This window comes from Bradyrhizobium canariense (genome assembly GCF_019402665.1).
In the GTDB taxonomy this organism is placed as follows: domain Bacteria; phylum Pseudomonadota; class Alphaproteobacteria; order Rhizobiales; family Xanthobacteraceae; genus Bradyrhizobium; species Bradyrhizobium canariense.
Map to the genome: position 1 here is coordinate 56049 of NZ_VSST01000015.1, position 56461 is coordinate 112509.

Genomic DNA, 56461 nt, shown 5'->3' on the forward strand with positions numbered 1-56461 from the left:
TCGCCTCGACGGCGTGCGGATATTCGCTGCGGATGTAGATGTAACCCTTGGTCGCGCCGACGGTGATGCCGGCGATCGTCATGCCCTCGATGACGAGGAAGGGATCGCCTTCCATGATCATGCGGTCAGCGAAGGTGCCGCTGTCGCCTTCGTCGGCGTTGCAGACGATGAACTTGCGATCCGCTTTCGCCTGCGCGACCGTCTTCCATTTGATGCCGGTCGGGAAGCCTGCGCCGCCACGGCCGCGCAGGCCCGATGCAGTGACCTCAGTGAGGATCGCATCCGAGCCGAGCGAGAGCGCGCGCTCCAGGCCCTTGTAGCCGCCATGGGCACGGTAGTCGTCGAGCGAGCGCGGGTCGATCACGCCGCAGCGCGCGAAGGTCAGGCGGGTCTGGCGCTTGAGCCAGGGGATCTGGTCGGTGGCCCCGAGCCGCACCAGATGCGGCGTGTTGCTCGCGAGCGCGTCGAGCAGGGAGGGCACATCGGTCTCGGTCACAGGGCCGAACGCGATCCGGCCCTGCGGCGTCGCGACCTCGACCAGCGGCTCGAGCCAGTACAGGCCGCGCGAGCCGGTCCTGACGATCTCGACCGCGACGCCACGCTTGGCTGCAGCCTGCTCCAGCGCCAGCGCGACCTCGTCGGCGCCGACCGCAAGCGCACCGGCATCGCGAGAGACATATAGACGGATGCTCATCGCTGCGCCTCTGCAACGAGAGCATCGATACGCTTCTCGTCGAGCCGGCCAATCAGCCGACCGTCAAGCATCGCGGACGGCGCGGTTGCACACAGTCCGAGGCAGTAGATCGGCTCCAGCGTGACGCGATCATCGGCCGTGGTGTGGCCGAGCGACACGCCGAGCTTTGCCTCCGCACGCGCAGCCAGCGCGTCGCCGCCCGCCGCCTGACAGGCCTCCGCGCGGCAGAGTTTCAGCACATGGCGGCCGGCCGGCTTGTGGCGAAAATCATGGTAGAACGTGAACACGCCATGCACTTCGGCGCGCGACAGATTGAGCGCGTGCGCCACCATAGGAATGGCTGCCGCCGGCACGTAGCCGAACGCATCCTGGAGCGCGTGCAGCATCACGAGCGTCGCGCCTTCCTGCTTGCTGTGTTCGGCGATGATCTCGGCGCCGCGCGTTTCGTCCCAAGGCTCGTAAACCGCTGTCATTCTTCGTTCTCGACCGGAGCGTCTGCTGATCGCAAACTATTTGGAATCGTTCGAAGATCAATAAAGCTGTCTCATGCTGCGATTGCGGATTCCGATCGATTTGCGATGGCAATCACTCGATTTGAAATTGCGATTGGAGCCGTCCGCCGGGCGGTTTTTGCGTGTTGGAAGGGGGAGGGCATGCTAGCTTGCATGCCGCCACACGATCGGAGGGGATGACGGTTGCTCGACAAGCTTGAACTGCTGCTGGCGCTGGCGAAGGAACGGCATTTCGGCCGGGCCGCCGAAATGTGCGGCGTGACGCAACCGACGATGTCGACGGGGCTGAAGCAGCTCGAGGAGATCCTCGGCGTGATGCTGGTCCAGCGCGGCTCCCGCTTCCAGGGTTTTACGCCGGAAGGCGAGCGGGCGCTGGATTGGGCGCGGCGCATCGTCGGCGATGCCCGCGCGATGCGTGACGAGATCAACGGGCTGAAGCATCAGCTCTCGGGCGAGATCCGTATTGCCGCAATCCCGACCGTGCTCGGTATGGTCGCTGCGCTGACGACGCCGTTCCGCGCCAGGCATCCCGAGGTGCGCTTCAGTATCCGCTCCACGACCTCGTCCGAGGTGCTGGGGTTGCTCGAGAATCTCGAGGTGGATGCGGGGCTGACCTATATCGAGAACGAGCCGATCGGCAAGGTGCGCACCATTCCGCTCTATAACGAGAGCTATCGCCTGCTCACCGCGCCGGATGGAATGTTCGGCGATCGCGAGACAGTGACGTGGAAGGAGGTCGGGCAGGTGCCGCTGTGCCTGCTGACACCCGACATGCAGAACCGCCGCATCATCGACCGCGCGTTGCGCTCCGTCGGCGCGGAGGCGACGCCGACCTTGACCTCGAATTCGCTGCTCGTGCTGTTTACCCATGTGAAGACGGGGCGCTGGGCCAGTGTGATGCCGGCCAAGCTGGCCGAGACGCTCGGCCTGTCCGACACCGTGCGCTCGATCCCGATCACCGATCCCGATGTCAATTACAGCATCGGCATGGTGATCCCGCAGCGTGATCCGATGACGCCGCTGATCGCTGCGCTGGTCAATGTCGCGCGGGAAGTTGCGCCGTCGCTGCAATCGTAGCCATCAGGCCGCAGCCGATATTCCTGACGCCGACTTCATCGCGTCGCGGGGCAGGGTGACGCGCACGACGGTGCCGACCTCCAGCTTTGAGCGCAGCCGCATCGAGCCGCCATGAAGCTGCGCCAGCGAGCGGGCGATCGCCAGCCCCAGTCCCGAGCCGTGATAGGTCTTGGTGAGCTGGCTCTCGACCTGCTCGAAGGGGCGGCCGAGCCGCGCCAGCGAATGCGGCGCGATGCCGATGCCGGTGTCGGCGATCATCAGCACGATCCTGTCGTCGAGCTGCCGGCTGCGCACCACGATACGTCCGCCGTCGGGCGTGAACTTCACGGCGTTGGAGAGCAAATTGACGATGATCTGCTTGGTGGCGCGGCGGTCGGCGACGACGGAGATGGATTTCGCGATGTCGGCGTCGAGCGTCAGGTGCTTGTCCTGTGCCCGGCCGGTGACGACCCGCAGGGATTCCGCCAGCGTCTGCGCCAGGTCGAGCTCTTCCATGTCGAGCTTCATGCGGCCGGCCTCGATCTTGGACATGTCGAGGATGTCGTTGATGACTTCGAGCAGGTAATGCCCGCTGGTTAGGATGTCGTGGCAGTATTCCTGGTACTTCTCCGAGCCGAGCTCGCCGAACATGCCCGAGCCCATGATCTCGGAGAAGCCGATGATCGCGTTCAGCGGCGTGCGCAGCTCGTGGCTCATATTGGCGAGGAATTTCGACTTGGTCTGGTTGGCTTCCTCGGCGCGGGTCTTCTCGCGCTGATATTTCTCGGCGAGATCGGCCAGTTCGCCCGCCTGGCGCTCCAGGGCTGCCTGCGAGCGCTTGAGGTCGATGACGGTGGCGCGCAGGCGTAGATCGTTGTCGACCAGCTTCTGCTCGTGCTCCTTGATGCGGGTGATGTCGGTGCCGACGGAGACGTAGCCGCCGTCCTTGGTGCGGCGCTCGCTGATGTGCAGCCAGCTGCCGTCGTCGAGCTGCGCCTCGAAGGTACGCGCGCCCGGGCCCTGGCTCGCAGTCTCGTTGTGCCGGGTGCGGACTTCGGGCATGCGGCCGACCTCGAGCACCGTCTCGTAGGAGGTGCCGGGGATGACGGCGGAGTCGGGCAGCTTGTGCAGGCGCTGGAAGTGCGAATTGCAGAGCACCAGGCGGTCGCTCGCGTCCCACAGCACGAAGGCTTCGGGAATGGTCTCGATCGCGTCGCGCAGGCGCAAATCGGCTTCCACGGTCCGCTCGGCGAGGCTCTTCTGCTCGGTGATGTCGACGGCGATCCCGATCAGGTGAACGCTGGAATCGGTCGCGCCGCTGGTCTTTTCGCAGCGGACGCGCAGCCAGATCCAGTGGCCGTCGACATGCTGCATACGGAAGGTCTGGTCGATGTGGTCGATCTTCTCGGAGATGAGCTGGTCGGCGATCTCGAACAGATCGATGTCGTCGGACTTCACCAGCGCGTTGACCTCGCCGAAGGTGAGGAGCTCGTTGCGGCCGTCGAGGCCGAGCATCGAAAACATTGACTGCGACCAGAAGATGCGGCCGCGCGACAGGTCCCAGTCCCACAGCCCGCAGCGGCCGCGGTTGAGCGCGGTGTCGATGCGGCCGCGCACGGCGTCGTTGATCAGGTCGCCCTCGCGGGCACGGGTGGACTGCCAGTGGAAGGCGAAGCCGAGGATCAGGACCACGAAGCCGGTGGTGGCCGACAGCGTCACCGACAGCGCGGCGTCCGAGCCCCAGATCGGCTCGTTGCGCTCCTGGATCACGGTGACGAAGCCGGGCAGCGACTTGATCTGCCGCGAGGTCGCCATTGCAGCGTTGCCGTTCGGCAGCGTCATGTCGGAGATGCTGCCGTCGCGCGGGGGCGCCGCCAGCAGTTGCGCCGTCGTGATTGCGTCGAGCAGGCGGTCGTTGCCCGAGGGATCGCTGTCGACCGGGATGCGGGCGAGGATGCGGCGGTCGAGTCCGGCCGAGGTGACGATGACGTGGCGGCCCGAGGCGGTGCCCCAGGATGGAATGAGATCGGGCAGCAGCGCCGGCAGGCTCTCGATGTTCTTCAGCCGCTCCTGTCGCGCGGAGGTCAGGCGGTCGACGCGCTCGGCGAGCAGGTCGGCGAGCGCCGCGATATCATGGCGGATCACCAGCCGCTTCTGGCGTGTCTGGTCGACCACCTGCACGAATGCGCCGAGGCAGATCGTGATCAGGAACGCGATGATGAGCGTCGGCACGGCACGGCGCAGCGCAGGCTCCGCGATCAGGAGCCGATGATAGGCAGGTTTCGCGATCGATTGCGCCAATCCTTTGATCGAATCGGATTGGACGCACGCGTTCGCGGCGTCTGCACGCGACATGCCTAAAGCCCCCTGGAAACCTGCTTGCAACTTGAGTTCGGAAGCAGCCCCACATCGCTTCCGAATCATGGTCGATTTGAATCCAGATTTCGCGGGCTGTCGAGAGTCAACGAATCGTTAACGCGAATTTATTCTTATCCAACGCGCAGTTTGTGCGTCGCGCGTCCGCAAACTTACGTGCGCGGCGAGTCCGAAACGAGAACGTGTGACTCCTCGCACATTCTCTGTCACACGCGCGGCGGTTCTGCGTGACTGATGACGCGCTTCACGCTCGGGAACGCGCGCCGCAACGCGCGCTCGATCGCATCGACATGCTCGTGCACCCGGATCACGCTCATCGACGGCTCGGCGCGGCAGTGAAAGTTGACGATCTCGCCGGCGTCGGTGTTGCGGACGCGGACATTGTGGATGTCGTGGATCTCGCCGCCGGCGGCATATTCCGTCAGGGCGGCCGCAATGACCCGCACCCGTTCCGGTTCGGCGTCGACCCCGAACGGCAGTTCCGGTTCGAGCGGCTCGATGTGGACGTCGACCTCGACGTCCGCGCCGAACTCTTCCTGGATGTTGCGTTCCAGGGTGTTGGCTATGTCATGGGCGGCATCGAGCTGCATCCCGGCGTCGACCTCGAGGTCGATGCTGACGATCAGCTTGGCGCCGAGGTCGTGCACCGTGACGTGGTGGATGGCGAGGCCCGAATTGTGGGAGATGACCATGATGCGGTCGCGCACGGTCTCGTTGTCGCGCGCCACGGGGACTGCGGTGAAGGTGAGGTCGGTATCGCCGAAGGCCTTCTCGACCGCTGCCTGCGCGCTGCGCTTGATGTCCTCGACCCGGTCGATGGGGTAAGTCCGCGGCACCTTTGCGATCGTGTCGATAAACGTCGTTGCCCCGACCATGCGCACGCGGAGCCGCTCGACGCCAATCACACCCGGCACGCTGCGGATCGCAGCCGTCGCCGTCTCATGCGCGCCTTCCGGAGCGCGGTCCACCAGCGTCTGCACGGTCGTGCCGGCCATGCGCAGGCCGAGCAGGGCGATCATGACGGCCACCGCGGCGGCGGCCGCCGCGTCGCCCCACCAGAAGCCGAGGCCGGCGAGGATCAGGCCCACGATCACGGCGAACGAGCCCATCACGTCGGAGGCGAAATGCAGCGCATCGGCGGCGAGCGCCTGGCTCCTGGTCTCCCGCGCGGCACGGTGCAGGGCGCGGGCGCGCCAGAGATTGACGGCGATGTCGATCACCAGCACCACGAACGGCACGGCCGAAATGGTCGGCGGCGCGGTTCCCTCGCGCAGCCGGCTGTAGGACTCGACCAGGATGCCGCCGGCGAGCACATAGAGCAGGGCGGTGACGCCCAGTGCCGAGACGCTTTCCAGCTTGCCGTGGCCGTAATGATGCTCCTCGTCCGCGGGCTTGTCGGACACCCGCACCACCGCCCAGGTGATGATGGTGGCGACCAGGTCGATCGAGGAATGCAGCGCCTCGGAGATCAACGCCAGCGAGCCGATCGCGATCCCGACCGCGAACTTGGCCGCCGCCATGCCGCCACTGGCGAAGATCGAGATCGCTGCGACCGAGGTCTTGTTGTGTTGGGAGCTCATGGCGGGGGATTTAGCAGCCTGTGACTGAACATCAAGCGACGATCCACAGGCGTAGACGCTAGTGAGTTGCAGGAGCGATGACCCCCCTGGTTTTGTAGGGTGGGCAAAGGCGCGGAGCGCCGTGCCCACCATCTTTCGGGGACGCTGACACATTGTGGGCACGCTTCGCTTTGCCCACCCTACGAGACCGAGGTCTTTGGCCCCTCGAATGTTAAGGCAGCGTCACGACGATCTTGCCGAGATGCTTGTTGGCCTCCATGTGCTCGAACGCCTTGTCGATGTCGTCGAAAGCGAACACCTTGTCGATCGGCAGCTGCAGTTTTCGTGACTCGACCGCGCCCCAGATGTCCTTCTTGACCTCGTCGAAGATCTCACGGATCTCCGCGATGGTGCGGGTGCGGAAGGTGACGCCGACATAGTCGATGCGGCGCGCCGCGTGCAGGTCGAAGTTGAAATCGGCATGGGTGCCGCCGAGCCGGCCGACATTGACGATGCGGCCTTTTACCTTCGTCGCGGCGAGGTTCTGGCTCGCGACCTTGCCCGAGACCTGGTCCACGATGAGGTCGACACCTTCGCCGTTCGTCGCCTTCAGCACCTCGTCGACCCATGTGGGGTCGGAGGAATCGACCGCGAGGTCGGCGCCATACTCCTTCAGTCGGCCGCGGCGAGCCGCATCGGTCGAGGAGCCGATCACCAGCCTGGCGCCCTTGAGTTTCGCAATCTGCATCGCCATCAGGCCGACGCCGGAGCTTGCGCCCTGGATCAGCACCGCTTGCCCGGGCTGCACGCCGCCGATGGTGACGACGGCGTTGTGCATGGTCGCGAGCGCGACGGGCAGGGTGGCGGCTTCCTCGAAGTTTATGTTCGAGGGCGCGCGGAACAGCCGGCCGTGGTCAGCCAGCGTGTATTCGGCAAACGCCGCGCCGCCCGAGCCCATGATGCGGTCGCCGACCTTGACGCCTTTGGCATCCGGTCCAAGCGCGGCGACCTCGCCGGCCCATTCCATGCCGAGCACGGTCCCAGCACCGCCGGCCGCGCCATGGGCGTGGCCCTTGCGCATGCCGGTGTCGGCGCGATTGAGGCCACAGGCGCGGACGCGGACCAGCACCTGCGTGCCTTCAGGCTTTGGTTGAGCGACGTCGGAAATCGTAGCGCCACCAGGGCCGTAGACATAAGCCTTCATGTGTTGCTCTCGCTTCTTGCAGTGATTATTCCGCAGCCTGCGCTGTCGGATGAACGATCATGCCTTCGAGCCGGCTGCGGATGATCGCCTCCGCTTCGCGCACGATGCGGGAGATCAGTTCGGCGCAGGTCGGGATGTCCTGGATCAGGCCCTGGACCTGGCCCGCCGACCAGATGCCTTCGTCCGAGTTGCCGGTCGCGTAGACCATCTTGCCGCGGGCGCCCGCGACAAGCTCGCGGATGTCCTCGAACTTGGCGCCTTCCTTCTCCATCGCAACGACCTTGGTCGAGATCTCGTTCCTGGCGACGCGGGAGGTGTTGCGCATGGTGCGGAAGATCAGCTCGGTCTCGCGCTCGTCATTGGCGACGATCTTCTCCTTGATGAGCTGATGAATGGGGCTCTCTTTCGTCGCCATGAAGCGGGTGCCCATGTTGATGCCTTCCGCGCCCAGCGCCAGTGCGGCGACGAGGCCGCGGGCGTCGGCAAAGCCGCCGGAGGCGATCATCGGGATCTTGATCTTGTTGGCGGCGGCCGGGATCAGGATCAGGCCGGGGGTGTCGTCCTCGCCGGGATGGCCGGCGCATTCGAACCCGTCGATCGAGATGGCGTCGACGCCCATGCGCTCGGCCGAAAGCCCGTGACGGACGCTGGTGCATTTGTGCACGACCTTGACGCCGTGCTTCCTGAACTCGTCGACATGCTCCTGCGGCTTGTTGCCGGCGGTCTCGACCACCTTGATGCCGCTCTCGATGATGGCGCAGCGATATTCGGCATAAGGCGGCGGCTTGATTGCGGGCAGGATGGTGAGGTTGACGCCAAACGGCTTGTCGGTGAGATCGCGGCAGCGGGCGATCTCCTTCCGGAGATCCTCCGGCGTGGGCTGGGTCAGCGCCGTGATGAAGCCGAGCGCTCCGGCATTGGCGACGGCGGCGACCAGCTCGGCGCGCCCGACCCATTGCATGCCGCCCTGGACGATCGGGTGCTCGACACCGACGAGCTTGGTGAACCGTGTCTGCAGCATGATCTGTTTCCTCCGCCTGTGTGGCGCTCTGTTATCGTTTGATGGCGGCAGGATGCCGCCCAGGTCGGGAAAAGTCTATTGGAAGGGCGTGCGGTGGAGGCGGGGCGATCATGCGGGGAGTGCGGGGATTCCGCAGGGCGGATAATTGAGGTGGTAGCACCGGGCGCACGAGGGTTTTTGTGCGCCGCTGCTTCAACACCGACGGAGGATGAGGAGCTTTCGGAGACCATCAACTTGCATTTTCTCGCAAGGCACGCCTTCGCCCTCTCGCGGCGTATTCCGCCCGAGCTTTGCTTGGTCGCATCACCCTTGCGGTAACAAGGGCGCAGGGAAGGCCGGGCGCCGGCTGGCACCCGCAAGTCCGTGCGCCAAAGGAATGCACACGGGGTGGACCACAGGTCAGCCAATCGCCCGGCCTTCCCTGCGCGGTGGTTTACGGCTTACTTCGTGCTCTCCCCGGGGAGCGATGCACTATTGCCCCCGTCGCCCCGCAGATGGCTGACGCGTCCGCCCGGTCGGGCAGCACGCATCACTACAGGACTTGACGCACAGACCCCGGGCGTCAGGACCACACGACTTCGCCGTCCGCGCACGTCCTCGCTGGGCCTTCGAGAGCTGGCGTGTGCTCGCACCCGAAGCCATGCGAAGACGCTGTCGGCGCCGTGTCGCAGGCGCGAAAGCCTGTGCTCACGGTTTCCCGCCCTGCAAGGCTCCCCGCGCTCGACGCCGTCGCGTCCATCGCTGCCTAACCCGCGGTTCGTGACGATCGCGATCCGCCCCTTGTCCCGGGTCAGGGTGTGTCGTAGATACGACAAATCCGAATTTCGGTAAAGTGGAATATTTTGACGGGCGGGGATTGACAGGCGGCGCGGGAAATTTGCGCGGGTGTTTTGCCCGACGGGCACTCCGCCAATCCATCGTGCCCCAATTGCTTCGGCATCGTCATTACGAGCGCAGCGAAGAAATCCAGACTCTACCCGTGGAGGGACTCTGGATTGCTTCGCTGCGCTCGCAATGACGGCGTCGCGTGGTGCGCCCTGGGGGGCTACTCCGTCGACAGCCGCACCATCTGGCGGTCGCCGTTCATTTCCTTGAGGCTGTTGACGAAGTTTTCGGGGCGCTGCCAGCGGTAGGGGACCTTCAATCCCATATACTCGGCGATGTCGCCGATGAAGCCGGTGCAATTGGTGGTCTCCGCGTTCCAGACCGGCGAGCTCGCCTGCAATTTCTTGATATAGGCAAACACGCGCTTGGCGTCGGCTTCGTTCAGATAGACGCGGTAGTTCGCGGTCAAATAGTCCGGGTCGAGATCGCCGTAGCTCGCGCCGGTCTCCGCCGGCACCCAGGTGAGGTGACCGAGCACATAGGCCCAGGTGTCGCCGGCGGGCGTGAGCCCTGCCACCTCGACGGCGCGCTCGCTGGTCTTGCCGTACCAGACGAACGCGTGGCCCCAGCTCGCGGCCGTGCGGGCGCGGAAATCGACGTAGTACGGACCTTTCTCCGCGCGCGCGACTGCGCGCCGCGCCGTTTGCGGCGCCGGCCGTGATGCGGTCTCGGTGGTGGCAAGCGCGTTTGCCTCAGCAACGCGCTTGTTCGCTTCGTGGGCGGAGGCCGAGGGTGTCGTGCACGCGAGCATGGCCGCGAGCGCGAATCCCGCAAGGATGCAGGGTCCCGATCGATCAGGTTTGTTCGTCACGCCATGCCCCTCGACTGTCGGCCACTCACGCAGAGTCAACGCTTGCTTCTGCGCGTATTTCTCTGCGCGTCAGTAGCGCGCCGCGACGGGGCCGGGCGCCTTGCCGATCGGGGCCTTTCCAACCGGGCTCTTGCCAATCGGCATCTTGCCGATCGGCGCCTGCTCGGAATAGACGGGAACGGGCTGGCGGCGCGGCAGATCCGCAGCATTCGCAACCGTCACCAGAGCAAGCGTAGCACCCACGACAAATACAATCTTCTTCACAGTCATACCCCTAGAAGGTTTGGTCCAAACACGGCACCGCCGTGCCCCCAGACACGCCTCACAGAAGGGCGGCCGAATGCGACCACAGTGCGGCATCCGCGCGACATGTTGGCGGCATCTGCCGGGCGCGCCGAAATGTGATGTGTCTGAATGTTTCGCCCTCGCGCCGCTCGTTCGCTCAGTGATCGGCGCTGAGGCGGAAATGCATCTCGATCTTCGCCGGTGAGGGGTCGCCCGCCACGCGCCAGGGTGAAAAGCCAGGGGTGGGATCAGGATCGGAGGGGAGATCGATCGGCCAGCTCTGCGTCGGCGAACCCGGAAGCGTCAGGCTAACGGCGCGATGACGCGTTTTGTACGACAACGACGTGGAGGCAATGATCGCTTTGCGCTCGCCTTCATGCGCGCGCCAGTTCGGAGGCAAATCGGCATTGGCATACCCGGTCGCTTCCTCGACCTCGATGTGCACATCCTCCGCCTTGTCCGGCAGCGTCATGCCAGCGGGAAGGCGAAACTCGATGTGGAGCGTCATGTAGCCGTGACTGAGATAGGGCGAGCGGATGAGTTCGTACCAGCCCCAATAGCCAAGGATTGCCGCGATGAGTAGAACAGTGAGAGCAAAGGGTGCGGAGAGCCGCGTGGTGCGGTGAGGCGTGGTGTCGGAGGTTTCCGCGGGCGGCTGTGGCGTTGCATTCCGGACCAGGCCGAAGCGCACGAACAGCCAGATGCCGGCGATCAGGCCAACCACACCGCCGATCGGACCGATGTCGAAGAAGGCGCCCATGGCGATGCCGCCATCGCGGTCTGGCCCGGCCAGCGCGATCACCAGTGCGGCAAGGGCGAACCAGCCGGCGAGCGCGCCGAGCAGGGCGGAGAGGAGGCCGAGGATCAAGCGCATGTCCGGATTGGTCGCGCGGATGGGGATCGCGGTTCGAACCATCCCGCGGGATTGATGGCCTTCACCCGATCCGGTTGAGGCTGTTCCGGATCGTCGAGAAGATGCCGCCGATGTCTTTTCGCAAGCCGTCGAGCGCGTTGAAATTGTCGAAGATGCGGGCGATGCGGTCTTCGACCTCGCGCTTGCTCTTGGTCAGCGCGTCGACGCGCGAGGCGAGGGTGACGTCGCCGCTCGCCTCAATCTCGCCGACGGTTTTGGCGAGGAGATCGCGCGTGGTACCGACGTCCGCGATCATGGCTTCGATTCCGAATACGGGCGCCTTCAGCGGGACGAGGTCAGCCTGCGACTTCGACAGCTCCGCCTTGAAGGCGTTCAGCGTCGCCAGCGTTTCCTGTAACGCGCCGAGGCGCTGGCGCGACTGGAGCACAAAATCGTTCAGCGCATTCTGGCGGTCGACAAGCGTCTTGCCGTCGGCGTCGGTCTCGACACCGGCCAGCGAGCGCTCGAGTTGGGCCTGGCGCTGGCCGAGCTCTTCGAAATCGAGCCCGATGCCTTTTAGGATGTGGAAGCTGTCGTCGATGCGGGCCAGGCGCTGCTCGATCTCGATCTTGTTCTTCGACAGCGTCTCGACGCGGGCGCCGAGAGGGGCTTCGCCGCCGGTTTCGAGCTCGTCGACGCTCTTGGCGAGGCGCTCATGACCGAGGCTCAGCTCGCCGATCAAGGCATTGAGGCCGGCGTCCGACGCGCGCAACGGCACCAGCTCGGCGTGGGACTTCGCCAGATCTTCCTTGTACTGGTTCAGGGTCGCAAAGGTGTTCTGGACCGTGCCGACCCGGGACAGCAGCGTCGATACGTCGCGCGCGATGTCCTTCAGCCGGTCGGCGAGGTTGTTCTTGCGGTCGTCGGTCTCAAGGTTGTGCAGCGAGCGTTCGAGCTGGTTCTGGCGGTCGCGGATCTCGGTGAAAACCGGCTCGACGGCGCGGCGCTGCTCGGCGACCTTGCCGACCATGTCGCGCAGGTCCTGCTGGCGCCGGCGGATTTCGGCGAGCTGGTCGTGCATGTCGGTGGATTCGTTGCGGCCCCGCTGCAGCAGGGCCCGCTGCTCGGTCTCGCCCAGCTTATCGTGCAGGGCGGAGACGGCCTCCCGCGGATCGCTCTCGATCAGGTGCCGGACGGTGGCGTCGAGGTGGTTTTGCAGGGCGTGGGCGACGACGACGTCCTCGCGGGTCTTCTTGAGGCGGTCGCGCAACGTGTCGAGGCGCCGATCCTGGCGCGAGAGCCGCCAGGCGGAGGCGCCGATCAGTGCCAGCGCCAGGGCCAGGATCGCGCCGGTCGCAAACCGCTGCGGGACAGGCAGGCCTCCGAACCAGACAGGCAGGTGGCCGATATCGTAACCGAGCGCCTGCTGGGCGAAGATCGCAATGGCAGTGAGCAGAACAAACCAGGCAACCAGGAAAAACAGCCACATCGTGACTTCCTCACGCCGGCACACATTATCGCCATAATTGCTATTGGAGAGCGGAACCGAGATCAAGGGCGGCGGAGGCTTGCCGGACAGGTCCAGTCGCACGATCCACGGCTGAATGCGTCAGCCGATCGGTGGAGCGCGGGTGTGGAAGTTGCCGGGTTTTCCTCCGCGGGGGCGCTGGCTCCCTCCGCCGTCATTCCGGGACCCGCGCAGCGCGAGCCCGGAATCCGTTGAACTGCAGTCTCTACCGCCCAATGGATTCCGGGCTCGGCGCTGCCCGCGCCCCGGAATGACAGAGTGCCCTACAGCCGAAACTCGTTGGTCAGCTCGCCGATGCCCTCGATCGCGACGGTTACCGTGTTCACCGGCTCTTTCATCACGCCGACGCCGACCGAGGTGCCGACGGCAATGAGGTCCCCGGGGAGCAGGGTCATGTCATGGGAGATCCTGCTGACCAGCTCCTGCGCGGTGAAGATCATGTCCGATATCGGATAGTTCTGCCGCTCCGCGCCGTTGAGGATGGTGCGCACCACCAGCTTTGCCGGATCGAGACCGGTGGCGATGACGGGGCCGAACGGGCCGTAATCGTCGATGCCCTTGGCCCGTGCCCATTGCGGGAAAGTGGGATCGCTGGTCAGGATGTCGTTGGCGGTGATGTCGTTGACGCAGGTGTAGCCGAAGATGAAGCCGTCCGCTTCCGCCGGCGACACCCGCGCGCAGGTCCTGCCGATGACGATGCCGAGCTCGCCTTCATACGTGGTCTTGCCGTCGTAATAAGAGGGACGGCGGATCACCGCGCCGGGTGTCGTGATGCTGGTGGTGGCCTTCAGGAGGTAGAGCGGCTCCGGCGGCTCGGGCTGGTTGAGCTTGGCCGCGAGCGCGTGAAAATTGTTCCAGAGCGCGACGATCTTGCTGGGCACGCAGGGCGCGAGCAGTTCGACCTCCGACAGCGCCAGCGTTTTGCCGGTGGCTGCATGGCGGCCGAACATCTCGCCCTCATGCACGCTGATGCCTGACGAATTCAGCGTGCCGAAGCCGGTCGTACCGCTCTTGCGGAAGCGGAGCCAATGTTTGATCTCGCCAGCCATCACGCCACCGCCAGTGCACGCGGATCCGATGGCGTCGAGATGCCGTCGTAGAGACCGGCGATGCGGGCGCGCTGGGTCACCATCGCCAGCACGGAATCGAGCGCGGGGGTGGCGACGCCGGTGAGGCGGCCCATCTCCTGCACGACGGTGACGAGCGGGTCGATCTCCATCGGGCGGCCCCGCTCGAGATCCTGGAGCATCGAGGTCTTGTGCGCGCCGACCTTGCGGGCGCCTTCGATGCGGCGCTCGACGTCGACGCGGAATTTGACGCCGAACGTCTCGGCGATGCCTTGCGTCTCCATCATGATCGCGCGCGACAGCGCGCGAGTGGCCGGATCGGTGCAGATCACGTCGAGTGTTGCATGGGTGAGTGCGCTGATCGGGTTGAAGCAGACATTGCCCCACAACTTGAGCCAGATCTCGTCGCGAATGCGGTCGAGCACCGGCGCTTTCAGCCCGGCTGCGACGAAGAGATCGGCGAGGCGTTGCACGTCCGGGGTGGTCTCGCCGGAGGGCTCCCCGAGCGGAAAGTTGTTGCCGTAGACGTGACGGATCACGCCGGGCGCCTCGATCTCGGTGGCGGGATAGACGATGCAGCCGATGGCGCGCTCGGCGCCGATTTCGCGCCACTGCCGTCCGCCGGGGTCGATGCTCTCCAGCGTCGAATTCTCGTATTGGCCGCCATGCTTGTAGAAGTACCAATAGGGGATGCCGTTGACGGCGGTGACGATGCGGGTGTGGGGGCCGAGCAGCGGCTGCATCGTCTCGATCACGCCGGTGATCGAGTGCGCCTTCAGCGTGATGATGATATAGTCCTGCACGCCGAGCTCGGCCGGATCGTCGGTGCAGCGCGGATGCACGGTGTGCTGCTCCTCGCCCGCGAGCAGCGTCAGGCCGCGCTCGCGCATCGCGGCAAGGTGCGCGCCGCGTGCGACCAGGCTGACGTCGGCGCCCGCGCGCGCGAGCTGAACCCCGAGATATCCGCCGATTGCTCCGGCGCCGTAGATGCAGATCTTCATGGAATCCTCGCGAAGCAGCGGAAGCCGGATTTCGGGACGAAAGATCCGGTCCGGCTCGGAAGGCTCCGAGCCGGGTCCGGTAGTCGCAGGGGAAGTGAGGCGCTTTAAGCTGCTTGCGGCGTGCCGTTGATCGCTTCGTCCATGAAGGACGCGATGTCACGCATGCTGATGACCGAGACGAGGCTGTAATCGTCGATGACGGGCAGGTGCCGGATGTGATTCCGGTTCATGAGATGGCGGACGTGCTCGATCGTGTCGCTCGACGTGCAGGATACGAGCTGCTGCACCGAGACGAGCTGCGAGACCTTGACGTTGACGGCATTGGCGCCGTGCTCGGCGACGGCGCGCACGACGTCGCGCTCGGTGAACATGCCGACCGCGGTATTGCCCTCGGAGCGGACCACGTCCTTCACCACCAGTGCGCTGATATTGTTGGCGCGCATCAGCTTGGCGGCGATACCCACGGTTTCGTTCATTCGCACCGTGACAACGCGCGGTGTCTTCTTGCGCAGAATGTCTCCGACCAGCATTGCAACCTCCTTGGGTGAATGATGAAGCAAGTGTGGTATACATAATGCCAATCGTCAAGCACTCGATTTGGCTCATCCGAAAAATCTTGCGGCAGCAATGCTGACGTTTGCCGTAAGCCAAAAAGAAAGGGGCGCATCGCTGCGCCCCTGTCTCACCCGTGCAAGATGCGTGTTCGTTATGCCGTCTCGGTCTTGGCGTTCCCCGTCGCGGCGTTGGCGCTCTCGGCTTCCTTGCCGAGGATGAAGGAGCGGCGCATCGGCTTGATCACGAATAGCGCCATCAGCGCCGCCGTCGCGTTCAGTGCCACCGCGACCACGAACACGGCCTTCCAGCCGTACGTGGCCGAGATCACGCTCGCGAGCGGAACGAGCAGGGACGCCGTCCCCTTCGCCGTGTAGAGCATCCCGTTATTGGTGGTCGCGAACTTCGAGCCGAAGGTGTCGCCGCACGTGGCAGGGAACAACGAGTAGATCTCGCCGAACACGCCGAAATAGACCGCGGTGGCGAGCACGAAGACGACAGGCACGTGGCCATAGGCCGACAGCGTCAGCAGCATCAGCGCGGCGGTGCCGAAGGCGATGAACATGGTGTGCTCGCGGCCGATCGTGTCGGAGACGAAGCCGAAGAAGGGCCGTCCGAAACCGTCGAAGATGCGGTCGAGCGAGATCGCGAACGTCAATGCCGCCATCTGGAAGCCGGCGAGCGTGACCGGCGTGTCGGCGATCTTGAAGTCGTGCGCGATCGGGGCGATCTGCGCCGCGGTCATCAGGCCGCCGGAGGCAACCATGACGAAAACGAGATACATCACCCAGAAAATAGGGGCGCGCAGCACCTGGGGCGGTGTGAAGTCGATCTTGGTCTGCGGCAGATTGAGCTGCTTCTTCTTCGGCGGGATCGAAATCCGCGGCGGCTGGATGAAGAAGGCGAGCACGAAGACGATGACGCCCTGGCCGATGCCGAAGGTGAGGAACGCGTGCTGATAGCCGCTCGTTGCGATCATGGCGGCGATCGGCACGACGGTGAGTGCAGCGCCTGCGCCGAAACCGGCGGCAGTCGCACCGGCGGCAAGGCCCCGGCGATCGGGAAACCATTTCAGCGCGTTGCCGACGCAGGTGCCGTACACCGCGCCCGCGCCCATGCCGCCGATGATCGCGGCCGCGTAGAGCAAGGTGAGGCTATCGGCATAGGAGTTGAGAATCCACGACAGCGCGATCATGACGCCGCCGAACATGATGACGATGCGCGGGCCGTATTTGTCGACGAACCAGGCCTCGATCGGCACCAGCCAGGTTTCGGTGACGACGAAGATGGTGAAAGCGAGCTGGATCGCGGCGCGTCCCCAATGGTGCGCGTGATCGATCGGATCGACGAACAGCGTCCAGCCATATTGCAGGTTGGCGATCATCGCCATGCAGACGATGCCCATGACGAGCTGGAGCCAACGGAAACCTGTGCGAAGAGGCGCGGCTGTGACAGCGCCATCGGTGCTGGAAATCATCAAAAACCTCCCGAGCGCCTGTCTGGTTCGGCACCGGTCACAAGATGACCTGATGTCGCAATATTGTGGCTTATCGTCGCAAGCGCGATCGCGAGCTTGGTATACCATATCCCAGATTGCAAGCCTTATCTTGGCGGGCCGGCGACAAAATGCGAGTTCCGTTTGCAGCACGGCGGGATCGCGCAAGCTTCGCGCAAAACGAAGACGCCCGGCCGCGAGGCCGGGCGTCTTGCGCGAGAAGCGCTTTTGGAGTGCGTCAGACGGTCGATTGCGCGACCACGACCTTGCGCCAGGGCTTGAGCACCGCGATCGCCAGCGCCGAGGCCAGGATGTTGGCGCCGGCCGCGATGATGAACACGTTGTCCCAACTGCCCGACGACTGCTGCATGTAATTGCCGATCGGGACCAGCAGCGCGGCCGTCCCCTTCGCGGTGTAGAGCAGGCCGGCATTGGTGGTCGCGAACTTGGCGCCGAACGTGTCGGTACAGGTCGAGGGGAACAACGAGTAGATCTCACCCCAGGCGAAGAACACGAAGCCCGAGAGCAGCACGAACCAGAGCGGATCGTGGCCCCAGAGGTAGAGCATCCAGATGCCGATACCTTCCATCCCGAAGGCGATGAACATCGTGTTCTCGCGGCCGATCATGTCGGAGATCCAGCCGAAGAACGGACGCGTCAGGCCGTTGAGCACGCGGTCGATCGTGGCCGCGAAGGTCACCGCGGTCATCGTCACCGCCATCAACGTGACCGGCACGTTGTCGATCTTCCAGTCGGCCGCGATCGGCTTCAAATTGGCCGTCACCATCAGGCCGCCGGCGCCGACGATCACGAACATGAAGTACATCAGCCAGAAGATCGGCTGACGCAGCACCTCGGTCGGCTGATAGTTGCGGCGGCTCTGTTGCAGATTGGCGTTCGCCACCACGCTCGGCACCTGGCCTGCCTTCGGCGCCAGCAGGAAGAAGGCGAGGATGCAGATGATGATGCCTTGTCCGAGGCCGAAATAGAGGAATGTGGTCTGGAAGCCGCTGTCCTTGATCATGGCCTGGATCGGCGCGACGGTGAGCGCGGAGCCTGCACCGAAGCCCGCGGCGGTGATGCCCGCGGCAAGACCGCGCTTGTCCGGAAACCACTTCAAGGCGTTGCCGACGCAGGTGCCGTAGACGCCGCCGGCGCCGATGCCTGCGATGATCATGCCGAGATAGTAGCCGTTGAGCGTGGTCGCCTCCGCGTTGATCGCCCAGCCGGCGGCACAGAGCACGCCGCCGACCAGCACCACGATGCGCGGACCGTATTTGTCGACGAACCATCCTTCGATCGGCACGAGCCAGGTCTCGAACAGCACGAACAGCGTAAAGGCCCATTGGATCGACGCGCGATCCCAGCCGAATTTCTTCTGGATGTCGGGGACGAAGAACGTCCAGCCATATTGATAGTTGGCGATCATCACCATCGCCGCGACGCCAACCGCCAATTGCGTCCAGCGATATGTGTCGCTAACGCGCGCGGCTGTCGGGGCGGTTGCTTGCACCATGTCCGTCATAAAGCCTCCCGTGGCGCCTCTCATTTTTCTGCGAGCGCTGGAACGGCATTCTTGTATGCATTATGCCAAGCTTCAAGCGCTGGTCCGGTCACCGTGCGCAAATGCCGCAGCACCTTGCCCGGTGGCGGCTGTGACTCAGGACAGCACAAGTAGAAATGGCCCCGTCATCCGGGGCCATTCATCAAAAGTCGTATTCGAACCGATCTAAAACCGTGCCGCTGCGCGGCGGCGCGGGAAGGGGGCCGGCTTACAGGCCGAAGCGCGGCAGGTCGCCATTGTGATTCGAGATCTCGGCGCTCGCCATCAGGAGGCGGTCGATCGTGGCCATCAAGCGGGCGAACAGCGAGGAGGAGGGCGCGAGAGCGACGGAAGCGGTCTTGGACATCGAAAATCCCTTTCTTGAGACGGTCAGTGCTGCTGTCTCATTTCGAAGGGCAACCTATGTATACCAGATGCCAATGTCTATGCATGCCATTGCATAGCAGCATTTAGTGTACCGCATTGCAGCATAATAATCCGTTAAATGGGCCGATTTGAGCGGGGATATGCCCAAACCCCGCCGAAACTGAACCATTTGACCGTCGATGTCCAAAAACGGAGTCTTGGCAGCGGCACACGAAGCCGCTAGTGGTCTGCCCCCTTCCAATCATCTGTCAGAGTGGTTCATGTCGAGCGCCTCGCCCGCCGTCTCGATCGGCATCGATTTTGGGACCAGCAACACGGTCGTGGCCCTTGCGGCGGACGACCGCCGGGTCGAGGCCATCCGCTTCGACCATGGTGGACAGCGCCACAGCGTCTTCGTATCGGCGCTGTGCTTCTGGGAGGATCGGCCGGGAGCCGGCGCCCAGGCCGAAGGCGGCCCGTGGGCGATCGAGCAGTTCCTGGAAGGACGGCATGTCTACCGCTTCCTCCAGTCGTTCAAGACCTTCGCCGCGAGCTCCAGCTTCAACACCACCCAGGTGTTCCGGCAGCGCTACAAGTTCGAGGACATTTTGGCGGCGTTCCTGCGGACGCTGGCGCGCCATGGCGGCGATAAATTCGGCTTCGAGACGTCCACCATCACGGTCGGTCGCCCCGTCCGCTTCGCCGGCGGCAATCCTGACGAGGCGCTCGCGATGCAGCGCTACCGGGCCGCGTTCGAGCGCCTTGGCGCCGGCCACGCGCGCTATGTCTACGAACCCGTGGGCGCAGCGTTCTCCTTCGCTCGCCGCCTGGAGCGGGATGCGACCGTGCTGGTTGCGGATTTCGGCGGCGGTACCAGCGATTTCTCCGTGATGCGGTTCTCGCGTGCCGGCGGCGCCTTGCGCGCCGAACCGCTCGGCCATGCCGGCATCGGGATTGCGGGCGACACCTTCGATTACCGCATCGTCGATCACGTCGTCTCGCCGCGGCTAGGCAAGGGCTCGAGCTTCCGCTCGTTCGACAAGGTGCTGCCGATCCCCACCGGCCACTACACCAACCTCGCGCGCTGGCATCAGCTCGCGATGATGAAGAGCAACGGCGACCTGCGCGAACTCCGGGAGCTTGCGCGCACCGCGGTGAAGCCGACTCTGCTCGAGGATTTCATCACCATCGTCGATCTCGACCTCGGCTTTTCGTTGTACCGCGCGGTATCCGACGCCAAGGTCGCGCTGTCGGCGCAGGATCAGGTGGAGTTCCGCTTCAAAGGCGGCGGGGTCGACATTGGCGCGACCATCACGCGGAAGAATTTCGAAGCCTGGATTGCCGACGATATCGCGAGGCTCGGGGCCACCGTCGACAAGGTGCTTGGCGAAGCCGGCATCACCGCGCGCGAGATCGAAAAGGTGTTTCTGACCGGCGGCACGTCCTTCGTGCCGGCCGTTCGAAAACTGTTCGCCGAGCGGTTCGGCAACGAACGGCTGATGTCGGGCGATCAGTTCGAGTCGATCGCCTACGGCCTTGCTTTGATCGGACATAGCCCGGATCCGGACCGCTGGACCGCAAGCGGCGGGGTTGCGCCGAAGGCAGGGGCGTAGGCTCGCTGAGATGACACTCGATCGCTGGTTCCCGTCGTGAGCTGGCCATCGCACTTGGCGACCGTTTCGGCGGCCCATCCTTCGAGACGCCCGCCTTTGGCGGGCCCTCAGGATGAGGTCGGAGTATGTGGCCGCAGTCTCGACGAGCGCTGTTGCCGCTAGCCTCATCTTGAGGAGACCGCGGAGCGGTCGTCTCGAAGGACGAGGCGCTCGCTCTACCTCAGACGCTATTGCTTGATCTCAGGCTCGACGAGCTTCGCCAGATTGCGCAGCGATTCCTGCCAGCCGAGATAACAAGCCTCCGGCGGAATGACGTCGGGGATGCCGGCCTGCGTGATATCCAGCTCAGTGCCGACGGATACCTTCTTCAGGATCACGGTGACCTGGATTTCGCCGGGCAGATTGGGGTCGTCGAACCTGTCGGTGTAGCGGAGACGTTCGCCGGGAACGAGCTCGAGATATTCGCCGCCGAAGGCGTGGCTGTTGCCCGTCGTGAAGTTACGGAACGACATCTTGAACGTACCCCCGACCTTCGGCTCGAAATGATGGACCGTGCAGGTGAAGCCGTTCGGCGGAAGCCATTTCGCCAGCGCATCCGCCTCCAGGAAGGCGCGATAGACTTTCTCCGGGCTGGTCGTGAGAACGCGGTGCAGGCGGACAGTGCTGGGCATGATCATCTTCCTCATGAATCGCCGGGCTCGACGTCAGCGTCTATTGCCCATTCATGTCTAGATGACGGATCAGATACCGCCGATCCGACAGGGCGTCTCGATTTTTTTTGATGGATGATTGGCAGACTGCCGCCACGTCGTGCGGCGTCATGGCGAATGCGAGATTGTAGCCGGGGATCGTCGGATTGTTCCGCCCGCCTGCGGCTGATGCGCCGACGGCGAAAGCTGGCCGGCGATCACGCGCTCAACTGCATCGGTTGCACTTATTGATCGAGTCGAATCTGCGCGGTTTTGACGATGTCCTGCCAGCGCGCGATCTCTTCGGTCATCCGCCGCTTGAGCGGTTCGGGGCCTCGCTGGTCCGGCGGTGGCAGGATCAAGCCTACCAGTTCGAGCCGTCTCCGCACGCCGTCATCGTCGAGCGCTGCGCGAAGCGCGTCCGAGAACCGGTCGCGAATGGCGTCAGGCGCGCCTTTCGGCAGGTAGAACGCGAACCAGCTCGATGCGACAAACTGTGGAAGCCCTGCTTCCCTGGCCGTCGGTGTGTCCGGCAATTGCGGAACCCGCGCTGCGGCCGAAACGGTCAGGAAACGCAGATTGTTGTCACCCAGGAAGGGAAGAACGTCGCCCAACAATCCACAACTGAAGTCGCTGCGGCCGGCGATCAGGTCGGTCATCGCCAGTGCTGATCCCCGATATGGCACCTCGACCGGCTTGAATCCGATCACGGAGGTGAACAGCAGACAGCTGATGTGGCTGATCGAACCGACACCCGCATGGGCCAAGGTGAGGTCCGGGCCGCGCGCCTTGGCGATCGCGATGAACGACGCCATGCTGTCCGCGCCAAGGTCGCGGCGAGCGACGACGAGGATCGGCGTTTCCGCGACCAGGCCAATCGGCGTGAAATCAACCAGCGGGTCGTAACGCAGATTCGGATACAGCGCGACCGATGCCGCATGCGTCCCGACGTGACCGCTGACGAGCGTATAACCGTCGGGCGCGCTTTTTGCGACGCGCGCTGAGCCGGTCGTGCCGCCCGCCCCGGCGATGTTCTCGACAATGATCGGCTGCCCGAGTTTTCGCGACATGTGTTCGGACACGATCCGGCTCATCACGTCATTCGGGCCGCCAGCCGCGAACGGGACGATCAACGTGATCGGCCGTGATGGGAAGGGCGACTCGGCATGTGCCGCATTCAACATTGACAGCATCGCAGCTGCGAGGAGGGCCGTATGCTTGCGTTTCAGAATCATATGGCCTCACTCCGCATCAGGGGCGTCGTCTTGCGCAGCACTGGCCGGTCGATCGGCACAGGCCGCGAGGACACGATCGACCTCACGGGCGGACAGGCCGATGTATCGAGCCGGGTCCGCAGCCGCCTCGATCTCATGCAGGGCGATGTGGGCCGTCACGGCCGGATCGCGCGAAAGGCTCTGGGCCAATGTCAGGCCCGAAGCGATCGCGTGCGTGCATGCCGCGCTCACCATCTCGTGCGCATGATGGCGCCCGACGTGTGGAGCCAGCGCCATCATGACGGCCTCGGCGGCGATGAGACCCTGTGTCCGCCCGAGATTGGCCTGCATCGCATCGGGTCTGACGACCAGTCCGCCGCAGAGGCGAACAGCGTTGTCCAAGGCCCGGGAGACCAGTACGAATGCTTCCGGCAGCAGCGACCATTCGGCCTGCCACGGTCCCGTCGCCCGTTCATGGTCGTGGACCGAAGCGTCGAGCATGGCGCTCGCGAGCCGGCGCAACGACAGTCCGGTGCTGAGAATCTGCTCACAGATGATTGGGTTGCGCTTGTGCGGCATGGTGCTGGAGGCGCCGTGGCCCTGGCCGCCTGGCTCCAGCACTTCGCCGACCTCAGTCTGCGCCATCAACACGACATCGGTCGCGATCTTGCTCAAGGTCGCGGAGATCAGCCCAAGCAGGCAAACCGTCTCGGCCAAACTATCGCGCGCGGCGTGCCATGCCACCAGAGGTTCGCCGAGTTCGAGTTCGCTGGCCAACGCAGCGCGGACGCTGTCGCCATTGTCGCCGAGTGATGCGAAAGTGCCGACCGCACCGCCGAACTGGACCTGGAGGACTCTTGGTTTGAGTTCGGCGAGACGTTGCCTGTGGCGCAGCAGGCCCGACAGCCAGACGGAAACCTTGAATCCGAAGGTGATCGGAATCGCGTGTTGAAGTTTCGTCCTGCCGACCATGGGCGTATCGCGGTGGGTACGCGCCAGATCCGCAAGCGTCGATATCAGGCGCTCCAGATCGCGGTGGATGAGCTCGAGCGCGTCGCGGATCTGCACCACGAGCGCGGTGTCCATGATGTCCTGACTCGTGGCGCCCCAATGGACGAATTCGCCATGGGGGTTGCCGGTGAGTCGGATCAACTGCTCGACCAGATTCACGACCGGCAAACCAGCGCGCAAAGTTCCCGCCGCCAATTCGTCGAGGTCGAGTAGTTCAGCACGTGCAGCGGAGGCGATCGCAGCAGCAGCCTCGGCAGGAATCACACCGAGCTGCGCTTGAACCTTCGCCAGCGCGACCTCGACCAGAAGCATGGACTCAAGCGAATTGCGCTCACCGAACATGGTGCGCATCGGGGCGGTGCTGAAAATATCGGCGAGGTGGCGGCTGCTGAAGACCGTTCCGGGCTCGAAACTCAGCATGGCCGTATCGCGATCATGGATGAGCGAACGCGCGCGCGTTCAAACCAGTCGGCAAGCCTCAATCCGAGCTCATGAATGGCGACTCTTACCTTGCGGGCGTATGGCGACGTCTGAGTAAAAAATAGCCGCATCGGTCGGTATCGGTCCCTCCGTCGTCGCGCTCCATTGCGCGCCGTACGGCTTGGCATCGATCAAGCCTAGATTACCCCCTCGTTTTGTAAAAATGCATTATTGCGATACATGCGTTCTGAATTGGAGAACGCGTCGAGCGCCCCCAAAATACTCTGAATTCGGATATTGCAAACCGTGATCGGGTTGGGTTGCAGATCGTCGCCGAGAAAATCAGAGCCGCTACGAAAGCTTCATCGGGCGCGATCTGGTCTCCGTGCGGCGGAGCCGACGCATGTGGCGCTCGGCAGCCCTCCCAGAGCAGCTGGCGCCGAACGATGAGTGCTCGGCAGCGTGGCGTCATGTCCCTAGCCGGGCTCCCGAGGCGTTAAATTCGGTCAAGCCTTGCAAATGGTGAGGATGAGGTATACGTTGAGGCTGTTCGTTCAGCCGCTGTGCCTTGTTGAATGCGCCCGCGGGCTCCTTTTCCATAGACATCGACGAATAGAATTTGTTCTGCGTGACGATCACGCGGAACCTGCGCGTATGCGCTTTGGAGAAGAAAATGACGACAGGTACTGTGAAGTGGTTTAACGGCCAGAAGGGTTTTGGATTCATTCAGCCGAACGACGGCGGCAACGATGTGTTCGTTCACATCAGCGCGGTCGAGCGGGCTGGTCTTGCAGGTCTCGCTGAAGGCCAAAAGGTCAACTTCGAGCTCAAGACCGACAAGATGCGGGGCAAGGTCAGCGCTGAGAATCTCTCGCTGGCCTAAAGCCTTGGTGCCGTTTCACGGATGTACTGAAACGGCCATGCCACCCGCTCGATCCCAGGATTGAGCGGGTTTTTGTCCGTTGCAGAGCAGGGTGAATAATGAGCGCCAAGAGACCGGCCGAACCGTCACCCGAAAGCATCGCGCGTACTAACCGTCAGCGTTTGGCCGCTGAGGAAGGCGCTCGGGCGATGGTGGATGTTGGAAAGCAAGCCGTCGATGTTCGCAAGAACATGGCGCGGCTTCGAGAGCTGCGCGAAGCCAAGGAAGCGGCAGACGCCGCCCTTCAGGCATCGTTGCCCGCGGCCACTCCGACGAAGCGCAAGAAGAAGGTGACGCCATAGCTGCCTTCCATTGCGCCAACGACAATTCGGAGAGGGCCGATCACATGCCAAAGAGTGCGGATCGTGCCTAGAATCAAGTCGGATGGCGGTGGCACCATCACCTTCTTTCTCGCGCTTGGCGCAGGACGACAGATGTGCCGTCTTGCGACGACGTTCCTGACGCAGAAGCAGGCTTTCAGTTATCTTCGCAAGAACCGGACCGAGTTAGAGCGCATGGCGCGGGCGCAGCTCGCTTCCGGGGCAGTTGAAGACGGAATCGTCGTGCTCTCGATGCTGTAGATCAGGCGGATTTCGGCGCCCCCGCTTCAGCGGAATTCGCCGTCGGAGCCTGGTACCGTCCGCGCTTATTCGGAACGGCTTCCCGGCTTCGCTTCGCGGGCCAATCGCTCCGCTTTCAGCCGTTCGCGATTTTCGTTGAAGGAGTTCTGGTCCTTCGCATAATCATTGATCGGCTTCTGCGTTGTCGCAGGCTTGAACGCCTTGTTGGCTTCACGCTTGGCGCGATCAGAGGATTGATCTTTCGACATTTAAGCCCTCAATTTGATCAAAGAGCGTGGTCCTGGCGAGTGCCGGACGCGACGCCACCCGTGCCCGAACTGAAAGGCCGACTTGCCATCCTCGGAAGCGAAGGCGACCAGTTCTTCAGCGTGGGGCAGGGTCTTTGCGAGGCGTGCTGCACTCGCTGTGGAGATGGCATGCTGGCATTTCCGGGCATGCTCTCATTCCCGGGAGCACGCCGGTCGAGGGAGCAACGGCCGGCCGCCGCGTCTGTTCCTCGCGAACCAATCTTTAATCCAGCCTTCGCGGCGCGGCAAGCGTGCCGATCGTGCGATGCAGCCCCTTCGGCGTCAACAAAAAGGCCGCCGAAGCCGGCGGCCTTTCGCGTCGTGAGATGAGCCCGCTTACTCGGCGGCCTGCTTTTGCGGCGGATCGAGCGCGCCGGACTTGTGGATATCGGCGACCTGATGGTCCGAGAAGCCAAGCACGGTGCGCAGGATCTCGTCGGTGTGCTCGCCGAGCAGCGGGGAGCGCTCCACATCGCTGGGGGAGTCCGACAGCTTGATCGGGTTGCCGACCGAGATGTACTTGCCGCGGGTGGGGTGGTCGACCTCAACCACGGTGCCGGTCGCGCGCAGCGACTGGTCCTCGGCGATCTCCTTCATCGACAGGATCGGGCCGCAGGGGATGTCGTCCTTGTTGAGGATTTCCATCGCCTCGAACTTCGTCTTCGTCATCGTCCACTGTTCGATGCGGCCGAAGATCTCGTTCAGGCGCGGCAGGCGGACGGCCGGCTTGGCGTAGTTCGGATCGGTCTTCCAGGAGGGCTCACCGATCACGTCGCAGATCTTCTCCCAGACCGGGGCCTGGGTGATGAAGTAGATGTAGGCGTTGGGATCGGTCTCCCAGCCCTTGCACTTCAGGATGCGGCCGGGCTGGCCGCCGCCGGAATCGTTGCCGGCACGCGGCACGGCATCGCCGAACGGAATGCCTTCGCCGAACTGGCTGTATTCCTTGAGCGGGCCGTGGGCGAGGCGCTGCTGGTCGCGCAGCTTGACGCGCGCGAGGTTGAGCACGCCGTCTTGCATCGCAGCCGTCACCTTCTGGCCCTTGCCGGAATGGGTGCGGTGATAGAGTGCGGTGACGATGCCGAGCGCCAGATGCAGACCGGTGCCGCTGTCGCCGATCTGCGCGCCGGTGACCAGCGGCAGGCCGTCGCGGAAGCCGGTGGTGGAGGCGGCGCCGCCGGTGCACTGTGCGACGTTCTCATAAACCTTGCAGTCTTCGTACGGTCCGGGGCCAAAGCCCTTGATCGAGGCGACGATCATCTTCGGGTTGATCGCCTGGATCTTCTCCCAGGGGAAGCCCATTCGGTCGAGCACGCCGGGGCCGAAGTTCTCGACCAGCACGTCGCACTTCTTGATGAGCTCGGTGAGGACTTCCTTGCCCTTGGGGTTCTTGGTGTCGAGCGTGATCGAGCGCTTGTTGTGGTTGAGCATGGTGAAATACAGGCTGTCCACGTTCGGGATGTCCTGCAGCTGGCCGCGGGTGATGTCACCCACGCCCGGGCGCTCTACCTTGATCACGTCGGCGCCGAACCAAGCGAGCAACTGCGTGCAGGTCGGCCCGGACTGGACGTGGGTGAAGTCGAGAATGCGAACGCCCTCGAGCGCTTTTGTCATCGTGTTGCTCCTGTTTCTCTTCTGTTTCCGTCATGCCCGCGAAGGCGGGCATCCATTATTCGCTGAAGGTTCAGTTGGGCCTCAGTGCTCGCCTCAAGGATGATCTGGCGATTACTGGATTCCCCGCCTGCGCGGGGAATGACCCGGCGGCTGGTTACTTCTTCTTCTGCAGAACGCTCTGCGGATTGAGGTTGCCGATGCGGCCGCTCTCGGAACCGGCGGCCGGATCGATCACGGCGTTGATGAGCGTCGGCTTGCCCGAGGCCATGGCTTCGTTGACGGCGCGCTTGAGCTCGTCCGGTGAGGTGGCGTTGACGCCGACACCGCCGAAGGCTTCCATCATCTTGTCGTAGCGGGCGCCCTTGACGAACACCGTCGTCGCCGGATCGGCATTGGCGCCGTTGACGTCGGTGCCGCGATAGATGCCGTCATTGTTGAAGATGACGACGCAGATCGGCAAATTGTAGCGGCAGATGGTCTCCACTTCCATGCCGGAGAAGCCGAAGGCCGAGTCGCCTTCCACCGCGAGCACGGGATGGCCGGTCTCGAGCGTAGCCGCGATCGCCTGGCCCATGCCGATGCCCATCACGCCCCAGGTGCCGACGTCGAGACGCTTGCGTGGGCGATACATGTCGATGACGCCGCGGGCGAGGTCGAGCGTGTTGGCGCCCTCGTTGACGAGGATCGCCTCGGGATGATCCTTGATGACGTTCTTCAGCACGCCGAGCGCGCCGTGATAGTCCATCGGCGATTTGTTGTTCATGAGCTTCGGCGCCATCTTGGCGACGTTCTCTTCGCGCTTGGTCGAAATCGCCTTGGTCCATTCGACCGGCGGCGCGGTCCAGCCCGACGCCATCGCCTGGTTGAAGGCGGAAACGACCGAGCCGATGTCGCCGACGACGGGCGCGACGATCTCGACGTTGGAGTCCATCTCGCGCGGTTCGATGTCGACCTGGATGAACTTCTTGGGCGCTTCGCCCCAGTTCTTGCCCTTACCGTGCGAGAGCAGCCAGTTCAGTCGGGCGCCGATCAGCAGCACGACGTCGGATTCCTTCAGCACCGTCGAACGGGCGGCGCCTGCGCACTGCGGATGCGTGTCGGAGAGGAGGCCCTTGGCCATGCTCATCGGCAGGAAGGGAATGCCGCTCTTCTCGACGAAGGTCTTGATCTCCTCGTCGGCCTGCGCGTAGGCCGCGCCCTTGCCGAGGATGATGAGCGGACGTTTTGCGCCCTTCAAAACATCAAGCGCGCGCTTGATCGAAGCGGGCGAGGGGATCTGCGCGGGAGCCGCGTCGATCACCTTGACCAGCGACTTCCGGCCGGCATCGGCGTTCATCACCTGGCCGAACAGCTTTGCCGGCAGGTCGAGATAGACGCCGCCCGGACGGCCGGAGACGGCGGCACGGATGGCACGGGCAAGACCGATGCCGATGTCCTGGGCGTGCAGCACGCGATAGGCTGCCTTGCACAGCGGCTTGGCGATCGCCAGCTGGTCCATTTCTTCGTAGTCGCCCTGCTGGAGGTCGACGATCTCGCGCTCGGAGGAGCCTGAGATCAGGATCATCGGGTAGCAGTTGGTGGTGGCGTGCGCGAGCGCGGTGAGACCGTTGAGGAAGCCGGGAGCGGAGACGGTGAGGCAGATGCCGGGCTTCTTGGTGAGGTAGCCGGCGATGCCCGCCGCATAGCCGGCGTTCTGCTCGTGGCGGAACGAGATCATGCGAATACCGGCCGCCTGGGCCATGCGGCCCAAATCCGTGATCGGGATGCCCGGCACATTGTAGATGGTGTTGATGCCGTTCAGCTTGAGCGCGTCGATGACGAGATGAAAGCCATCCGTCAATTCCTGCTCGGTGCCCGGTGCTTCGGACTTGGTCGCGGTATTCAGCATGGGCCTTGTCTCCCTGGTCTCAAGATGCCGTTTCAGGCTTTAGGGGCGATGCCTCGCCCTTCTGGTGAACGTTGCTGGCTAGAAGAGTTCCTGACCATGCGCTTCGACGTAAGCGGCAAGGCCAAGGGTGTGATCGCGGGCGCGCTTCTCGGCGAGCTCGGTATCGCGCGCCTCCAAGGCTTCGATCATGCCGAGATGCTCGGGGAGCGACGTCGCGGTACGGTCCTTGCGTCCGATGGTCAATTGCCGATAGCCACGCACGTGCAGCAGCAAGTCGTTGGTGAGATCGACCAGCACCGGTGATTCCGACAGCGAGATCAGCGCCTGGTGGAAGGCGATGTTGGCGCGCGAATATTCCTCGACGTGATCCTCGGGCAGGCGGTCTTTACCAAAATCCTTGAAGTAGTCGCGCAGCGCCGTGATGTCTTTCTTTCGCGCTGTGGCGGTGATGAGGCGGGCCGCCATGCTCTCCAGCGCCGCCCAGGCGCGGATCATGTCGACGATCTCGCTCTTGGTCCTCCGCACCACCATGATGCCGCGGCGCGGGACCGTCTTCACGAAGCCGTCCTGCTCGAGCATCGCGATGGCTTCGCGGATCGGCGTGCGGCTCACACCCAGGCGCTCGGACAACGCCCGCTCGTCGAGCATCACCGGCTCGGGTGTCGAGTAGATGTCCATCTTGAGGATGGCTTCCTTCAAGGCGTCATACGCCTTGTTCTTGAAGCTCGACTCCGGGGCAATACGAACGATTGCGATATCTGCCTCGGCCATGTTCGGCAACGCCTTGGTTGGTTTCCGCAGTGACACGACGAATCTCCTCCAGTGGGAGTCGCCTTTTACAGGATTATTAACGGGAAAGTTTTTGGCATACCAAATACCAGAATGTCAAGCTGCCTATTTTTTGCAGCGTTCTAAGGTGCGCTGCAGCTTGACAAGATGGCTTCTGGCATACCAAATGCCATCGCCAGCCATTTTTGATCCAAGCCGGCGGAGTAATCTCGGCTTTATGCCACTCCGTTCCGCGACATGGAACAGAGCGCGGCGAATGGAAAGCATCACGGGCAGCCGCAACACGCGCGCGCTTTGAGAACGCAAGAACCAAGGTCAAGGGAGAGCCACATGTCCAATTCCAAAGATGCCGTCCGCAAGGTGCTTGACCAGGTCAAGGCGGACAAGCGCACCAGCCTGACCGCGCCGGAAGGCAAGCTGGTCTGCGACGCCTACGGCATTCCAGTGCCGAAGGAGGGTGTGGCGAAATCGGCCGGCGAGGCCGGCAAAATGGCCGCCTCGATGGGCTTTCCGGTGGTGATGAAGATCGTCTCGCCGGACATTCTCCACAAGACCGAAGCCGGCGGCGTCATCGTCGGCCTCAAGACGGCCGAAGACGCCGAGAAGGCCTACGAGACGATCCTGTCCAACGCCAGGAAGTACAAGTCCGACGCCAAGATCGAGGGCGTCCAGGTGCAGCAGATGCTGGCCGGCGGCACCGAAGTGATCGTCGGGTCGATCACCGATGCCTCGTTCGGCAAGCTGGTTGCCTTCGGCCTCGGCGGCGTGCTGGTCGAAGTCCTGAAGGACATCACCTTCCGCCTCGCGCCCGCGACCAAACAAGACGCGCTGTCGATGCTCGACGGCATCCAGGCGCATGAGATTTTGAAGGGCGTTCGCGGCGGCGAGCCGGTGAACCGCACCGCGCTTGCGGATGTCATCGTCAAGGTCTCGCAGCTCGTCACCGATTTCCCCGAGATCGTCGAGCTCGATCTCAACCCGGTGTTCGCGACGGCCAAGGACGCGATCGCGGCCGACGTCCGCATCGTCGTCGACTTCGCTTACATGCCCAAGCCGAAGCCGCGCCCGACCGAAGAGATCGTCGCGGCCATGAGCCGCATCATGCAGCCGAAGGCGGTTGCCGTGGTCGGCGCTTCGGCCGAAGACGGCAAGATCGGCAATTCCGTGATGAAGAACCTCATCAACGGCGGCTACAAGGGCGACATCTACCCGATTCATCCCAAGGCCGCCGAGATCCTCGGCTACAAGGCCTATAAGAGCGTCAAGGACGTGCCCGGCGTGATCGACACCGCAGTGTTCGCCATTCCCGCGAAGTTCGTCGCCGCGGCGCTCACCGAATGCGGCGAGAAGAAAATTCCCGGCGCGGTCTTGATCCCGTCCGGTTTCGCGGAAGCCGGCGCGCCGGAGCTGCAGGCCGAGATCGTCGAAGTCGGCAAGAAGTACGACATCCGCCTGATGGGCCCGAACATCTACGGCTTCTATTATACGCCTGCCAATCTCTGCGCGACCTTCTGCACCGCCTATGACGTCAAGGGCCACGCGGCGCTGTCCTCGCAGTCGGGCGGCATCGGCATGGCCATCATCGGCTTCTCGCGTTCGGCCAAGATGGGCGTGTCCGCGATCGTCGGCCTCGGCAACAAGTCCGATATCGACGAGGACGATCTGCTCGCCTTCTTCGAGCAGGATCCGAACACCAACCTGATCGCGCAGCACTGCGAAGACCTCAAGGACGGCCGCGCCTTTGCGGAAGCGGCAAAGCGCGTCTCCAGGAAAAAACCGGTCATCGTGCTCAAGGCCGGCCGCACCTCGGCCGGCGCGAAGGCGGCCTCGTCGCACACCGGCGCGCTCGCCGGCAACGACAAGATCTACGAGGACGTCCTCGCGCAGTCCGGCGTGATCCGCGCCCGTTCGCTGCGGCAGCTGCTCGAATTCGCGCGCGGCGTGCCGGTGCTGCCGACGCCGAAGGGCGAGAACGTGCTGATCATCACCGGCGCCGGCGGCTCGGGCGTGCTGCTGTCGGACTCCTGCGTCGACAACGGCCTCTCGCTGATGTCGATGCCGGCAGATCTCGATGCTGCCTTCCGCAAGTTCATCCCGCCGTTTGGCGCGGCCGGAAATCCCGTGGACATCACCGGAGGCGAGCCGCCGATCACCTACGTCAACACGGTGAAGCTCGGCCTGACGGATGAGCGCATCCACTCGCTGATCCTCGGCTACTGGCACACCATCGTCACGCCGCCGATGGTGTTCGCCCGCAACATGGTCGAGGTGAAGAAGGAGATGGAGGCCAAGGGCTTCGTGAAGCCGATCGTCGCCTCGCTCGCCGGCGACGTCGAGGTCGAGGAGGCCGCCGAATATCTCTACCAGAACGGCATCCCGGCCTATGCGTATTCGACCGAGCTGCCGGTCGAAGTCCTCGGCGCCAAGTACAAATGGGCGCGCGGAGCAGGGCTGCTCTGAGGCTGCCTTCGCCTCTCCCCGCCTGCGGGGAGAGGCCGGAATTTGCACAGCAAATTCCGGGTGAGGGGCACTCTCCACAAGTCCGTCTCTCACCGTATTCGCGGAGATAGCCCCTCACCCCGACCCTCTCCCCGTTAGAACGGGGCGAGGGAGGGCAGGCGGCTCGCGTCTTGTCTGATTGGCAATGCAGGTCGCGATGAGCAAGAACGTGATCCGACGCAAATCGATCGAGCCCCGATCGTCATCGGAGCCTGACCACGACGCGCGCGACGGCGGCGTGCAATCCGTTGATCGCGCGCTGTCGATTCTCGAAACATTGTCCGAAGACGACGAAGGCTATCGCCTCAGCGATCTCGCCGTTCGCACCGGGCTCTCGGCCTCGACCGTACACCGCCTGCTGGCGACGCTGGAAAGCCGCCGCTTCGTGCAGTTCGACCGCGCCGAATCCAAATGGCATGTCGGCGTGCGCAGCTTCACGGTGGGCGCGAGCTTTGCCCGGCGGCGCAATTTCAGCGCCCAGGCTATTCCCTATTTGCGCAAGCTGCGTGATCTCACCCGCGAGACCGCCAATCTCGCCGTGGTCGACGACGAGTTCATCATCGTGCTGACCCGCATGGAGAGCCGTGAAATCATGCGTTCGCTGACCAAGGTCGGCGGCCGCGTTCCGATGGTAACGTCGGGCGTCGGCAAGGCGGTGCTCGCGACCTATTCCGACGAGGACGTCGGTGCCGTCATCCGCCATCACGGCATGCCACGCCTGACCGAGAAATCGATCGTGCGACCAAGCGACCTGTTCAAGGAGCTCGCGACCATCCGCAAGCAGGGTTTTGCGATCGACGACGAGGAAGCCGAGATCGGCCTGCGCTGCGTTGCCGCCGTGGTCTACAACGCGCTTGCCGAGCCGTTGGCGGCGATCTCCGTTTCCGGCTTGACCAGCAGGGTCACCGATGCGCGGCTGCCGGAGATCGGCCGTGTGGTGCGCGAGGTTGCGGCGGAACTGACGGCCGCGCTCGGGGGTGTGACCCCGGTCGCGAAGCCAGCCTGACCCCGGTTCGCGGTCCGTCGTGGCCCGTTGAAGAAATCAGCTCTGGCGGCAGCTGCCCCGACATCGGTATATCCACGCACCGTTGTCGCCTCCTTTTTAGGAAAAGTCATGCCGTCAGAGCTCCGTTCGCCCCGTCTCGCTGTCCTGATCGATGCCGACAACGCTTCGGCAAAGATTGCCGATGGACTGTTCGAGGAGATTGCCAAGATCGGCGAGGCCAGCGTTCGCCGCATCTATGGCGACTTCTCCAATGCACGATCCAGGGGCTGGGCCGATATCCTGTCGAAGCACGCCATCATCCCGCAGCAGCAGTTTGCCTATACGACCGGGAAAAATGCGTCCGACATCACCCTGGTCATCGACGCCATGGACCTACTTCACAGCGGCCGGTTCGATGGCTTCTGCCTGGTGTCTTCAGACAGCGACTTTACCCGTCTCGCTGCCCGCATCCGGGAGCAGGGTGTCGATGTCTTCGGGTTCGGCGAGCACAAAACGCCGGAAAGTTTTCGGCAAGCCTGCCGCAGGTTCGTCTACACGGAGAACCTGCTGGCCGCCCCGGCGAACACCCAGGAGGCCGCCGCAAGATCCACGTCGCTTCAGCCGCTTGATGCGGCGACCCCCATCATCAAGAAGGTCATCACCCAGATGGAGAGCGAGGACGGCTGGGTCACGCTCGGGGAAGTCGGCCGCCAACTTGCCAATCTCGCGTCCGATTTCGATCCGAGAACGTTCGGCTTCCGCAAGCTGAGCGACCTCGTGCGCAAGACCAATTCCTTCGAGATCGACGAGCAGAACGGGAGGTCAATGCGGATTCGGGTCAAGCCCACTGCCGCAGCGGCCCCGAGACGACGGAACTCGCGCAGGCCCGCGAGGTCAGGGGCGGCAGGCGCTTCGCCGCCTAAAGCGTAAGCAGGGCGTGCCGTTATATTTGCGCTTGCCCGGTCTGGCGCAGGGCGTAACCATCGCGGGACCGTAACGCCACGCGAGGGTCCCGATGACCAGACTTACCCGCTTCGCCGTCGCACCGTTGCATTCGATGACCCGGCGTCTCGCCGATGTGGCCTCGGCGCGGGTCGCGCCGGATCTCGTCGTCACCGGCGCGCGGGTGCTTTCGACCTATTCGGAGCGCATCCATCAGGGACGTGAGGTCTGGATCACCGGCGGCCGCATCGCGGCGGTGAAGCCGGCTGGAATAGCCAAGAAGGCCTGGAGCGGCGTCACGACCTACGATGCCGCGGGCGGCATTATCGCGCCGGGCCTGGTTGATCCGCACATCCACATTGAATCCTCGATGGTGACGGCCTGCGCCTATGCCGAGGCCGCCCTGCTCAACGGCACCACCACGATCTTCTGCGACAGCCACGAGATCGGCAACGTCATGGACGTCGCCGGCGTCGAGGCGATGCTGGAGGACGCGCGCGAGGCGCCGCTTTCGATCTTCCTGACGGTGCCTTCTACGGTCCCTGCCACTTCGGCCGCACTGGAGACCGCGGGCGGCGACCTCACGCCGGACAAGATCGCCGGCCTGTTCGACCGCTGGCCGGAAGCTGTCGGGCTCGGCGAGAAGATGGATTTTGTGCCCGTCACCATGGGCGATGAGCGAAGCCACGCCATCCTCGCCGCCGCCCTGAAGCGCGGGCGGCCGGTGTCCGGCCATGTCTATGGCCGCGACTTCGTTGCGGCCTATGCGGCATCCGGCGTCACGGACACCCATGAGGCGATCGACCGCGACATCGCCGACGATTTGCTCGATGCCGGGGTCTGGGTCTTCCTGCGCGGGGGACCGCCGACCACACCGTGGCACTCGCTGCCGCAGGCGATCCGCACTATCACCGAGCTCGGCGCTTCGCACAAGCGCACGGCCGCTTGCACCGACGATCGCGACGCCGATGATCTCCTGCTGTTCGGTCTCGACTGGGTGGTGCGGGAGGCGGTGAAGGCGGGAATGTCGCCCGAGCAGGCCTGGTCGATGGGCTCGCTGCATGGCGCGACGCGCTTCAACATGGACAGCGATATCGGCGGGCTCGGCGGGGGGCGCCGCGCCGATCTGGTGCTGATGGACGACAATCTGAAGCCGCAATGCACTTGGTATGGCGGCGAGCTGGTGGTCGAGAACCGCAAGATCACGCCGCGGCTCGATCAGGCATTGTCGCAGCGATATCAATACCCGAAGGCGGCCTACGCGACTGTGAAGCTGCCGGAGAAGCTGAAGCTGACGCCGGAGCTGCCGGCGAAGGCCTGCACCGTCAACGCCATCAAGACCGCGTTGCCCGGCATCACGCTGATCCATGAGAAGATCGAGATCGAGCCGGCCAAGGATTGGCCGGAATTGTTCGCGCGCTACAGCCTGTGCTTCGTCACGGTGGTCGAGCGCCACGGCAAATCGGCCGGCAATGTCGCCTATGGCCTCTTGAAGGACTTTGGCCTGAAGCGCGGCGCGGTCGCCTCCAGCGTCGGGCACGACAGCCACAACATCATCGTTGCCGGTACCAACGAGGCCGACATGCAGGTCGCGGTGGCCGCCATCAAGGAGCAACAGGGCGCCGTCTGCCTCGTCGCCGAGGGCAAGGTGAGGGCGCTGGTGCCGCTGCCGATCGCCGGTCTGCTGTCCGACAAGCGCGTTACCGAAGTGGCGGAAGAGGTCAAGGTGCTGAAGAAAGAATGGGCGGAAGCCGGCTGCACCATCCCCTACATGGGCTTCAATTTGATTCCTCTATCGGTCATTCCGGAAATTCGCATCACCGACAAGGGCCTCGTGCTGGTGCCGCAGATGGAGCTGGCGCCGCTGTTCGAGTGAGCGCTTTCACGCGAGTCTCGACCTAACCGACTGAAGCCGCCGCGATTTTTTCGCGGCTGCCGCATCGTGGAAAATAAAATCGATCTCGTTGAGTGAAGCCCTCGCGGGCCCGATGATCTCGCTCGAGCCAATGCAACTCAAGCGAGGTCCGATATGGCGAAGATGCGAGCCATCGATGCTGCCGTGCGAATTCTGGAGAAGGAAGGCATCTCGACTGCCTTCGGCGTTCCCGGGGCCGCGATCAATCCGCTTTACTCGGCGCTGAAGAAGCGCGGCTCGATCCGCCATATCCTGGCGCGCCATGTCGAGGGGGCCTCGCACATGGCCGAGGGTTATACGCGGGCCAAGGCGGGCAATATCGGCGTCTGCATCGGAACCTCGGGGCCGGCGGGCACCGACATGATCACCGGGCTCTATTCGGCGATCGCCGATTCCATCCCGATCCTCTGCATCACCGGCCAGGCGCCGCGGGCGCGGCTCTACAAGGAGGATTTCCAGGCCGTCGACATCGAATCGATCGCAAAGCCCGTGACCAAATGGGCGGTGACCGTGCGCGAACCCGGGCTGGTGCCTCGCGTGTTCAGCCAGGCCTTTCACATCATGCGCTCGGGAAGGCCTGGCCCGGTCCTGATCGATATGCCGCTCGACGTGCAGCTCGCCGAGATCGAGTTCGACGACGAGACCTATGAGCCGCTGCCGGTCTACAAGCCCACCGCGACGCGCAAGCAGGTGGAGAAGGCGCTGGAGATGCTCAACGCGGCCGAACGGCCGCTGATCGTCGCGGGCGGCGGCGTGATCAATGCCGACGCCTCGGATTTGCTGGTGGAATTCGCCGAGATCGCCAACGTGCCGGTCGTGCCGACGCTGATGGGGTGGGGGGCCATCCCCGATGACCACGTGCTGATGGCCGGCATGGTCGGTCTTCAGACCAGCCACCGTTACGGCAATGCCACCATGCTCGAATCCGATTTCGTGCTGGGCATCGGCAACCGCTGGGCCAACCGCCACACCGGCTCGGTCGAGACCTACACCAAGGGCCGCACCTTCGTGCATGTCGACATCGAGCCGACCCAGATCGGGCGCGTGTTCAACCCCGACCTCGGCATCGTCTCGGATGCCAAGGCCGCCCTTGAGCTTTTCGTCACCGTCGCCAGGGAGTGGCGCCGGTCAGGCAGGTTGCGCGAGCGCCAGGCGTGGCCCGCTTCCTGCCGCGACCGCAAGAAAACGATGTTGCGCAAGAGCCATTTCGACAACGTTCCGATCAAGCCGCAGCGCGTCTACGAGGAGATGACCAAGGCCTTTGGCCGTGACACCTGCTACGTCTCCGTGATTGGCCTGTCGCAGATTGCCGGGGCGCAGTTTCTGGGGGTATACAAGCCGCGCAACTGGATCAATGCCGGGCAGGCCGGGCCGCTCGGCTGGACGCTGCCCGCGGCGCTCGGCGTGCGCGCGGCGTGTCCGGATCGCGACATCGTCGCGCTCTCCGGCGACTACGACTTCCAGTTCCTGATCGAAGAGCTCGCGGTCGGGGCGCAATTCAATCTGCCCTACATCCACGTCGTCGTGAACAACTCCTATCTCGGCCTGATCCGCCAGGCCCAGCGTGGCTTCGACATGGACTATCACGTCCAGCTCTCCTTTGAGAACATCAACGCGCCCGAGCTCGGCGGCTATGGCGTCGACCATGTTGCGGTCGCCGAAGGCCTCGGCTGCAAGGCGATCCGCGTCACCGACCCGAAAGACTCGCAGGCGGCGTTCGCGACCGCGCGCGAATTGATGGCCAAGCATCGCGTGCCCGTGATGGTCGAGTTCATCCTCGAACGTGTCACCAACATCGCGATGGGCACCGAGATCGACAACATCGTCGAATTCGAGGAGGTGCTGGATCTGCCGCTCGACGACGTCGCGACCGCGCGGCCCGGCGTGCTGCAGCCGGCGGAATAGGGAACAGCATCATGCCGAAATTCGCCGCCAACCTCACCATGCTCTTCAACGAAATGCCGTTCGTGGACCGCTTCGCCGCGGCCAAAGCGGCGGGCTTTTCCGGGGTCGAGTACCTCTTCCCCTATGATTTCGACAAGGCGCTTTTGCGCGAGCAGCTCGACCGCCATGGGCTGACGCAGGTGCTGCACAATCTGCCGGCCGGCAATTGGGCGGCAGGCGAGCGCGGCATCGCGATCTTGCCGGATCGTGTCAGCGAGTTCCGGGACGGCGTGTTTCGCGCCATCGACTATGCCAAGGCACTCGATTGCGAGCAGCTCAACTGTCTCGTCGGCATCGCGCCTGTCGATGCCGACCCGCGTGAGCTCAACGAAACGCTGGTCGGGAATCTGCGGTTTGCAGCTTCGACCCTGGCGCGCGAGAACATCAAGCTTCTGGTCGAGCCGATCAACACGCTCGACATTCCCGGCTTCTTCCTCAACGGCACCGAGCAGGCCGTGCAGCTGGTCTCCGAGGTGCGCTCAAACAATCTGTTTGTCCAATACGACATCTATCACATGCAGATCATGGAGGGCGATCTCGCCCGTACCATGCAGGAATATCTGCCGCAGATCGCGCACATCCAGCTCGCCGACAATCCAGGTCGTCACGAGCCCGGCACCGGCGAGATCAACTTTCCCTTCCTGTTCCGCCATCTCGACGCGATCGGCTATCGCGGCTGGATCGGTTGCGAATACAAGCCGCGCACTACGACGCTGGAAGGCCTGTCCTGGCACGCCGCGCAGACTTTCGAGACCTGAGGAAACCGTAGACATGATCGACATCGGCTTTATCGGACTTGGCACCATGGGACGGCCGATGGCCGGTCATCTTCTGGCCGCAGGCCATCGCGTTCTCCTGCACGATGTCGGGCCGGTCGCACCCGAGCTGATCGCGGCCGGCGGCGTTGACTGCAAGTCAAGCAAGGAGGTCGCGGAGGAGGCGGATGCGGTCATCATCATGGTGCCGGATACCCCGCATGTGGAGGCCGTGCTGTTCGGCAAGGACGGCGTCGCGGGCGGCGTTTCCAAGGGCAAGATCGTGGTCGACATGAGCTCGATCTCGCCGCTGGCGACCAAGGAATTTGCGAAGAAGATCGAGGCGCTCGGCGCGGATTATCTCGATGCACCGGTGTCAGGCGGGGAGGTCGGTGCCAAGGCGGCAAGCCTCACCATCATGGTCGGTGGCCCCGAGCGCGCCTTCAACACCATGAAGCCGATCTTCGACCGGATGGGAAAGAACGTCACCCGCGTCGGCGCCAATGGCGACGGCCAGACGACGAAGGTCGCCAACCAGATCATCGTCGCGTTGACGATCGAGGCGGTCAGCGAAGCGCTACTGTTCGCGTCGAAAGCCGGTGCGGATCCGGCGCTGGTGCGGCAGGCCCTGATGGGCGGCTTTGCGTCGTCCCGGATTCTCGAAGTGCATGGCGAGCGCATGGTGAAGCGCAATTTCGATCCCGGCTTCCGCATCGAGCTGCACCAGAAGGATCTCAACCTCGCGCTTGAAGGCGCCCGCGCGCTCGGCCTGTCGCTGCCGAGCACGGCAGTGGCGCAGCAACTATTCTCGTCCTGCGCCGCGCATGGCGGCAAGGGCTGGGATCACTCGGCGATGGTGCGCGCGCTGGAACTGATGGCGGGCCACGAGATCGCGGCGGCCTGAACTGTTACCGGGTAACAGTCTCCGGTTTTGGTGCCGTCTAGATCGGGCGGGGAACCGGAACAATGATCCGGCCCCGCGGTTGAAGGCGCACAACAATCACTGGAGACATAAGCACATGAAAACCCGTCTTGCGATTTCGTTGGCTGCCGCGTCGCTGCTGGCGTCGAGTGCGGCCTTTGCTCAGTCGACGACCGAAGAGGGCGCCAGGAACGGCGCACGCGCGGGCGGCGACATCGGCGGCCCGGTCGGAGCGATGGTCGGTGGTACCGTCGGGGCGGCGGTCGGCGCTGGTCTGGAAATCCCGAATGCGATCCTCGGCGGAATTCCGCGTGATGATTCGGTCGTGGTCCACGAGCGCGTCGTGGTCGGCGAGCCGCTGCCGCCGACCGTGGTGCTGCGGCCCGTGCCGAACTACACCGAATATCGCTATGCGGTCGTGAACGATCGCCGCGTGATCGTGGAGCCGCGCACGCGCCGCGTCGTCAAGATCATCGACTGATCGATCAGAGCGTGAGCTTTGAAGAGACGGGCCCTGCGGAGCGTCACTCCGCGGGGCCTTGACTCGAGAGGACCGAATTTGCGCGAAACCGCGTCATGGCCCAATCGGCGATGGCCGCCAGCGCGAAGCCGATGCAGGTGGTGCCGGCATCGACCAGAAAGTCCTCCAGCCGCGGATGTCGTCCCGGTGCCCAGAATTGCATCAGTTCGAGCAGGCCGATCAGCACCACGGCGATGGCTGTCGCCGACAGGCGGCGGCGCGGATAGGCGAAGCCGAAGGCTAGTCCCACCAGGACGAAGGCAAGGGCATGCTCGCCGTCCTGGCCCAGGTCGGAATGGGGCCGCAGGCCGGGCGGACCGAGGGTTGCAAAGGCGACGGCGGCGGCAAGCAGCCAGGCAGAGGAGCGAACCAAAATGGACATCCGCACCGCTTAGCACGGATTGCAGCAGCTTGCCGAGGCGCCGGGATCAGATCGCCGTGTAGTTAATGACGAAACGTTAAAGCGGCTCGCGCACGCCCAGGCCGTGCATGAAGCGTTCCCGGATTTGTACGGGATCGCGTCGGGTGGCGCCGACGCCGGGCTTGTCATCGATACGAACGCCGATCAGGCTGGGCTCGCCAGCCGACATGGCTTCCTCAACCAGACGCTCGAAATCCTCCTCGTCCGCGGCCCAGGCGCTGTTGGCAAGCCCGGAGCCGGTCGCGATGGCGACGATGTCAGCTACGTTCGCGGCCGGTGTCGGCTGCGCGCCGGTGATCTGGTAGATGCCGTTGTCCATCACGATCATGACGAGATTTTTCGGCTTCAACGCCGCGATCGTCGAGAGCGCGCCGAGCTGCATCAGGAGCGAACCATCGCCTTCGAGCGCAAAGACGCGCCGGTCCGGTTGCGCCAGCGCCACGCCCAGCGCGATCGGGAAGGCGAGGCCCATGCTGCCGAGCATGTAGAAATTCTGCGGACGGTGGCCGGCGGCCCAGAGGTCGAAATTGGTGTTGCCGATGCCGCCGATCACGGCTTCCTCGTGCTCGAGTTTCGCGATCAGGCGCGAGGTGACGTCGAAGCGGTTCATCACTTTGGTGTTGCGCGCGTCTGTCTTCATTTGGCCGTCCTCACTTGTCGAACACCTTGCCGCCCGTGAGCAGCGGATTGAGGATCAGCGCGACTGGCGCCTGCGTCGTGATGGCCTGCTTGATCGAACGGTCGGCAATGAATTCGAGCTCGTCGAGCCGGGTGATGGTGTGATGCTCCAGCGCCAGCGAATCCAGCACCGGACGCATGGTGCGGCAGACCAGTGACTGGCCGTAATTGAATTCGCCGAGCGTGCCGCGCTCAGACACGAACATGATCAGCGGAATCTGGTAGGGCACCGCAAGCGAGGCCAGCACGTTGGCGAGCGTCGCAAACCCCGAGGTCTGCATCAACACCGCGCCCCGTCGTCCGCCCATCCAGGCGCCCGAGACGATGCCGACGGCCTCCTCCTCGCGGGCGGTGGCAAAGGTGGTGAAGAACGGATCGGCGTGCAGGTTCTTGATCAGCGGCGTCAGCACGCGGTCGGGCACGTAAGGGACGAGGCTGATCTCGTTCCGCTTCAGCGTTTGCAGGACGATGCCGTGCCAGCTCTTGTCGCTGGAGGTCTGCGCCGCCTCGGACGAGGTCTGTTGCTCCGCAATCGGCATTGCGTTCTCCCTTCGGCCGCGCATGCTTCTTGGTTTTTTGCCTTTGTCGTGGCCATCGTCTTGGCCGTCGCGGCGGTCTGCCGAACTTGACGCAGGCAGCGGGATTGTCAACATGTCCGGGCTGCACCGTGATCTGCGCCAGACGGCCTGCCGCGGCCGGTGCCGCCGTGTCATAAGCGGCAATAACAAGAGAACGGAGGAACGTATGAAAGGATCGCGCGCCGCGCTGGCCCTGCGGATCTCCTGGAGAAAGCCGGAAGGGTCCTGATGTCCGTCAACAGCAAGCGCGTCTTCTACGTTAAATATCTGGCCAATCCGATCTATATCGACATTCTGAAGGCGCGGCCCGACGTCCGGCTCGATCGCATCGAGAACGAGAGCCCCGAGGAATATTTCGCGCCGATCATCGAAGCGGCTCATGTCTACCAGATCGGCGCCGCCCGTGACGAACTGGCCCCGCATTTCCATGTCGATGCTGCCTTCCTGAAGCGCGCGCCGAACCTGCTGCTCGTCTCCAGCAACGGCGCTGGATTCGATCCTGTTGACGTCGAGGCCTGCACCGATGCCGGCGTGCTGGTCGTCAACCAGTCCGGCGGCAACGCCCATTCCGTCGCCGAGCATGCGCTGGCGATGATGCTGACGCTGTCCAAGCGCATCATCCAGTCCGACCGCAAGCTCCGCAGGGAGTCCAACGTCAACCGCAACGAACTCGTCGGCAACGAGATCGAGCACAAGACCGTCGGCATCATCGGCCTCGGCAATGTCGGTCGCCGCATCGCCGCGCTGTGCAAGGGCCTGTTCGGCATGAAGGTGCTGGCCTACGATCCGTACCTGACGGCCGAAATGATGGCCGAGCGGGGCGGCGAGAAGGTCGAGCTCGACGAGCTCTTGCGCCGCGCCGACTTCGTCTCGATCTCCTGTCCGCTCGACAAGGGCAGCCGCAATATGATCAGCGTGCGCGAGTTTGGGTTGATGCAGCCGCATGCGTACTTTATCACCACGGCGCGTGGCTTCATCCACGATGAGGATGCGCTGCTCCAGGCGTTGCGTGACAAGCGCATTGCGGGCGCCGGTCTCGACGTCTGGTCGAAGGAGCCGCCGCCGCCGGAGCATCCGCTGCTCCAGCTCGACAACGTGCTGGCGAGCCCGCATACGGCCGGCGTCACGATCGAGGCGCGCCAGAACATGGGCCGCATCGCCGCCGAGCAGGTGCTGCAGACGCTCGACGGTAAGCGCCCGCCGCGCATCATCAATCCCGAGGTCTGGCCGCGCTATGCCGAGCGGTTCAAGCAGGCGTTTGGTGTGATGCCGGCGTAGGGCGCGCGAAGTCTGATCGTGCTCCGATCGCTGGTTACGAGGATGAAAACAGAAAGCGGCGGATTTTACTGATGGCGTGAGTGAACACGTATGACTTGTCCTGTATATCAGGGTTCATGAGCATATTTTCGATTGCGACATCCGGACTTTCCGCGGCGAGTTTGCGTGTGAACGTGGCCGCGAGCAATATCGCCAACATTCGCACGACAGGCCCGCTACCTGCGTCAGGCGGATCGAGCACATCGGCCAGTGCGGTCAGTTCGAGCATTAGTCCGACGTTTCCCGCGGCGTATGTGCCGTTGCGAGTCGATCAGGTCGACCAATCGAGCGGCTCGACGCCGGGCGGTACGTTCACGACCGTGTCGGCGGTTTCGCCGAGCTTTACCGCACAATCCGACCCAAGCGCCCCCTTCGCAAACCAGGACGGCCTGGTCGCCGCGCCGAATGTCGATCTCGCCAGCGAATTCGTTCAACTGGCGACCGCGAAGTACAGCTTCATTGCCAATGCGAAGGTCATTCAGGCCTATTCAGAAACGACAGAGTCGCTACTCGACATCACGACGTGATGTCGGCGCGGGCGCTCGTGTCGCGCGCGCCTTCCGCAGGCCCCTAGGCAGGGCGAGGGTGGTTGACGGATTGAGCCGACGACTGTCGGCGGGCGGGAACCGCGCCCCGACCTTGATCCGCATCAAAATCTCCCTCCCGCAATCCGGCTAAATGGGATTAGAGTGAGCGCCGCCGGGGCAGGCAGGAGGTCCCATGTCAACTTATGTGGTCAGGTTCATGAAGGACGTGCTCGGCCAGTACGGCCGGCAGATCGAGGTGTGCCAGGGCACGCTCGAGATCGACGCTTCCGACGAGAACGAAGCCAGAGAGCGGGCGAAGGCGAGGTTTTGCGAGGACCAGGCACTGCACCACTGGTCCTTGCATGCCGACCGCATCCAGGTCAGACCGGCTGACTTTCCGTCGTGAGGGCCTAGCGGCCGGGCGCCGTGACGGGCGGCGGCGCGGTGACGCCGGCACCGAGCGAGCGCTGTACCATGACGGTGTCGGACCAGTGACCGTTGCGATAGGCGACACCGCAGAGCAGGCCGGCGCGCGCGAAACCGAACTTCTCGTGCAGCGCCAGCGAGGGGGCATTGTCGGCATCGATATAGCCGATCATCTGGCGGAAGCCGGCCGCCGCACACGCGTCGATCAACTCCTGCAGCAATAGCCGTCCGACTCCGCGGCCGAGATGGTCGTGGTGCACATAGATCGAATGCTTGGCGGCGTAGCGATAAGCTGGCCGCTTGCGGAACAGTACCGCATAGGCATATCCCACGACTTCACCACGAAAGGTCGCGACCAGATGCGGCAGGCGGGTCTGCTTCAGGTTCTTGCGCCGATCGCGCAGATCGTCCGGCTCGGGCGCACCGGCTCCCTCGACATCGCGCGGCACGCCGTTGCGGACGTGATGGCGGTAGATCGCCAGCATCGCATCGACGTCGCTCTCGCGTGAGGGCCGGACCACGACTGGCCCGTCATCCGGGCGCGCAATCGCAGTTTCGTTCATCGGCACCTACCCGGCAACGACGTAAGTATAGAGCCCGATGCGCCCCTGCGCATCGATCTCCTTGTAGACGCCCTGGATTTCCACATCGAAGCCCGGGAACGTGTTGAAGCAGGTCTCGAACATCTTGAGATAATCCAGCATGGGCTTGGCCCGTTCCGTCAGCCGCTCGCCGGGCACGATGGTTGCGATGCCGGGCGGATAGACCACGAAGGGCGTGGTGGCGATGCGGCCCGTGATCGCCTCGATCGGCAGATAGTCGACATCGTTGCGGAAAAGGTAGCGCGCGGCATCGCGGGGCGACATCGCGATGTCAGGCATGTGCTCGGGCATGAACTGCCGGGCCTGGAGTGCGCTGACGTCGGCGGCACGGAAGAAACGGTGCATATCGCCGCAGAGATCGCGCAGCCGCACGCCGGCATAGCGCGCCTGCCGTCGCTGGCAGAACTCCGGGATGGCGTCGGCCAGCAGCGCATTGTCGTCGTGCAGCCGCTTGAATGCGACGAGACCGGAGATCAGCGTGCCCGCCTTGCTTGCTTCGACGCCCGGAGTGAGCAGGAAGAGCAGGGAGTTGAGGTCGTTCTTCTCGGGGACGATGCGGTTCTCGCGCAAATATTGCGCGACGACCGGCGCGGGGATGCCGTGCTCGACATAGGCGCCGGTGATGCGATCGAAGCCGCGCGTGAGCAGCGTCAGCTTGTTCGGATCGGTCATGGCAAAGCCCTCGCTGAGGCCAGGGAAGCCATGCCAGGCGCTGTCGGGGGAGAGCTGCCACAGCGCAGGGTTGGTGGCGAGTTCGTCGGTGGAGAGTGTTTCCCAGGCGACGTTGTGGGCGGCGCCGGCGCGGCTGACGTCGGGAATTGCGACGCGGTCGGGGACGAAGGGTTCGAAGAACCAGCGGCGGTCCGGAGTCTGCTCCTTCTCCTCGAACTCCCGGCGCATCGCGCGGATTTTCTTGCGCAACTCGATGCCGAGCCGGATCGTGTCGTCCCACAACACTTCGCCGGAGCGGCCCTTCATCATCTGTGCGCCGACGTCGAGCGAGGCGAACAGCGGGTAGAATGGCGACGTGGAAGCGTGCTGCATGAAACTTTCGTTGAAGCGGCGGTGCTCGACGCGCCGTTTCTGGCCGCGGATGTGACGATCCTTGATGTGGATCTGGGATGCCTGCGAGAAGCTCGCGAGCTGCTTGTGGGTCGACTGCGTCGCGATGATGCCGGGAGCCTCGGAGGGAAGGTTGGTCAGCCCCATGGCGAAGCGGCCGGCATAGAGCGGGTGGAATTTCATGAAGCCGGCCCAAGCCTCGTCGAACAGGATGTACTCGCAGAGATGGCCGATGCGCTTCAAGATCATCTCGGCGCTGTGAATGGTGCCGTCATAGGTGCACTGCTCGACCACGGCGACGCGGAACGGCCGCTCCTTGCGCCAGGCGTCCTTGTCCGTCACCAAGGGATGATTGCGGATCGTCTCGCGCAAGGTTTTCTCGTCGAGCATGTCCCAGCGCATCGGGCCAATCAGGCCCCAGGCGTTGCGGATGGTCGGCACGTAGACCGGAACGCCGCCATTGATCATCAGCGCGCCATGATGAGCGGCTTTGTGATTGTTGCGGTCGAACAGCACGAGATCGCCGTCGGTGACGAGAGCGCCGAGCGCGATCTTGTTCGATGTCGAGGTTCCGTTGAGCACGAAATAGGTCTTTTCCGCGCCAAAAATCTGGGCGGCTTCCTTCTGCGCCCTTAGCGCGGGACCTTCGTGGGTGAGGAGGTCGCCGAGGTCGAGCACGGAATTGTCGAGGTCGTCGCGGAACACGGACTCGCCGAGATGTTCGACGAACACCCGCCCGATCGGGCTGCGGTTGTAGAACACGCCGCCATTGTGGCCTGGACAGGTCCAGAGCTGGTTGCCCTCTTCGGCATAATCGACCAGCGCGCCGAAGAAGGGCGTCTTCAGCGTCTCCGCATATTGCTTCAGACGGCTGATCAGGTTCTTGGCGATGAAGGTCGGTGTCTCCTCGGACAGGAAGACATAACCGTCGATGAAGTCGAGCACCTCGACCGGCAGATCCTCGAACCGCTTGCGCCGGATCAGGAGGATGATCGGGAAATCGAGGCCGCGCCGCCGCATCAAATTGATCAGCGCCGAGGTCTTGCCCTCCAGGCCCTTCTTGCCCCAGTCCACCACCATGCAGCCGATTGCGGCATCGGTCTGCACCGCCATCTCCGCGTCCTCCAGCTTGCGGGCGCGAACGACCTCGAAGCCGGAACGCTGGATCTCCTCGATGATCTGGTTGAAGCGGACACCTTCGAGGTCGTCGGCGTCGAACACAGGTGCGGCGAACAGGAAGTTGAAGCGCTTGAAATAGTCCATGTCATGTCCCGAATGTGCGAGACCGACAGGTCTCGACACATTTGATGACAGCTGGATGACAGGGAGCGCGATCCCGAGCGGGCCGGGTCGGATGACCATCGGCTCAGTCCAGCAGCTTGTCCAATGTGATCGGGAAGCGGCGGATGCGTTTGCCGGTGGCGTGATAGACGGCGTTTGCGATCGCCGCCGGGACGCCCACAATGCCGATCTCGCCCAGCCCCTTGATGCCGAGCGCATTGATGTGCGCGTCCGGCTCGTCGACGAAGATCACGTCGATGTCGTGTACATCCGCATTCACGGGAATATGGTACTCGGCGATGTTCGCGTTCATGATCCGACCGAAGCGATGATCCATCACCGTCTCCTCCTGGAGCGCCATCCCGATCCCCCAGACCACGCCGCCCATGATCTGGCTGCGGCCGGTCTTGGTGTTCAGAATCCGCCCGGCCGCGACGGCGCTCACGACCCGCGTCACGCGAATGACGTCTAGCTCTTCGTCCACCTTGACCTCGGCGAAGACGGCCGAATGGGTATTGCGCGCGTGCTTCTTGTCCTCACCGAACTGGTTGAGCTTTTCCTTCTCGATACGTTCGACACCGCCATGGCGCATCGCGTCGGCGATCGAGACTGCGCGGCTGTTGTCGCTGGCGTTGGCAATGCTGCCGTCGGTCAGCACCGTATCGACAAGCTCGGCGCCGGCGAGCGGCGAGCCTGGGATTTTCCCGGCCAGACCTAACACCTCCTTGCGCACCTCCTCGGCGGCTACGAGCACTGCATGTGCGCTCGAAGCGGCCATCCAGGAGCCGCCCTCGACAGGCGCCTGCGGCAAGGTCGAATCTGCGAGCCTGACGCTGATGTTCTCGATCGGCAGGCCCAGCGCATCGGCGGCGACCTGCGCCACGATGGTATAGGTGCCGGTGCCGATATCGGATGCAGCGCAAGATACCTCGGCATGTCCGTTCGACGTCAGCGCGATACGGACGGCGACCGGCATCTGCAGTGCTTCCCACACACCCGTCGCCATGCCCCAGCCGACCAGCTCCTTGCCGTCGCGCATCGAGCGCGGCACAGGATTGCGTCTGCTCCAGCCGAAGGCGTCCGCGCCGCGCGCGTAGCATTCGCGCAACTGCTTGCTGGTGTAGGGCAGGTTTTCGCTCTGGTCGCGATCCGAGTAGCACTTCAGCCGCAGTTCGACCGGGTCGAGCTTGAGCGCGACGGCGAGCTCGTCCATGGCGCATTCGAGCGCGCAGACGCCCGACGCCGCGCCCGGTGCGCGCATATCGCAAGGCGTGGAGACGTCAAGGTGAACCAGCTTGTGCGCGAAGCGGCTGTTCGGACTCTTGTAGAGCTGTTCGGCCCAGCCGGTATCGTTGCGCGCAAAATCCTCGTAGCGCGAGGTGACGGCAATGGCCTCGTGCGTAACGGCGTCGAGCGTACCATCCGATTTTGCGCCGAGCGCGACGCGCTCGATGGTCATCGGCCGGTATCCGAGCCCGTACATCTGCTGCCGCGTCAGCACGACGCGAATGGACCGCTTCAGCGCGAGCGCGCCGAGCGTTGCCAACACCACCTGATATTGCGGCCGCAAGCCGGAGCCGAAGGCGCCGCCGACGTATGGCGAGACCACGCGAATGTCATCCGGTTTCTTGTCGAACACCCCGCAGAGAAATTTGTGGACGTTCTGGACGCCTTGAGTCTTGTCGTAGATCGTGAGCTTGCCATTGCTGTCCCAGACCGCCGTAGTCGCATAGAGCTCCATCGGATTGTGATGCTCGGTCGGTATCACGTAGTCCGCCTCGTGGCGCACATAAGCTCCCGCAAGAGCCGCTACGGCGTCGCCCCGCGGCTTGTGCGGCTTGTCCTTCTCGGCAGCGTTGCTGCGCTCGCCTTCGAGGTCGGTCGCAAAACCATGCTGCTCATATTCGACCCGCACGAGAGTCGCGGCAAATTTCGCGGTTTCCCAGTCCTCCGCCACGACCAACGCAATCGGCTGGCCATTGAACTTGATCGTGTCATCATAAAGCGGACGGAAAGGCGAGCCTTCCTCGGGCGCTACTTCGTCCTTCCACGAATCGTCCTTGTCGGCCAGTGGCGGACGGTTCGCATGCGTGAGCACGTCGAGTACGCCTTCGACCTGGAGTGCCGTACTGGTGTCGAGGCGGGCAATGCGCCCGCATGGAATGCTGGCCTCGACCACGAAGCCATGGAGGAGCCCGTCCGCCGGAAATTCGCCGGCGTATTTGGCGGCCCCGGTGACCTTGGCTCGGCCGTCGACACGCGACGTTGGCGTTCCGACATAAGCGTTCATAGGGTCCTCACGCGATCTTCTTGTGAGCCTGGGATTGCGGCGTGGCGTTCGCCGCCTGTGTCAGCGTCCGCACGATGGCGCGGCGTGCGAGCTCGACCTTGAAGCCGTTATGTGAGCGGGCCGTTGCTCCCTGGAGCAAGAGATCCGCGGCGTGCGAGAAGTGATCGGGCGTCGCGGCCTGACCGCGCAACGCAGCTTCGGCTTCGAGGCTGCGCCAGGGCTTGTGAGCCACGCCGCCGAGCGCCACGCGCGCCCCGCTGATTGCGTTGCCGTCCAATTCGAGCGCGGCGGCAACCGAGACCAGAGCAAAGGCATAGGACATGCGGTCGCGAATTTTGAGGTAGCTGTAGTTTTGAGCAAAGCCGGGCGGCGGCAGTTCGATCGCCGTGATGATCTCGCCGGTGCCGAGGTTGGTATCGACGTGAGGCTTGTCGCCGGGCACCCGGTGGAAATCAGTTAGCGCGATGGTGCGTTCGCCGGAGGGGCCCGCGATGTGCACGAGCGCATCGAGCGCGGCCAGCGCCACGCTCATATCGGACGGATTGGTCGCGATGCAGGCGGCGCTCGTACCCAGGATCGCATGGTTGCGGTTCAGCCCGTCCATCGCCGAGCAGCCGCTGCCGGGATGTCGCTTGTTGCAGGGCGTGGCCGTGTCATAGAAATAGGCGCAGCGCGTTCGCTGCATCAGATTGCCGCCAACGGAGGCCATGTTGCGCAATTGCGCCGAGGCGCCGGCCAGAATGGCGCTGGCGAGCAGGGGATAGCGCTGCTCGATCAATGGATGGTAGGCGAGGTCCGAGTTCGGCACCAGGGCGCCGATGCGCAAGGACCCGTCGGCCGTCCCCTCGACCTTGCGGAGCGGCAGGCGGGAAATGTCGATCAGACGAGTGGGGCGCTCGACATTCTCTTTCATCAGGTCGATCAGATTTGTGCCGCCGGCAATGAGTTTTGCGCCGGGATCGGCGGCGAGCAGGCGAATCGCGTCGGCGACATCATTGGCTCGGGCGTATTGGAAGTTGTTCATGGCTGGCCCATTGCCTGCTGGATGGCGGCGACGATGTTCGGATAGGCGCCGCAGCGGCAGAGGTTTCCGCTCATCAACTCCCGGATCTCGTCGGTATCTTTGGCACGGCCTTCGACGAGCAGTCCGGCCGCCGAACATATCTGTCCCGGCGTGCAATAGCCGCACTGGAAGGCGTCATGGTCGATAAACGCCTGTTGCAGTGGATGCAGCGCGCCGTCGTTGGCAAGGCCTTCGATGGTCGTGATCTTCGCGCCGTCGTTCATGACGGCGAGCGTGAGGCAGGAATTGATTCGCCGGCCGTCCACCAGCACCGTGCAGGCGCCGCACTGACCATGGTCGCAGCCCTTCTTGGTGCCGCTCAGCGCAAGATGGTCGCGCAAGGCATCGAGCAGCGTGGTCCATGGCACGAGATCGAGCGTGTGACTGACGCCGTTGACGACAAGATGGATCGGAATGCGTTCGGAAATTTGATGCGTGACATCGCCCATGTCCTGCTCCCTGCGACGGCGACCGTGCCGGACGTCAGCCGTGTTGACGCGGGGGCACGCCTCCGCCGGCCAATAGCGCCCAACGGACCACCGACCGGTTGGTTCCTTTTGATTCTCTTGCCGGCAGTTCGCCCTTCCGAGAGGTTGCGATCAGCGCTTCGCTTCGCCGAACACCACATTCGGCACGGCGCGGTTGACGACCTCGCGCAGCGCGAAGCTCGATTGTACCCGCGCGACGCGCGGCAGGCGCGACAGCTCCATGCGGTGGATGCGCTCAAAATCCTGGATGTCGCGGGCGAGCACGATCAGGATGTAGTCGTCGGTCCCCGACATCAGGAAGCAGCGCACGACGGACGGGCATTTCACCACTTCCGCCTCGAACGCCTTCAACGCCTCGTCGCTTTGGCTTTCCAACGCGATGCGGACCAGCACCGTGGTGGTAAGGCCGAACTGCGCGAGGTCGAGCGTGGCCTGATAGTCCTGGATATAGCCGTCGTCTTCCAGCGCCTTCTGGCGCCGCGCGAGCGCGGTGCTTGATAGCCCAACCTTGTTGGCGAGCTCGGTGTGGCTGGCCCGCGCATTGGTCGTGAGTTCCGCGAGGATTGCGAGATCTTTCCGGTCGAGGGCCAAAGTTTCGTTTCCAGCGTGAAAGGGCGTTTGCGCGCCGGAAACCGGCGCAGGGATGTCAAAGCTAGCGGATATTTGCACGAAACCAAACCGGGCAGGTCGCTACGATCATGAGGTGAATCAAAAGGAGGCCAGGGATGCGCGTCGGTGTGCCCAAGGAAATCAAAGTGCAGGAATATCGCGTCGGGCTCACCCCGGGCGCAGTCCGCGAATATGTCGCGGCCGGGCACGAGGTGACCGTCGAGAGCGGCGCGGGTGGCGGCATCAGCGCATCCGACGAAGTCTATAGGCGGGTAGGGGCCACCATTGCCGACAGCGCGCGCGACATCTTCGCGAAGTCCGACATGATCGTGAAGGTGAAGGAGCCCCAGAAAAGAGAGTGGGCCCAGCTCCGCGAAGGCCAGATCCTGTTTACTTACCTTCATCTTGCGCCGGATCCCGAACAGGCTAGGGGTTTGCTCGCCTCCGGCTGTACTGCGATCGCCTATGAAACCGTCACCGACGCGGCCGGTCACCTCCCCCTGCTTGCGCCGATGAGCGAAGTCGCCGGCCGCCTCGCCATCGAGGCCGCCGGTGCCGCGCTCAAGCGTTCGGCCGGCGGCCGCGGGCTGCTGCTGGGCGGCGTTCCCGGCGTGCAGCCGGCGCGGGTCGTCGTGCTCGGCGGCGGCGTGGTGGGAACGCAAGCCGCGCGCATGGCCGCGGGCCTTGGCGCCGAGGTCACCGTGATCGACCGTTCGATTCCTCGGTTGCGGGAGCTCGATGACCTCTTTGCAGGGCGCGTGCGCACCCGCTTCTCCACCATCGAATCGGTTGAGGAGGAGGTGTTCGGTGCCGACGTCGTGATCGGCGCGGTGCTGGTGCCGGGCGCGAGTGCGCCCAAGCTCGTCACGCGTGCGATGCTGGCATCGATGCGACCGGGCGCCGTGCTGGTCGACGTCGCGATCGATCAGGGCGGCTGCTTCGAGACCTCGCACCCGACCACGCATGCAGAACCAACTTATGTGGTCGACGGCATCGTGCATTATTGCGTCGCCAACATGCCCGGCGCAGTGCCGGTGACGTCGAGCCAGGCGCTGAACAACGCGACGCTACCGTTCGGCTTGATGCTCGCGAACAAGGGTTTTGCCGCGGTGCTGGAAAATCCACATCTGCGCAGCGGGCTGAATGTGCATCGCGGCCGCATCACCAACAAGGCGGTGGCGGAGAGCCTCGGGCTGGAATTTGCTCCGGTGGGGAGCGGGCTGGCGGCATAGAGCATGATCCGGAAAAGTGCGCAGCGGTTTTCCAGGCCGGAAGAAGAAAACTATTGTCCCGTGCCCGTCCTGCGGAAGGAGTTTCCCCGCCGGGAGGCAAAAAAGCCAATCGCTTCCATTGCTGTTTGGGGCCGAAACGACGACATTTCCATCAGAAATTGATGGATTGACTGCTATGGAACGCACCAGGTTTGAGCCTTTCGGCGAGCAATTGGTGTCCGCAACGGACACCCAACCGCGCTCGCGCGGGTCGAAGCTGCTGCTGCGGGTTGGCACCGGCCTGTTCTGGTCGCTGGTTGCCGGCATCGTGCTGGCGCGTGCGGCCTTCTTCGAACCCGGCGTCTACGATGGCTTCAGCCGCGTCGCCTCGCTGGCCAAGAGCCTGATCTTCTAAGGCGCGCCTGATCTTCTAAAGGGCGCCTGACCTTCAGAGCCAGATTATTCCGGGCTGAGGATAGAACTTCCCTGAGCCCTGATATGTCGAAAACTTATTTCCCAATCGGATGGCGCTGCGTATAAATCCTTCTCCTTGGGAGAGATTTGTGTCGCAGAATCAAGCATCCAGCCCGGCCGACGCCAAGCCGACCACGGCCACTGGCCGCATCGTCGCGCTGATTCCCGGGATCCTCCTCTGCATCGCCGTGGCCGGCGTTTCGGCCCTGCTCGAACGGGCGGAATTGGGCGTCTTCGAACATCCCTATGTCGAGGCGCTGGTGATGGCGATCTTGCTCGGCATGGCCGTGCGCAGCTTCTGGAAGCCCGCGCCGCGCTGGCAGTCCGGCATCGCCTTCAGCGCCAAGCAACTGCTCGAAGTCGCCGTCATGCTGCTGGGGGCCTCGATCAGCTTTGCTGCTATCGCGGCGTCCGGGGTCGCGCTGTTGGCCTCGATCGCAGCGGTCGTCGTGATCGCGCTCTGCGTCTCCTTCGGCATCAGCCGCCTGCTTGGTCTCTCGACGCGGCTCTCGATCCTGATCGCCTGCGGCAACTCGATCTGCGGCAATTCGGCGATCGCCGCGGTGGCGCCGATCATCGGCGCCAACAATGACGAGATCGCATCCTCGATCTCCTTCACCGCGATCCTCGGCGTGATGATGGTGCTCGGCTTGCCGCTGCTGATTCCGCTGCTGCAGCTATCGGCGACCCAATACGGAATCCTTGCAGGCCTCACCGTCTATGCCGTGCCGCAGGTGCTGGCCGCGACGGTGCCGGCGGGACTCGTCTCGACGCAGATCGGCACGCTCGTCAAGCTGATGCGCGTGCTGATGCTCGGGCCGGTGGTCGTCGGCCTCTCGCTGACCGCCTCGCGCTGGCAGAGCGACGCCAAGAAGAGCAATGTCGGCTTTTTCCGCCTGGTCCCGTGGTTCATCCTCGGCTTCCTTGCGCTGGCGACCCTGCGATCCCTGGAGATCGTGCCGTCCACGGTGGTTGCCCCGATCACGCGGATCACGGGTTTTCTCACGGTGGTGTCGATGGCTGCACTTGGCCTGGGCGTCGACGTGAAGGTGCTTGCGAATGTCGGGGGCAGGGTGACGGCCGCTGTGACGCTGTCGCTGATGCTGCTGCTCGGCATCAGCATCGCGCTGGTGCACTGGTTCAAGTGAGCGGCGCGACACTGCCGTAGGGTGGGGAAAGGCGCGAAAGCGCCGTGCCCACCATTTCTCTCATGGAGAACGATGGTGGGCACGCTTCGCTTTGCCCACCCTACGAAACTGGCTTCCCGCAAGCGGGGCGAGGTAAGATCAAATCACGTCCGCGAGCGAATGCCCGTGCAGCTCGATGTTCAGCCCCTGCATGCCCATGTCGTTGAGCTCGCCGCCCATCGCTTTGATGCTCTCCTCGCGGATCAGCGACATCAGTCCGCGGCGCAATGCCAGGAATTCCGACGACATCATCATCGACTGCTGCCGCGGCCGCTCCAGCGGGATCGGAATCTCCGCCTTGATCGAGCCGGGGCGCGCGGTCATGCAGTAGACGCGGTCGGACAGGAAGATCGCCTCGTCGATGTCGTGGGTGACGAACAGCACCGAGATCTTCAGCCGCTGCCACATGTTGGTGAGGATCTGCTGCATGATGACGCGGGTCTGCGCATCGAGCGCGCCGAAGGGCTCGTCCAGCAGCAGCACTTTGGGTCCTGTCGCGAGCGCGCGGACGATGCCGACGCGCTGTTTCATGCCACCTGAGAGTTTCTCGGGGTAATGCTTTTCGAAGGCTTCGAGGCCCGCGAGGCCCAGCAGCGTGCGCGCGGCGCGCTCGCGCTGCGAGCGCGGCATGCCGCGCATCTTCAGGCCGAACTCGACATTCTCTCGCACCGTCTTCCAGGGAAACAGCGAATATTGCTGGAACACCATGCCACGCTCGGCGCTCGGACCGTTCACCCTCTCGCCGTCGACGGTGACGATGCCCGTGGTCGGCTTGAGGAAGCCGGCGACCGCGTTAAGCAGCGTCGACTTTCCGCAGCCGGAGGGCCCGACGATCGAGACGAACTCGCCAGGCTTCACATGAATCTGCGTATCGGTGACGGCCTGTACCGGTCCTTCGATGCTGTCGTAGCTGAGGGAGAAATTCCTGACCTCGATATGCCCCTGCGGTGCCTTGACGACGATCTCACTCATCTTGACCTCCACGGCATCACCAATTGTCCGGCCCCCCGGATCAGCATGCTCGATCCGAGGCCGAGCACGCCGATCGCGATCATGCCGAGCGCGATGTCGGCATACTGGACCAGCGAATAGGCCTCCCAGGTGAAATAGCCGATGCCGTACTGCCCCGAGATCATCTCGGCGGCGATCAGCGACACCCAGGCCACCCCCATGCCGACGGTGAGGCCTGTGAAGATGTGCGGGAGCGAGGCCGGGAAATACACGTCGCGGAAGATCGAGCGTTCCCGCGCGCCGAGACATTGCGCGGCGCGCACCAGCACGGGGTCGACCAGCGACATGCCGTGCAGCGTGTTGACCAGGATCGGGAAGAACGAGCCGAGGAAGGTGATGTAGACGATGCTCTGCTCGTTGGTAGGCCACAGCATGATCGCCATCGGCACCCAGGCGATCGCCGGGATCGGCCGCAGCACCTCCGCCACGGGGAAGATAATCTCGTGGACCAGCTTGAAGCGGCCCATGATCAGGCCGAGCGGCACCGCGACGATGGCCGCGAGCGAGAAGCCGAAGAAGATGCGCCGGCAGCTCAAGAGAACGTGCAGCAGGAATTTCGGATCGTGGATCGCCTTGGTGAAGCTCGCATAGACCGCGAGTGGCGAGGGCACGTTGGTGAAGCGCACGAAGAACACGACGCGGTAGGTCGTCAGCAGGTGCCAGACCAGCAGGAAGGCGAGCAGCGAGATGATGCCGATCGCGGTCGCGCGCAGCCCGCCCCGGTTGAGCCGGTACCAGCGCAACGCGAGCGTGCCGAAGGAAGGCGGTGATGCGGGTGGAGTGGAGGCGGGCATGGCGCTTGCCTCCGCGATGGCACTTGCCGGCATGCTGTCCTCGGGATGTCTGAGGAGGGCGGGACTGCTCACGTCTTGCCCCCGCCGACCGCCGCCTTCACGGCCTCGTCGAAGCCGAGCACCT

General features: G+C 64.0%; 54 protein-coding genes (2 of these 54 only partly in view). 19 read left to right on the forward strand and 35 right to left on the reverse strand.

Annotated elements, in window-relative coordinates; genetic code table 11:
- Together FXB41_RS07080 and FXB41_RS07085 are read right to left on the reverse strand one after the other, a co-directional pair.
- Positions 1-694, reverse strand: the start of a protein-coding gene (locus FXB41_RS07080) for a formate dehydrogenase beta subunit (RefSeq protein ID WP_219680864.1). It extends 863 nt beyond the left edge of the window; only the first 694 of its 1557 coding nucleotides appear in the window; the start codon lies at positions 692-694; its stop codon lies beyond the left edge, outside the window.
- Positions 691-1167, reverse strand: coding sequence for a formate dehydrogenase subunit gamma (locus FXB41_RS07085; RefSeq protein ID WP_219680869.1), 477 nt, complete (start codon positions 1165-1167; stop codon positions 691-693). The genes FXB41_RS07080 and FXB41_RS07085 overlap by 4 nt, the downstream gene beginning before the upstream one ends.
- A 222-nt stretch (positions 1168-1389) precedes the next feature.
- On the opposite strand from FXB41_RS07085, the gene FXB41_RS07090 reads away from it, so the two are divergent.
- Positions 1390-2283 (forward strand): LysR family transcriptional regulator, encoded by an 894-nt coding sequence (locus FXB41_RS07090; protein ID WP_007593359.1) that lies wholly within the window; start codon positions 1390-1392, stop codon positions 2281-2283.
- Positions 2284-2286: 3 nt separating this feature from the next.
- Here the strand turns inward: FXB41_RS07090 and FXB41_RS07095 are convergent, their stop codons facing one another.
- From FXB41_RS07095 to FXB41_RS07160, 14 genes are all read right to left on the reverse strand, one after another.
- On the reverse strand, positions 2287-4617 hold the full coding sequence (locus FXB41_RS07095; protein WP_007593358.1) for a PAS domain-containing sensor histidine kinase: 2331 nt from the start codon (positions 4615-4617) through the stop codon (positions 2287-2289).
- Between the two features lie 227 nt (positions 4618-4844).
- Positions 4845-6218: a cation-efflux pump gene (locus FXB41_RS07100; protein WP_219680872.1), complete on the reverse strand. Its 1374-nt coding sequence runs from the start codon at positions 6216-6218 to the stop codon at positions 4845-4847.
- Positions 6219-6429: 211 nt separating this feature from the next.
- Positions 6430-7401, reverse strand: a complete 972-nt coding sequence (locus FXB41_RS07105) for a quinone oxidoreductase family protein (protein WP_219680875.1) — start codon at positions 7399-7401, stop codon at positions 6430-6432.
- Between the two features lie 25 nt (positions 7402-7426).
- Positions 7427-8422 carry an NAD(P)H-dependent flavin oxidoreductase gene (locus tag FXB41_RS07110; protein ID WP_219680879.1) on the reverse strand — a complete coding sequence of 332 codons (996 nt, stop codon included), beginning with the start codon at positions 8420-8422 and terminating at the stop codon, positions 7427-7429.
- Positions 8423-9467: 1045 nt separating this feature from the next.
- Positions 9468-10118 carry a hypothetical protein gene (locus FXB41_RS07115; RefSeq protein ID WP_219680882.1) on the reverse strand — a complete coding sequence of 217 codons (651 nt, stop codon included), beginning with the start codon at positions 10116-10118 and terminating at the stop codon, positions 9468-9470.
- Positions 10119-10187: 69 nt separating this feature from the next.
- A complete protein-coding gene (locus FXB41_RS07120; RefSeq protein WP_007608336.1) occupies positions 10188-10388 on the reverse strand; it encodes a hypothetical protein in 201 nt (66 codons plus the stop codon).
- A 172-nt stretch (positions 10389-10560) separates the two neighbouring features.
- On the reverse strand, positions 10561-11277 hold the full coding sequence (locus tag FXB41_RS07125; protein WP_246648682.1) for a hypothetical protein: 717 nt from the start codon (positions 11275-11277) through the stop codon (positions 10561-10563).
- A gap of 61 nt (positions 11278-11338) precedes the next feature.
- Entirely contained in the window at positions 11339-12745 is a 1407-nt protein-coding gene (locus tag FXB41_RS07130) for a coiled-coil domain-containing protein (RefSeq protein ID WP_219680888.1), read from the reverse strand.
- Between the two features lie 302 nt (positions 12746-13047).
- Entirely contained in the window at positions 13048-13833 is a 786-nt protein-coding gene (locus tag FXB41_RS07135; protein ID WP_007593344.1) for a fumarylacetoacetate hydrolase family protein, read from the reverse strand.
- Complete coding sequence (locus FXB41_RS07140; protein WP_007593343.1) at positions 13833-14852, reverse strand: 2-dehydropantoate 2-reductase; 1020 nt, start codon at positions 14850-14852, stop codon at positions 13833-13835. Before FXB41_RS07140 ends, FXB41_RS07135 begins: the two co-directional genes overlap by 1 nt.
- A gap of 104 nt (positions 14853-14956) precedes the next feature.
- On the reverse strand, positions 14957-15382 hold the full coding sequence (locus FXB41_RS07145) for a CBS domain-containing protein (protein ID WP_007593342.1): 426 nt from the start codon (positions 15380-15382) through the stop codon (positions 14957-14959).
- A gap of 176 nt (positions 15383-15558) precedes the next feature.
- A complete protein-coding gene (gene oxlT / locus FXB41_RS07150; RefSeq protein ID WP_007593337.1) occupies positions 15559-16881 on the reverse strand; it encodes an oxalate/formate MFS antiporter in 1323 nt (440 codons plus the stop codon).
- Positions 16882-17137: 256 nt separating this feature from the next.
- A complete protein-coding gene (gene oxlT / locus FXB41_RS07155) occupies positions 17138-18424 on the reverse strand; it encodes an oxalate/formate MFS antiporter (protein WP_007593335.1) in 1287 nt (428 codons plus the stop codon).
- A gap of 247 nt (positions 18425-18671) precedes the next feature.
- A complete protein-coding gene (locus FXB41_RS07160) occupies positions 18672-18809 on the reverse strand; it encodes a hypothetical protein (RefSeq protein WP_007593333.1) in 138 nt (45 codons plus the stop codon).
- Between the two features lie 280 nt (positions 18810-19089).
- Between FXB41_RS07160 and FXB41_RS07165 the strand changes: the two genes are divergently transcribed.
- Positions 19090-20421 (forward strand): Hsp70 family protein, encoded by a 1332-nt coding sequence (locus FXB41_RS07165; protein ID WP_219680890.1) that lies wholly within the window; start codon positions 19090-19092, stop codon positions 20419-20421.
- A gap of 227 nt (positions 20422-20648) precedes the next feature.
- Here FXB41_RS07165 and FXB41_RS07170 read toward each other — a convergent pair whose 3' ends face one another.
- The 3 genes from FXB41_RS07170 to pcaB form a co-directional block, all read right to left on the reverse strand.
- Positions 20649-21092: an SRPBCC family protein gene (locus FXB41_RS07170; protein WP_007593330.1), complete on the reverse strand. Its 444-nt coding sequence runs from the start codon at positions 21090-21092 to the stop codon at positions 20649-20651.
- A 263-nt stretch (positions 21093-21355) separates the two neighbouring features.
- The gene (locus FXB41_RS07175; RefSeq protein WP_219680898.1) at positions 21356-22345 is read right to left on the reverse strand and encodes a Bug family tripartite tricarboxylate transporter substrate binding protein; all 990 of its coding nucleotides are present in this window, start codon (positions 22343-22345) and stop codon (positions 21356-21358) included.
- A gap of 6 nt (positions 22346-22351) precedes the next feature.
- Positions 22352-23755 (reverse strand): 3-carboxy-cis,cis-muconate cycloisomerase, encoded by a 1404-nt coding sequence (pcaB, locus tag FXB41_RS07180; protein WP_219680901.1) that lies wholly within the window; start codon positions 23753-23755, stop codon positions 22352-22354.
- Between the two features lie 673 nt (positions 23756-24428).
- Here pcaB and FXB41_RS07185 point away from each other — a divergent pair.
- The 3 genes from FXB41_RS07185 (at position 24429) to FXB41_RS07195 (ending at position 25258) form a co-directional block, all read left to right on the forward strand.
- Positions 24429-24638, forward strand: coding sequence for a cold-shock protein (locus FXB41_RS07185; protein ID WP_007593324.1), 210 nt, complete (start codon positions 24429-24431; stop codon positions 24636-24638).
- A 98-nt stretch (positions 24639-24736) separates the two neighbouring features.
- Positions 24737-24979, forward strand: coding sequence for a hypothetical protein (locus FXB41_RS07190; RefSeq protein ID WP_007593322.1), 243 nt, complete (start codon positions 24737-24739; stop codon positions 24977-24979).
- A 54-nt stretch (positions 24980-25033) separates the two neighbouring features.
- Complete coding sequence (locus FXB41_RS07195) at positions 25034-25258, forward strand: hypothetical protein (protein ID WP_007593316.1); 225 nt, start codon at positions 25034-25036, stop codon at positions 25256-25258.
- Positions 25259-25323: 65 nt separating this feature from the next.
- On the opposite strand, the gene FXB41_RS07200 is transcribed toward FXB41_RS07195, so the two are convergent.
- The 4 genes from FXB41_RS07200 to FXB41_RS07215 form a co-directional block, all read right to left on the reverse strand.
- The gene (locus FXB41_RS07200) at positions 25324-25506 is read right to left on the reverse strand and encodes a hypothetical protein (RefSeq protein ID WP_007593314.1); all 183 of its coding nucleotides are present in this window, start codon (positions 25504-25506) and stop codon (positions 25324-25326) included.
- 375 nt (positions 25507-25881) lie between these two features.
- Entirely contained in the window at positions 25882-27159 is a 1278-nt protein-coding gene (gene frc / locus FXB41_RS07205; protein ID WP_007593311.1) for a formyl-CoA transferase, read from the reverse strand.
- Between the two features lie 154 nt (positions 27160-27313).
- Positions 27314-29047, reverse strand: coding sequence for an oxalyl-CoA decarboxylase (oxc, locus tag FXB41_RS07210; protein ID WP_219680904.1), 1734 nt, complete (start codon positions 29045-29047; stop codon positions 27314-27316).
- 78 nt (positions 29048-29125) lie between these two features.
- Positions 29126-29818 (reverse strand): GntR family transcriptional regulator, encoded by a 693-nt coding sequence (locus FXB41_RS07215; protein WP_197031202.1) that lies wholly within the window; start codon positions 29816-29818, stop codon positions 29126-29128.
- A 348-nt stretch (positions 29819-30166) separates the two neighbouring features.
- Here FXB41_RS07215 and FXB41_RS07220 point away from each other — a divergent pair, with 348 nt between their 5' ends.
- From FXB41_RS07220 to FXB41_RS07255, 8 genes are all read left to right on the forward strand, one after another.
- The gene (locus tag FXB41_RS07220; protein ID WP_219680907.1) at positions 30167-32296 is read left to right on the forward strand and encodes an acetate--CoA ligase family protein; all 2130 of its coding nucleotides are present in this window, start codon (positions 30167-30169) and stop codon (positions 32294-32296) included.
- Between the two features lie 196 nt (positions 32297-32492).
- The gene (locus FXB41_RS07225) at positions 32493-33341 is read left to right on the forward strand and encodes an IclR family transcriptional regulator (RefSeq protein WP_007593306.1); all 849 of its coding nucleotides are present in this window, start codon (positions 32493-32495) and stop codon (positions 33339-33341) included.
- Between the two features lie 108 nt (positions 33342-33449).
- The gene (locus FXB41_RS07230) at positions 33450-34250 is read left to right on the forward strand and encodes an NYN domain-containing protein (protein ID WP_219680910.1); all 801 of its coding nucleotides are present in this window, start codon (positions 33450-33452) and stop codon (positions 34248-34250) included.
- Between the two features lie 85 nt (positions 34251-34335).
- Entirely contained in the window at positions 34336-36138 is a 1803-nt protein-coding gene (locus FXB41_RS07235; protein ID WP_219680914.1) for an adenine deaminase, read from the forward strand.
- Positions 36139-36291: 153 nt separating this feature from the next.
- Positions 36292-38082 (forward strand): glyoxylate carboligase, encoded by a 1791-nt coding sequence (gcl, locus tag FXB41_RS07240; protein WP_007593300.1) that lies wholly within the window; start codon positions 36292-36294, stop codon positions 38080-38082.
- 11 nt (positions 38083-38093) lie between these two features.
- A complete protein-coding gene (gene hyi / locus FXB41_RS07245; protein ID WP_007593299.1) occupies positions 38094-38879 on the forward strand; it encodes a hydroxypyruvate isomerase in 786 nt (261 codons plus the stop codon).
- Positions 38880-38892: 13 nt separating this feature from the next.
- On the forward strand, positions 38893-39780 hold the full coding sequence (locus tag FXB41_RS07250; protein ID WP_219680918.1) for a 2-hydroxy-3-oxopropionate reductase: 888 nt from the start codon (positions 38893-38895) through the stop codon (positions 39778-39780).
- A 115-nt stretch (positions 39781-39895) separates the two neighbouring features.
- A complete protein-coding gene (locus FXB41_RS07255; protein WP_007593296.1) occupies positions 39896-40279 on the forward strand; it encodes a DUF1236 domain-containing protein in 384 nt (127 codons plus the stop codon).
- A gap of 43 nt (positions 40280-40322) precedes the next feature.
- Here the strand turns inward: FXB41_RS07255 and FXB41_RS07260 are convergent, their stop codons facing one another.
- From FXB41_RS07260 to FXB41_RS07270, 3 genes are all read right to left on the reverse strand, one after another.
- Positions 40323-40700, reverse strand: a complete 378-nt coding sequence (locus tag FXB41_RS07260; protein WP_219680921.1) for a VanZ family protein — start codon at positions 40698-40700, stop codon at positions 40323-40325.
- Between the two features lie 76 nt (positions 40701-40776).
- Positions 40777-41379, reverse strand: a complete 603-nt coding sequence (locus tag FXB41_RS07265; protein WP_219680924.1) for a thiamine pyrophosphate-dependent enzyme — start codon at positions 41377-41379, stop codon at positions 40777-40779.
- A 10-nt stretch (positions 41380-41389) separates the two neighbouring features.
- Positions 41390-41956, reverse strand: coding sequence for a thiamine pyrophosphate-binding protein (locus tag FXB41_RS07270; RefSeq protein WP_007593293.1), 567 nt, complete (start codon positions 41954-41956; stop codon positions 41390-41392).
- A 267-nt stretch (positions 41957-42223) separates the two neighbouring features.
- Between FXB41_RS07270 and FXB41_RS07275 the strand changes: the two genes are divergently transcribed.
- The 3 genes from FXB41_RS07275 to FXB41_RS07285 all read left to right on the forward strand — a co-directional run bounded on the left by FXB41_RS07275 (position 42224) and on the right by FXB41_RS07285 (position 44245).
- Positions 42224-43273, forward strand: coding sequence for a hydroxyacid dehydrogenase (locus FXB41_RS07275; RefSeq protein ID WP_007593292.1), 1050 nt, complete (start codon positions 42224-42226; stop codon positions 43271-43273).
- Positions 43274-43389: 116 nt separating this feature from the next.
- Positions 43390-43839 carry a flagellar basal body rod protein FlgC gene (locus tag FXB41_RS07280; protein WP_007593291.1) on the forward strand — a complete coding sequence of 150 codons (450 nt, stop codon included), beginning with the start codon at positions 43390-43392 and terminating at the stop codon, positions 43837-43839.
- Between the two features lie 193 nt (positions 43840-44032).
- On the forward strand, positions 44033-44245 hold the full coding sequence (locus FXB41_RS07285) for a hypothetical protein (RefSeq protein ID WP_007593289.1): 213 nt from the start codon (positions 44033-44035) through the stop codon (positions 44243-44245).
- Between the two features lie 4 nt (positions 44246-44249).
- Here FXB41_RS07285 and FXB41_RS07290 read toward each other — a convergent pair whose 3' ends face one another.
- From FXB41_RS07290 to FXB41_RS07315, 6 genes are all read right to left on the reverse strand, one after another.
- Positions 44250-44828: a GNAT family N-acetyltransferase gene (locus tag FXB41_RS07290; RefSeq protein ID WP_219680926.1), complete on the reverse strand. Its 579-nt coding sequence runs from the start codon at positions 44826-44828 to the stop codon at positions 44250-44252.
- Between the two features lie 6 nt (positions 44829-44834).
- Positions 44835-47192 carry an Orn/Lys/Arg family decarboxylase gene (locus tag FXB41_RS07295; protein ID WP_219680928.1) on the reverse strand — a complete coding sequence of 786 codons (2358 nt, stop codon included), beginning with the start codon at positions 47190-47192 and terminating at the stop codon, positions 44835-44837.
- Between the two features lie 103 nt (positions 47193-47295).
- Positions 47296-49500 (reverse strand): xanthine dehydrogenase family protein molybdopterin-binding subunit, encoded by a 2205-nt coding sequence (locus FXB41_RS07300; protein WP_219680932.1) that lies wholly within the window; start codon positions 49498-49500, stop codon positions 47296-47298.
- A 7-nt stretch (positions 49501-49507) separates the two neighbouring features.
- The gene (locus FXB41_RS07305; RefSeq protein WP_219680934.1) at positions 49508-50524 is read right to left on the reverse strand and encodes an FAD binding domain-containing protein; all 1017 of its coding nucleotides are present in this window, start codon (positions 50522-50524) and stop codon (positions 49508-49510) included.
- Positions 50521-51012 carry a (2Fe-2S)-binding protein gene (locus FXB41_RS07310; RefSeq protein WP_219680937.1) on the reverse strand — a complete coding sequence of 164 codons (492 nt, stop codon included), beginning with the start codon at positions 51010-51012 and terminating at the stop codon, positions 50521-50523. The genes FXB41_RS07305 and FXB41_RS07310 overlap by 4 nt, the downstream gene beginning before the upstream one ends.
- Positions 51013-51162: 150 nt before the next feature.
- Positions 51163-51642: an Lrp/AsnC family transcriptional regulator gene (locus FXB41_RS07315; RefSeq protein ID WP_007593271.1), complete on the reverse strand. Its 480-nt coding sequence runs from the start codon at positions 51640-51642 to the stop codon at positions 51163-51165.
- Positions 51643-51776: 134 nt separating this feature from the next.
- Between FXB41_RS07315 and ald the strand changes: the two genes are divergently transcribed.
- The 3 genes from ald to FXB41_RS07330 all read left to right on the forward strand — a co-directional run bounded on the left by ald (position 51777) and on the right by FXB41_RS07330 (position 54493).
- Positions 51777-52892, forward strand: coding sequence for an alanine dehydrogenase (ald, locus tag FXB41_RS07320; protein ID WP_219680939.1), 1116 nt, complete (start codon positions 51777-51779; stop codon positions 52890-52892).
- Positions 52893-53067: 175 nt separating this feature from the next.
- Complete coding sequence (locus tag FXB41_RS07325; protein ID WP_007593267.1) at positions 53068-53286, forward strand: hypothetical protein; 219 nt, start codon at positions 53068-53070, stop codon at positions 53284-53286.
- Positions 53287-53434: 148 nt separating this feature from the next.
- Positions 53435-54493, forward strand: coding sequence for a YeiH family protein (locus tag FXB41_RS07330; RefSeq protein ID WP_007593265.1), 1059 nt, complete (start codon positions 53435-53437; stop codon positions 54491-54493).
- A 138-nt stretch (positions 54494-54631) separates the two neighbouring features.
- Here the strand turns inward: FXB41_RS07330 and FXB41_RS07335 are convergent, their stop codons facing one another.
- The 3 genes in view from FXB41_RS07335 to FXB41_RS07345 are tightly spaced (each overlapping or abutting the next) and all read right to left on the reverse strand, a layout consistent with a single transcriptional unit that may run on beyond the window.
- Positions 54632-55504, reverse strand: coding sequence for an ABC transporter ATP-binding protein (locus FXB41_RS07335; RefSeq protein WP_007593264.1), 873 nt, complete (start codon positions 55502-55504; stop codon positions 54632-54634).
- The gene (locus FXB41_RS07340) at positions 55501-56409 is read right to left on the reverse strand and encodes an ABC transporter permease (RefSeq protein WP_088940900.1); all 909 of its coding nucleotides are present in this window, start codon (positions 56407-56409) and stop codon (positions 55501-55503) included. Before FXB41_RS07340 ends, FXB41_RS07335 begins: the two co-directional genes overlap by 4 nt.
- Positions 56406-56461: the final stretch of an ABC transporter substrate-binding protein gene (locus tag FXB41_RS07345; protein WP_219680943.1), read on the reverse strand. It continues 1366 nt past the right edge of the window; the window shows 56 of its 1422 coding nt (coding positions 1367-1422); its start codon lies beyond the right edge, outside the window; its stop codon occupies positions 56406-56408. Before FXB41_RS07345 ends, FXB41_RS07340 begins: the two co-directional genes overlap by 4 nt.

Bases quoted from the DNA above. Each gene is read 5' to 3' on its own strand.
- FXB41_RS07085 (WP_219680869.1), bottom strand. From the start codon at position 1,167: ATGACAGCGGTTTACGAGCCTTGGGACGAAACGCGCGGCGCCGAGATC.
- FXB41_RS07095 (WP_007593358.1), bottom strand. From the start codon at position 4,617: ATGTCGCGTGCAGACGCCGCGAACGCGTGCGTCCAATCCGATTCGATC.
- FXB41_RS07100 (WP_219680872.1), bottom strand. From the start codon at position 6,218: ATGAGCTCCCAACACAACAAGACCTCGGTCGCAGCGATCTCGATCTTC.
- FXB41_RS07105 (WP_219680875.1), bottom strand. From the start codon at position 7,401: ATGAAGGCTTATGTCTACGGCCCTGGTGGCGCTACGATTTCCGACGTC.
- FXB41_RS07110 (WP_219680879.1), bottom strand. From the start codon at position 8,422: ATGCTGCAGACACGGTTCACCAAGCTCGTCGGTGTCGAGCACCCGATC.
- FXB41_RS07120 (WP_007608336.1), bottom strand. From the start codon at position 10,388: ATGACTGTGAAGAAGATTGTATTTGTCGTGGGTGCTACGCTTGCTCTG.
- FXB41_RS07125 (WP_246648682.1), bottom strand. From the start codon at position 11,277: ATGCGCTTGATCCTCGGCCTCCTCTCCGCCCTGCTCGGCGCGCTCGCC.
- FXB41_RS07130 (WP_219680888.1), bottom strand. From the start codon at position 12,745: ATGTGGCTGTTTTTCCTGGTTGCCTGGTTTGTTCTGCTCACTGCCATT.
- FXB41_RS07135 (WP_007593344.1), bottom strand. From the start codon at position 13,833: ATGGCTGGCGAGATCAAACATTGGCTCCGCTTCCGCAAGAGCGGTACG.
- FXB41_RS07140 (WP_007593343.1), bottom strand. From the start codon at position 14,852: ATGAAGATCTGCATCTACGGCGCCGGAGCAATCGGCGGATATCTCGGG.
- FXB41_RS07145 (WP_007593342.1), bottom strand. From the start codon at position 15,382: ATGCTGGTCGGAGACATTCTGCGCAAGAAGACACCGCGCGTTGTCACG.
- oxlT (WP_007593337.1), bottom strand. From the start codon at position 16,881: ATGATTTCCAGCACCGATGGCGCTGTCACAGCCGCGCCTCTTCGCACA.
- oxlT (WP_007593335.1), bottom strand. From the start codon at position 18,424: ATGACGGACATGGTGCAAGCAACCGCCCCGACAGCCGCGCGCGTTAGC.
- FXB41_RS07160 (WP_007593333.1), bottom strand. From the start codon at position 18,809: ATGTCCAAGACCGCTTCCGTCGCTCTCGCGCCCTCCTCCTCGCTGTTC.
- FXB41_RS07165 (WP_219680890.1), top strand. From the start codon at position 19,090: ATGTCGAGCGCCTCGCCCGCCGTCTCGATCGGCATCGATTTTGGGACC.
- FXB41_RS07170 (WP_007593330.1), bottom strand. From the start codon at position 21,092: ATGCCCAGCACTGTCCGCCTGCACCGCGTTCTCACGACCAGCCCGGAG.
- FXB41_RS07175 (WP_219680898.1), bottom strand. From the start codon at position 22,345: ATGATTCTGAAACGCAAGCATACGGCCCTCCTCGCAGCTGCGATGCTG.
- pcaB (WP_219680901.1), bottom strand. From the start codon at position 23,755: ATGCTGAGTTTCGAGCCCGGAACGGTCTTCAGCAGCCGCCACCTCGCC.
- FXB41_RS07185 (WP_007593324.1), top strand. From the start codon at position 24,429: ATGACGACAGGTACTGTGAAGTGGTTTAACGGCCAGAAGGGTTTTGGA.
- FXB41_RS07190 (WP_007593322.1), top strand. From the start codon at position 24,737: ATGAGCGCCAAGAGACCGGCCGAACCGTCACCCGAAAGCATCGCGCGT.
- FXB41_RS07200 (WP_007593314.1), bottom strand. From the start codon at position 25,506: ATGTCGAAAGATCAATCCTCTGATCGCGCCAAGCGTGAAGCCAACAAG.
- frc (WP_007593311.1), bottom strand. From the start codon at position 27,159: ATGACAAAAGCGCTCGAGGGCGTTCGCATTCTCGACTTCACCCACGTC.
- oxc (WP_219680904.1), bottom strand. From the start codon at position 29,047: ATGCTGAATACCGCGACCAAGTCCGAAGCACCGGGCACCGAGCAGGAA.
- FXB41_RS07215 (WP_197031202.1), bottom strand. From the start codon at position 29,818: ATGGCCGAGGCAGATATCGCAATCGTTCGTATTGCCCCGGAGTCGAGC.
- FXB41_RS07220 (WP_219680907.1), top strand. From the start codon at position 30,167: ATGTCCAATTCCAAAGATGCCGTCCGCAAGGTGCTTGACCAGGTCAAG.
- FXB41_RS07225 (WP_007593306.1), top strand. From the start codon at position 32,493: ATGAGCAAGAACGTGATCCGACGCAAATCGATCGAGCCCCGATCGTCA.
- FXB41_RS07230 (WP_219680910.1), top strand. From the start codon at position 33,450: ATGCCGTCAGAGCTCCGTTCGCCCCGTCTCGCTGTCCTGATCGATGCC.
- FXB41_RS07235 (WP_219680914.1), top strand. From the start codon at position 34,336: ATGACCAGACTTACCCGCTTCGCCGTCGCACCGTTGCATTCGATGACC.
- gcl (WP_007593300.1), top strand. From the start codon at position 36,292: ATGGCGAAGATGCGAGCCATCGATGCTGCCGTGCGAATTCTGGAGAAG.
- hyi (WP_007593299.1), top strand. From the start codon at position 38,094: ATGCCGAAATTCGCCGCCAACCTCACCATGCTCTTCAACGAAATGCCG.
- FXB41_RS07250 (WP_219680918.1), top strand. From the start codon at position 38,893: ATGATCGACATCGGCTTTATCGGACTTGGCACCATGGGACGGCCGATG.
- FXB41_RS07255 (WP_007593296.1), top strand. From the start codon at position 39,896: ATGAAAACCCGTCTTGCGATTTCGTTGGCTGCCGCGTCGCTGCTGGCG.
- FXB41_RS07260 (WP_219680921.1), bottom strand. From the start codon at position 40,700: ATGTCCATTTTGGTTCGCTCCTCTGCCTGGCTGCTTGCCGCCGCCGTC.
- FXB41_RS07265 (WP_219680924.1), bottom strand. From the start codon at position 41,379: ATGAAGACAGACGCGCGCAACACCAAAGTGATGAACCGCTTCGACGTC.
- FXB41_RS07270 (WP_007593293.1), bottom strand. From the start codon at position 41,956: ATGCCGATTGCGGAGCAACAGACCTCGTCCGAGGCGGCGCAGACCTCC.
- FXB41_RS07275 (WP_007593292.1), top strand. From the start codon at position 42,224: ATGTCCGTCAACAGCAAGCGCGTCTTCTACGTTAAATATCTGGCCAAT.
- FXB41_RS07280 (WP_007593291.1), top strand. From the start codon at position 43,390: ATGAGCATATTTTCGATTGCGACATCCGGACTTTCCGCGGCGAGTTTG.
- FXB41_RS07285 (WP_007593289.1), top strand. From the start codon at position 44,033: ATGTCAACTTATGTGGTCAGGTTCATGAAGGACGTGCTCGGCCAGTAC.
- FXB41_RS07290 (WP_219680926.1), bottom strand. From the start codon at position 44,828: ATGAACGAAACTGCGATTGCGCGCCCGGATGACGGGCCAGTCGTGGTC.
- FXB41_RS07295 (WP_219680928.1), bottom strand. From the start codon at position 47,192: ATGGACTATTTCAAGCGCTTCAACTTCCTGTTCGCCGCACCTGTGTTC.
- FXB41_RS07300 (WP_219680932.1), bottom strand. From the start codon at position 49,500: ATGAACGCTTATGTCGGAACGCCAACGTCGCGTGTCGACGGCCGAGCC.
- FXB41_RS07305 (WP_219680934.1), bottom strand. From the start codon at position 50,524: ATGAACAACTTCCAATACGCCCGAGCCAATGATGTCGCCGACGCGATT.
- FXB41_RS07310 (WP_219680937.1), bottom strand. From the start codon at position 51,012: ATGGGCGATGTCACGCATCAAATTTCCGAACGCATTCCGATCCATCTT.
- ald (WP_219680939.1), top strand. From the start codon at position 51,777: ATGCGCGTCGGTGTGCCCAAGGAAATCAAAGTGCAGGAATATCGCGTC.
- FXB41_RS07325 (WP_007593267.1), top strand. From the start codon at position 53,068: ATGGAACGCACCAGGTTTGAGCCTTTCGGCGAGCAATTGGTGTCCGCA.
- FXB41_RS07335 (WP_007593264.1), bottom strand. From the start codon at position 55,504: ATGAGTGAGATCGTCGTCAAGGCACCGCAGGGGCATATCGAGGTCAGG.